This window comes from Janthinobacterium sp. GL_088, from assembly GCF_057837845.1.
This window is the reverse complement of sequence record NZ_CM174453.1, coordinates 5,423,665-5,478,195: the sequence shown is the minus strand read 5'-3', so window position 1 is coordinate 5,478,195 and position 54,531 is coordinate 5,423,665. Positions and strand designations below refer to the sequence as shown.

General features: G+C 62.1%; 55 protein-coding genes and 3 tRNA genes (2 of these 58 cut by a window edge). 30 read left to right on the top strand and 28 right to left on the bottom strand.

The window, feature by feature from the left end; all coding sequences use genetic code 11:
* The 5 genes from AC3IQ7_RS24480 to AC3IQ7_RS24460 all read right to left on the bottom strand — a co-directional run.
* Positions 1-383, bottom strand: partial view of a hypothetical protein gene (locus tag AC3IQ7_RS24480; RefSeq protein ID WP_158301193.1) — the 5' portion only. Its footprint begins 22 nt before the window's first position; only the first 383 of its 405 coding nucleotides appear in the window; it begins with the start codon at positions 381-383; the stop codon falls past the left edge of the window.
* 104 nt (positions 384-487) lie between these two features.
* Positions 488-563, bottom strand: a tRNA-Lys gene (locus AC3IQ7_RS24475).
* 67 nt (positions 564-630) lie between these two features.
* Positions 631-2,397 (bottom strand): GspE/PulE family protein, encoded by a 1,767-nt coding sequence (locus AC3IQ7_RS24470; RefSeq protein WP_489207530.1) that lies wholly within the window; start codon positions 2,395-2,397, stop codon positions 631-633.
* Positions 2,398-2,444: 47 nt separating this feature from the next.
* Positions 2,445-3,233 carry a class I SAM-dependent methyltransferase gene (locus tag AC3IQ7_RS24465; RefSeq protein ID WP_034747444.1) on the bottom strand — a complete coding sequence of 263 codons (789 nt, stop codon included), beginning with the start codon at positions 3,231-3,233 and terminating at the stop codon, positions 2,445-2,447.
* A gap of 97 nt (positions 3,234-3,330) precedes the next feature.
* Positions 3,331-3,843, bottom strand: a complete 513-nt coding sequence (locus AC3IQ7_RS24460) for a glycine zipper 2TM domain-containing protein (RefSeq protein ID WP_034785134.1) — start codon at positions 3,841-3,843, stop codon at positions 3,331-3,333.
* Positions 3,844-4,243: 400 nt separating this feature from the next.
* Between AC3IQ7_RS24460 and AC3IQ7_RS24455 the strand changes: the two genes are divergently transcribed.
* The 5 genes from AC3IQ7_RS24455 (at position 4,244) to AC3IQ7_RS24435 (ending at position 9,571) form a co-directional block, all read left to right on the top strand.
* The gene (locus tag AC3IQ7_RS24455; RefSeq protein ID WP_034747450.1) at positions 4,244-4,642 is read left to right on the top strand and encodes a barstar family protein; all 399 of its coding nucleotides are present in this window, start codon (positions 4,244-4,246) and stop codon (positions 4,640-4,642) included.
* 156 nt (positions 4,643-4,798) lie between these two features.
* Positions 4,799-5,407: a phosphoribosylglycinamide formyltransferase gene (purN, locus tag AC3IQ7_RS24450; protein ID WP_076568208.1), complete on the top strand. Its 609-nt coding sequence runs from the start codon at positions 4,799-4,801 to the stop codon at positions 5,405-5,407.
* A gap of 21 nt (positions 5,408-5,428) precedes the next feature.
* Positions 5,429-6,748, top strand: coding sequence for an RsmB/NOP family class I SAM-dependent RNA methyltransferase (locus AC3IQ7_RS24445; protein WP_489207529.1), 1,320 nt, complete (start codon positions 5,429-5,431; stop codon positions 6,746-6,748).
* Between the two features lie 122 nt (positions 6,749-6,870).
* A complete protein-coding gene (locus AC3IQ7_RS24440; protein WP_489207528.1) occupies positions 6,871-8,229 on the top strand; it encodes a mechanosensitive ion channel family protein in 1,359 nt (452 codons plus the stop codon).
* 172 nt (positions 8,230-8,401) lie between these two features.
* Complete coding sequence (locus tag AC3IQ7_RS24435; RefSeq protein ID WP_369811458.1) at positions 8,402-9,571, top strand: DesA family fatty acid desaturase; 1,170 nt, start codon at positions 8,402-8,404, stop codon at positions 9,569-9,571.
* A gap of 141 nt (positions 9,572-9,712) precedes the next feature.
* On the opposite strand, the gene rpmG is transcribed toward AC3IQ7_RS24435, so the two are convergent.
* From rpmG to radC, 3 genes are all read right to left on the bottom strand, one after another.
* Entirely contained in the window at positions 9,713-9,880 is a 168-nt protein-coding gene (rpmG, locus tag AC3IQ7_RS24430; RefSeq protein ID WP_010400929.1) for a 50S ribosomal protein L33, read from the bottom strand.
* Positions 9,881-9,902: 22 nt separating this feature from the next.
* Entirely contained in the window at positions 9,903-10,139 is a 237-nt protein-coding gene (gene rpmB / locus AC3IQ7_RS24425; RefSeq protein WP_010400928.1) for a 50S ribosomal protein L28, read from the bottom strand.
* Between the two features lie 247 nt (positions 10,140-10,386).
* On the bottom strand, positions 10,387-11,061 hold the full coding sequence (gene radC / locus AC3IQ7_RS24420; RefSeq protein WP_489207527.1) for a RadC family protein: 675 nt from the start codon (positions 11,059-11,061) through the stop codon (positions 10,387-10,389).
* A gap of 239 nt (positions 11,062-11,300) precedes the next feature.
* Here radC and AC3IQ7_RS24415 point away from each other — a divergent pair, with 239 nt between their 5' ends.
* The 7 genes from AC3IQ7_RS24415 to AC3IQ7_RS24385 all read left to right on the top strand — a co-directional run bounded on the left by AC3IQ7_RS24415 (position 11,301) and on the right by AC3IQ7_RS24385 (position 18,652).
* Positions 11,301-13,151, top strand: coding sequence for a LamG-like jellyroll fold domain-containing protein (locus AC3IQ7_RS24415; RefSeq protein WP_489207526.1), 1,851 nt, complete (start codon positions 11,301-11,303; stop codon positions 13,149-13,151).
* Between the two features lie 118 nt (positions 13,152-13,269).
* Positions 13,270-13,725: an FKBP-type peptidyl-prolyl cis-trans isomerase gene (locus tag AC3IQ7_RS24410; protein WP_070224501.1), complete on the top strand. Its 456-nt coding sequence runs from the start codon at positions 13,270-13,272 to the stop codon at positions 13,723-13,725.
* A 12-nt stretch (positions 13,726-13,737) separates the two neighbouring features.
* Positions 13,738-14,685, top strand: coding sequence for a 4-hydroxy-3-methylbut-2-enyl diphosphate reductase (ispH, locus tag AC3IQ7_RS24405; protein ID WP_035821545.1), 948 nt, complete (start codon positions 13,738-13,740; stop codon positions 14,683-14,685).
* Between the two features lie 295 nt (positions 14,686-14,980).
* Positions 14,981-15,910 (top strand): branched-chain amino acid ABC transporter permease, encoded by a 930-nt coding sequence (locus AC3IQ7_RS24400; protein WP_034747477.1) that lies wholly within the window; start codon positions 14,981-14,983, stop codon positions 15,908-15,910.
* A 22-nt stretch (positions 15,911-15,932) separates the two neighbouring features.
* Entirely contained in the window at positions 15,933-17,150 is a 1,218-nt protein-coding gene (locus tag AC3IQ7_RS24395) for an ABC transporter permease subunit (RefSeq protein ID WP_099378016.1), read from the top strand.
* Positions 17,151-17,162: 12 nt separating this feature from the next.
* Positions 17,163-17,936, top strand: coding sequence for an ABC transporter ATP-binding protein (locus AC3IQ7_RS24390; RefSeq protein WP_099378015.1), 774 nt, complete (start codon positions 17,163-17,165; stop codon positions 17,934-17,936).
* Positions 17,933-18,652: an ABC transporter ATP-binding protein gene (locus AC3IQ7_RS24385; RefSeq protein WP_099378014.1), complete on the top strand. Its 720-nt coding sequence runs from the start codon at positions 17,933-17,935 to the stop codon at positions 18,650-18,652. The genes AC3IQ7_RS24390 and AC3IQ7_RS24385 overlap by 4 nt, the downstream gene beginning before the upstream one ends.
* A 132-nt stretch (positions 18,653-18,784) precedes the next feature.
* Here the strand turns inward: AC3IQ7_RS24385 and AC3IQ7_RS24380 are convergent, their stop codons facing one another.
* Positions 18,785-19,351: a phasin family protein gene (locus AC3IQ7_RS24380; RefSeq protein ID WP_099378013.1), complete on the bottom strand. Its 567-nt coding sequence runs from the start codon at positions 19,349-19,351 to the stop codon at positions 18,785-18,787.
* A 349-nt stretch (positions 19,352-19,700) separates the two neighbouring features.
* On the opposite strand from AC3IQ7_RS24380, the gene AC3IQ7_RS24375 reads away from it, so the two are divergent.
* The 3 genes from AC3IQ7_RS24375 (at position 19,701) to AC3IQ7_RS24365 (ending at position 22,617) form a co-directional block, all read left to right on the top strand.
* Positions 19,701-20,627: a DMT family transporter gene (locus tag AC3IQ7_RS24375; RefSeq protein ID WP_099378012.1), complete on the top strand. Its 927-nt coding sequence runs from the start codon at positions 19,701-19,703 to the stop codon at positions 20,625-20,627.
* A gap of 19 nt (positions 20,628-20,646) precedes the next feature.
* Positions 20,647-21,366 carry a nitroreductase gene (locus AC3IQ7_RS24370; RefSeq protein ID WP_099378011.1) on the top strand — a complete coding sequence of 240 codons (720 nt, stop codon included), beginning with the start codon at positions 20,647-20,649 and terminating at the stop codon, positions 21,364-21,366.
* A gap of 177 nt (positions 21,367-21,543) precedes the next feature.
* Positions 21,544-22,617 (top strand): serine hydrolase, encoded by a 1,074-nt coding sequence (locus tag AC3IQ7_RS24365; RefSeq protein ID WP_099378010.1) that lies wholly within the window; start codon positions 21,544-21,546, stop codon positions 22,615-22,617.
* 41 nt (positions 22,618-22,658) lie between these two features.
* On the opposite strand, the gene AC3IQ7_RS24360 is transcribed toward AC3IQ7_RS24365, so the two are convergent.
* Positions 22,659-23,432 carry an IclR family transcriptional regulator gene (locus AC3IQ7_RS24360; protein ID WP_489207525.1) on the bottom strand — a complete coding sequence of 258 codons (774 nt, stop codon included), beginning with the start codon at positions 23,430-23,432 and terminating at the stop codon, positions 22,659-22,661.
* A 151-nt stretch (positions 23,433-23,583) separates the two neighbouring features.
* On the opposite strand from AC3IQ7_RS24360, the gene AC3IQ7_RS24355 reads away from it, so the two are divergent.
* From AC3IQ7_RS24355 to AC3IQ7_RS24320, 8 genes are all read left to right on the top strand, one after another.
* On the top strand, positions 23,584-23,967 hold the full coding sequence (locus tag AC3IQ7_RS24355) for a diacylglycerol kinase (RefSeq protein ID WP_489207524.1): 384 nt from the start codon (positions 23,584-23,586) through the stop codon (positions 23,965-23,967).
* Positions 23,968-24,097: 130 nt separating this feature from the next.
* Positions 24,098-25,102 carry a sulfate ABC transporter substrate-binding protein gene (locus AC3IQ7_RS24350; RefSeq protein WP_322426345.1) on the top strand — a complete coding sequence of 335 codons (1,005 nt, stop codon included), beginning with the start codon at positions 24,098-24,100 and terminating at the stop codon, positions 25,100-25,102.
* A gap of 44 nt (positions 25,103-25,146) precedes the next feature.
* Positions 25,147-25,713 carry an RBBP9/YdeN family alpha/beta hydrolase gene (locus tag AC3IQ7_RS24345; RefSeq protein WP_489207523.1) on the top strand — a complete coding sequence of 189 codons (567 nt, stop codon included), beginning with the start codon at positions 25,147-25,149 and terminating at the stop codon, positions 25,711-25,713.
* Between the two features lie 42 nt (positions 25,714-25,755).
* Entirely contained in the window at positions 25,756-26,394 is a 639-nt protein-coding gene (locus tag AC3IQ7_RS24340) for a peroxiredoxin (protein WP_034785187.1), read from the top strand.
* A 230-nt stretch (positions 26,395-26,624) separates the two neighbouring features.
* Complete coding sequence (gene cysT / locus AC3IQ7_RS24335) at positions 26,625-27,434, top strand: sulfate ABC transporter permease subunit CysT (RefSeq protein ID WP_099408869.1); 810 nt, start codon at positions 26,625-26,627, stop codon at positions 27,432-27,434.
* Positions 27,431-28,357, top strand: a complete 927-nt coding sequence (gene cysW, locus AC3IQ7_RS24330) for a sulfate ABC transporter permease subunit CysW (protein ID WP_099378184.1) — start codon at positions 27,431-27,433, stop codon at positions 28,355-28,357. The genes cysT and cysW overlap by 4 nt, the downstream gene beginning before the upstream one ends.
* A 1-nt stretch (position 28,358) precedes the next feature.
* Positions 28,359-29,429 (top strand): sulfate/molybdate ABC transporter ATP-binding protein, encoded by a 1,071-nt coding sequence (locus AC3IQ7_RS24325; protein WP_035821525.1) that lies wholly within the window; start codon positions 28,359-28,361, stop codon positions 29,427-29,429.
* 14 nt (positions 29,430-29,443) lie between these two features.
* Entirely contained in the window at positions 29,444-30,376 is a 933-nt protein-coding gene (locus tag AC3IQ7_RS24320; RefSeq protein ID WP_099378005.1) for a CysB family HTH-type transcriptional regulator, read from the top strand.
* On the opposite strand, the gene AC3IQ7_RS24315 is transcribed toward AC3IQ7_RS24320, so the two are convergent.
* The 5 genes from AC3IQ7_RS24315 to AC3IQ7_RS24295 all read right to left on the bottom strand — a co-directional run bounded on the left by AC3IQ7_RS24315 (position 30,373) and on the right by AC3IQ7_RS24295 (position 36,286).
* On the bottom strand, positions 30,373-30,726 hold the full coding sequence (locus tag AC3IQ7_RS24315; protein ID WP_489207522.1) for an MmcQ/YjbR family DNA-binding protein: 354 nt from the start codon (positions 30,724-30,726) through the stop codon (positions 30,373-30,375). The genes AC3IQ7_RS24320 and AC3IQ7_RS24315 overlap by 4 nt on opposite strands.
* Positions 30,723-31,334, bottom strand: a complete 612-nt coding sequence (locus AC3IQ7_RS24310; protein WP_489207521.1) for an immunity protein Imm33 domain-containing protein — start codon at positions 31,332-31,334, stop codon at positions 30,723-30,725. The genes AC3IQ7_RS24315 and AC3IQ7_RS24310 overlap by 4 nt, the downstream gene beginning before the upstream one ends.
* 143 nt (positions 31,335-31,477) lie before the next feature.
* A complete protein-coding gene (locus AC3IQ7_RS24305) occupies positions 31,478-33,895 on the bottom strand; it encodes a TonB-dependent receptor plug domain-containing protein (protein WP_489207520.1) in 2,418 nt (805 codons plus the stop codon).
* Between the two features lie 295 nt (positions 33,896-34,190).
* The gene (locus AC3IQ7_RS24300) at positions 34,191-35,237 is read right to left on the bottom strand and encodes an aldo/keto reductase (RefSeq protein WP_489210515.1); all 1,047 of its coding nucleotides are present in this window, start codon (positions 35,235-35,237) and stop codon (positions 34,191-34,193) included.
* Positions 35,237-36,286: a quinone-dependent dihydroorotate dehydrogenase gene (locus AC3IQ7_RS24295; protein WP_489207519.1), complete on the bottom strand. Its 1,050-nt coding sequence runs from the start codon at positions 36,284-36,286 to the stop codon at positions 35,237-35,239. The genes AC3IQ7_RS24300 and AC3IQ7_RS24295 overlap by 1 nt, the downstream gene beginning before the upstream one ends.
* A gap of 203 nt (positions 36,287-36,489) precedes the next feature.
* Between AC3IQ7_RS24295 and AC3IQ7_RS24290 the strand changes: the two genes are divergently transcribed.
* A complete protein-coding gene (locus AC3IQ7_RS24290) occupies positions 36,490-39,801 on the top strand; it encodes a S41 family peptidase (protein WP_489207518.1) in 3,312 nt (1,103 codons plus the stop codon).
* A 30-nt stretch (positions 39,802-39,831) separates the two neighbouring features.
* Here AC3IQ7_RS24290 and AC3IQ7_RS24285 read toward each other — a convergent pair whose 3' ends face one another.
* From AC3IQ7_RS24285 to AC3IQ7_RS24275, 3 genes are read right to left on the bottom strand one after another with little or no spacing between them, the layout of a single operon-like run.
* Positions 39,832-40,554, bottom strand: a complete 723-nt coding sequence (locus AC3IQ7_RS24285) for an arginyltransferase (RefSeq protein ID WP_099378000.1) — start codon at positions 40,552-40,554, stop codon at positions 39,832-39,834.
* A 60-nt stretch (positions 40,555-40,614) separates the two neighbouring features.
* Positions 40,615-41,331: a leucyl/phenylalanyl-tRNA--protein transferase gene (aat, locus tag AC3IQ7_RS24280; protein WP_099377999.1), complete on the bottom strand. Its 717-nt coding sequence runs from the start codon at positions 41,329-41,331 to the stop codon at positions 40,615-40,617.
* Positions 41,332-41,360: 29 nt separating this feature from the next.
* On the bottom strand, positions 41,361-41,951 hold the full coding sequence (locus AC3IQ7_RS24275) for an NUDIX hydrolase (RefSeq protein WP_099377998.1): 591 nt from the start codon (positions 41,949-41,951) through the stop codon (positions 41,361-41,363).
* A 186-nt stretch (positions 41,952-42,137) separates the two neighbouring features.
* Here AC3IQ7_RS24275 and AC3IQ7_RS24270 point away from each other — a divergent pair.
* Positions 42,138-42,214 (top strand) — tRNA-Met (locus tag AC3IQ7_RS24270).
* A 142-nt stretch (positions 42,215-42,356) separates the two neighbouring features.
* Positions 42,357-42,433 (top strand) — tRNA-Met (locus AC3IQ7_RS24265).
* 62 nt (positions 42,434-42,495) lie between these two features.
* Here the strand turns inward: AC3IQ7_RS24265 and AC3IQ7_RS24260 are convergent.
* Positions 42,496-43,281, bottom strand: coding sequence for a helix-turn-helix transcriptional regulator (locus AC3IQ7_RS24260; RefSeq protein ID WP_322426356.1), 786 nt, complete (start codon positions 43,279-43,281; stop codon positions 42,496-42,498).
* Between the two features lie 110 nt (positions 43,282-43,391).
* Between AC3IQ7_RS24260 and AC3IQ7_RS24255 the strand changes: the two genes are divergently transcribed.
* Positions 43,392-44,570, top strand: a complete 1,179-nt coding sequence (locus AC3IQ7_RS24255; RefSeq protein ID WP_489207517.1) for an MFS transporter — start codon at positions 43,392-43,394, stop codon at positions 44,568-44,570.
* On the opposite strand, the gene AC3IQ7_RS24250 is transcribed toward AC3IQ7_RS24255, so the two are convergent.
* Together AC3IQ7_RS24250 and AC3IQ7_RS24245 are read right to left on the bottom strand one after the other, a co-directional pair.
* Positions 44,567-46,873 (bottom strand): xanthine dehydrogenase family protein molybdopterin-binding subunit, encoded by a 2,307-nt coding sequence (locus AC3IQ7_RS24250; RefSeq protein ID WP_489207516.1) that lies wholly within the window; start codon positions 46,871-46,873, stop codon positions 44,567-44,569. The two genes, AC3IQ7_RS24255 and AC3IQ7_RS24250, sit on opposite strands and share 4 nt — an antisense overlap.
* Positions 46,870-47,346 (bottom strand): (2Fe-2S)-binding protein, encoded by a 477-nt coding sequence (locus AC3IQ7_RS24245; protein ID WP_099377994.1) that lies wholly within the window; start codon positions 47,344-47,346, stop codon positions 46,870-46,872. Before AC3IQ7_RS24245 ends, AC3IQ7_RS24250 begins: the two co-directional genes overlap by 4 nt.
* A 152-nt stretch (positions 47,347-47,498) precedes the next feature.
* Between AC3IQ7_RS24245 and mug the strand changes: the two genes are divergently transcribed.
* Complete coding sequence (mug, locus tag AC3IQ7_RS24240) at positions 47,499-48,020, top strand: G/U mismatch-specific DNA glycosylase (protein ID WP_489207515.1); 522 nt, start codon at positions 47,499-47,501, stop codon at positions 48,018-48,020.
* Here mug and AC3IQ7_RS24235 read toward each other — a convergent pair.
* Positions 48,001-48,915: a LysR family transcriptional regulator gene (locus AC3IQ7_RS24235; RefSeq protein ID WP_489207514.1), complete on the bottom strand. Its 915-nt coding sequence runs from the start codon at positions 48,913-48,915 to the stop codon at positions 48,001-48,003. The two genes, mug and AC3IQ7_RS24235, sit on opposite strands and share 20 nt — an antisense overlap.
* 137 nt (positions 48,916-49,052) lie before the next feature.
* Between AC3IQ7_RS24235 and AC3IQ7_RS24230 the strand changes: the two genes are divergently transcribed.
* Positions 49,053-50,273, top strand: coding sequence for an MFS transporter (locus tag AC3IQ7_RS24230; RefSeq protein WP_489207513.1), 1,221 nt, complete (start codon positions 49,053-49,055; stop codon positions 50,271-50,273).
* On the opposite strand, the gene AC3IQ7_RS24225 is transcribed toward AC3IQ7_RS24230, so the two are convergent.
* The 5 genes from AC3IQ7_RS24225 to AC3IQ7_RS24205 all read right to left on the bottom strand — a co-directional run bounded on the left by AC3IQ7_RS24225 (position 50,270) and on the right by AC3IQ7_RS24205 (position 54,034).
* Entirely contained in the window at positions 50,270-51,070 is an 801-nt protein-coding gene (locus tag AC3IQ7_RS24225) for an anti-sigma factor family protein (RefSeq protein WP_489207512.1), read from the bottom strand. The genes AC3IQ7_RS24230 and AC3IQ7_RS24225 overlap by 4 nt on opposite strands.
* On the bottom strand, positions 51,067-51,588 hold the full coding sequence (locus AC3IQ7_RS24220) for an RNA polymerase sigma factor (RefSeq protein ID WP_099377990.1): 522 nt from the start codon (positions 51,586-51,588) through the stop codon (positions 51,067-51,069). The genes AC3IQ7_RS24225 and AC3IQ7_RS24220 overlap by 4 nt, the downstream gene beginning before the upstream one ends.
* A gap of 21 nt (positions 51,589-51,609) precedes the next feature.
* Positions 51,610-51,981, bottom strand: a complete 372-nt coding sequence (locus AC3IQ7_RS24215) for a COG4315 family predicted lipoprotein (protein WP_322426363.1) — start codon at positions 51,979-51,981, stop codon at positions 51,610-51,612.
* A gap of 57 nt (positions 51,982-52,038) precedes the next feature.
* A complete protein-coding gene (locus AC3IQ7_RS24210; protein WP_489207511.1) occupies positions 52,039-52,956 on the bottom strand; it encodes a DNA-3-methyladenine glycosylase family protein in 918 nt (305 codons plus the stop codon).
* 70 nt (positions 52,957-53,026) lie between these two features.
* Positions 53,027-54,034, bottom strand: coding sequence for an XdhC family protein (locus AC3IQ7_RS24205; protein ID WP_489207510.1), 1,008 nt, complete (start codon positions 54,032-54,034; stop codon positions 53,027-53,029).
* Positions 54,035-54,132: 98 nt separating this feature from the next.
* Here AC3IQ7_RS24205 and AC3IQ7_RS24200 point away from each other — a divergent pair, with 98 nt between their 5' ends.
* On the top strand, positions 54,133-54,273 hold the full coding sequence (locus tag AC3IQ7_RS24200; RefSeq protein ID WP_162995759.1) for a hypothetical protein: 141 nt from the start codon (positions 54,133-54,135) through the stop codon (positions 54,271-54,273).
* Positions 54,274-54,287: 14 nt separating this feature from the next.
* Here the strand turns inward: AC3IQ7_RS24200 and AC3IQ7_RS24195 are convergent, their stop codons facing one another.
* A protein-coding gene (locus tag AC3IQ7_RS24195; RefSeq protein WP_099377986.1) for a M48 family metallopeptidase crosses the window boundary here: on the bottom strand, positions 54,288-54,531 show its end. It continues 860 nt past the right edge of the window; the window shows 244 of its 1,104 coding nt (coding positions 861-1,104); its start codon lies beyond the right edge, outside the window; its stop codon occupies positions 54,288-54,290.

Sequence of the window (54,531 nt, the reverse complement as noted above, 5' to 3'; positions counted from 1 at the left end):
GGTTGCGCCACTTTCACCACCGATTGCAAACGCGCCATGTCGTTGCCGTCGCCTTGCTCGACATACGGTTGATACGTGTCAATGACGATGCGCGCGCGGGCTTGCCAGCCGCAATTGTCGGCCTGGCGCGCGGGCACGCGCAGCAGCCGGCGCGCCTCGCCATCGTTGGAAAAACAGAACCACGCATCGTGCGTGGCGGCAGGGCGGGGCAGGCGGCCCCACTGCGCCTTGTCGGGCGCGAAGCAGGCGCGGTTGCCGATGATCTGCAGGCTCATCTCGTCCGTGCGCGCGCTGTACTGGCCGTCGAGCACGATAGGTGTTTGCATTTGCGCGTGGGCGGACAGGCAGGCGGTGGCCAAGAGGAGGGGGGCGGCAAGTTTCATGCGTTTCTTTCAGGGCTGGCAAGACGATGAGCCAGTATAACCGCGAGGGCCGGAAACGAAAAAAGCCCATCCGTGAGGATGGGCTTTTTAGTACTGCGCATTCGTGGTAGGCCGTGCGGGATTCGAACCTGCGACCAACGGATTAAAAGTCCGCTGCTCTACCAGCTGAGCTAACGACCCGAAAGAGGCCGCATTATATATCAGTTGAAAAAGAATGCAAAGCATTCCTGCGAGAAAGTGCTGAAGCTCACGGCAGGGCTGCCGTGAGCTTCAGCACTTCGTCGATACTGCTCGTGCCATCGATGATCTTGTGCGCGCCAGCGATGCGCAGCGGTGTCATGCCGTCTAGCAGGCTCTGGCGGCGCAGGGCATGCAGGTCGGCGCCCGCCTTGACCAGTTGGCCGAACGCTTCCGTCACGCCCAGCAGTTCATAAATGCCCGCGCGCCCCAGGTAGCCGCTGTGCCGGCACAGGGCGCAGCCGACGGGGCGGTACGCGGCGGCCGGCCGTGCCAGCTGGCCGCCCGTCAGGCGCTGCCAGGCGTCGGCGCCGGGGGCGTCGTCCAGCTGTTTGCAGGCCGCGCACAGGCAGCGCAGCAAGCGCTGGGCCAGCACGCCGATCAGGCACGCTTCCAGCAGATAGGCGGGCACACCCAGTTCCAGCAGGCGCGTGACGGCCGAGGGCGCGTCGTTGGTGTGCAGGGTCGACAGCACCAAATGGCCCGTCAGCGCCGCCTGGATGGCCATCTCTGCCGTGGCCAGGTCGCGGATCTCGCCCACCATGATGATGTCGGGATCTTGCCGCATCAGCGCCCGCACGCCATCGGCAAACGACAGTTCGATCCCGGCCTGGGTTTGCACCTGCATCTGGTTGAAGGCCGGTTCGACCATTTCGATGGGGTCTTCCACCGTGCACACATTGACTTCGCTGCTGGCCAGCGCCTTCAGGGTGCTGTACAGGGTGCTGGTCTTGCCCGAGCCGGTGGGGCCCGTCACCAGCACGATGCCGTGCGTGCGCGCCGTCAGCTGGCGCCAGCGTTCGGCGTCTGCGGGCGGAAAGCCCAGGTCAAACAGGCTCTTGACGGCCACTTCCGGGTCGAAGATGCGCATGACGAGTTTTTCGCCGAAGGCCGTGGGCAAAGTCGACAGGCGCAGCTCGATTTCCTGGCCCTGCGCATTGCGCGTCTTGATGCGGCCATCCTGGGGACGGCGTTTTTCCACCACGTCCATGCGCCCGAGCAACTTGATGCGCGCCGTCATGGCCAGCAGCACCACGGGCGGCAGCTGGTAGGCCTGGTGCAGGCGGCCGTCGATGCGCAGGCGCACGAGGCCCGCGTCGCGCTTCGGTTCCAGATGGATGTCGGAGGCGCGCTGGGCAAACGCGTATTGCCACAGCCAGTCGACGATGCGCACGACGTGCTGGTCGTTGGCGTCCAGGCTGGTCTTGTTGCGTCCCAGTTCCACCAGTTGTTCGACATTCTGGCGCAGCGCCAGGTCTTGCGTGGAGGCTTGCCGGGCCACCTTGACGGAACTGGCCAGGCTGAAAAATTGCGCGATGGCGTCGGCGATGTGCAGCGGGTTGGCGATGACCAGGCTCAGCTTGCGTGGCGCCAGGTTTCCCAGCTGTGCCAGCCAAGCGAGCGCATATGGCTGGGCCGTGGCGATGACGATGCGATCAAGCGTGCTTTCCACGGGCAGGATGTTGAAGCGGGCCGCATAGCCGGCCGTCATGACGTCGGCCACCTGGCTGAAATCGATGTGCAGGGGATCGATGCGCACATATGGCAGGCTGGAACGTTGCGCCAGCCAGGCGCACAGGGTGTCGAGCGTCAGCGCGCCGTGGGCGATGCTGCACAGCGGATGCAAGGCAGGCGCCGGCAGCAGGGCGGCCTGGGCGTCGATGGCGGCCGCTTGCGCCGCATCGAGCAAGCCGTCTTCCTGCAGCCAGGCCAGCAGTTGCGGCAGTTGCAGCGGCGTGTCGGGAGCGGTGAGAGAGGGAGGAGGGGATGCGGGCATGGCCGGCGCCTTTTTGGGCTGCCGGCCTTGCCTGGATAGACCGGCGGTTACAGGGTGCTGACGATGCCCTTGACCCAGGACTTGGCGGGTAGCTTGGTTTCGGCGACGATCTGCTTGGCGCGCTCGAGCAAGGCAGCTTGCGCCTCGGCATCGAGTGCCACTTTCGTCTTGAAAGCGATCGCCACCACGTTCCCATCATGCACTTCCGGCAGGCAGATCACCTGTTCAAACGCAAACTTCATCGCCTTGATGTTCTTTGCGTAGCTCGGGTGGTCGCCAAACAGGTTGACCGTCATGATGCCGTGCGGCGCCAGGCAGGCGCAGCAGGCGGTATAGAAATCGGCGCTGTCGAGCACGGGACCGCGCGCCGTGGCGTCATACAGGTCCACCTGCAGGGCGTCCAGGGTGCCATGGTTGGCGTCGTCGTTGACGTAGTCGAGCGCATCCATCTCGCGCACGTGCAGGCGCTCGTCGTTGGGCGGCAGCTTGAACATCGATTCGCAGATGGTGATGACGGACGGGTTCAGTTCGATGGCCTCGACCTGCGCCTGCGGAAACTGGCGGTAGCAGAACTTGGTCAGCGCGGCCGTGCCCAGGCCCAGCTGGGCGATACGCTGCGGTTGCTCGATCCACAGCATCCACGCCATCATCTGCTGCGCGTATTCGAGCTCCGGCCAGTCCGGCTTGCGGATGCGCATGGCGCCCTGCACCCATTCCGTGCCGAAATGCAGATAGCGCACGCCATCCATTTCCGACAGGGTGACAGGGGCGTAGCGGGGCTTGCGCGCAGGGCGCGAGGATTCGACTTGTTCGATGGATTTTCGTTTGATAAGCATAAGGCGGCCTGAAAGTGTGCCGCATTATAGCCCGTGCCGGGGCGCCATAAAAAATGCCAGCCACTGGGGCTGGCATGGTACGGGGCGGTTGCTGCGCTTATTGCTGAGCGGGTTCAATAGAGACGCGCAAGCGGATGCGTTCGCCCGGATCATAGGACATGATGCTTGTGTAGTTGCGGCCGCGGTAGTCGTACGTGACCTGGTAGCCATTGTTGCGCGATTCCCAGTGGTCGACCTGGCGGCATTGCTTGACGGCTTGTTCCTGCATGCCGCCCTGGTAATTGTTCTGGTTGTCGACACGGTCGCCGACGACAGCGCCGGCAATCGCGCCAGCGGCGGCGGCGGCCGTGCGGCCATTGCCGCCACCGACCTGGCTGCCGAGCAGGGCGCCGGCGATACCGCCGACGATGGAGCCGCCAGCGCTGCGCTGTTGCGGCGGTGCCTGGACTTGCACGTATTCCGTGCGGCATTCCTGACGTGGACGATTGATCTGTTCCACTTGCGGCACGACGCGCACGACCTTGCCGAAATCTTCAAAGTCGGCGGCCTGGGCGAGTGGCAATGCACCGATACAAAGGGCTGACATCATCAATTTGGCTTGCAAGTTCATTTGTAACCTCGTTATCTAGAGAATCTTTCAGGGTATTTTTTACAACTTGGGACTATAGTAATCCCGCCAGGCCAAGGCAAGTGTTTCGCATGGCAACAAAATGTAACAGCCCAAGCCCCTTGCCCCACAGTCTGTAACATGCACTTTCAATCGATACAAGATGTTGAAGTGACTTGAAACCAGCGGTTTGTAACAAATCTTGCGTTTGACATCATATTCGGGTTGATTCATGCAGGACAACACGTTACCCTAATACGCGTATGGCTTATATAAAATCGCACTGAATCGCATAAAAGTTGATACAGATCGAATCACCGCGTGCGCATTGACCCGCGTGCGGGGATGCAATAAGAAGAGCAGCTAGAACAATCCATACATAACAGGTCGATTTGAGGGAAAAATGAGTTTGTTACTAACCGTGCCGCCCAACCTTGTCCAGTCCATCCGTGCCTTTCGCGTGACCGAATTACAAGACGAGGCGATTCGTCTCGGGCAGCACTTTTTATATGCGCATTGCAACGCTGGGCAGACCAAACAACAAGTCATCGGCATTATTGCAGAAGCATTCCTGTTTCCGAAAAACCTGGCGAAGAATTTCGATGCCTTGCGCCTGTGCCTGACGGACACCATGTTCAAGGCCGGCACGCAGACGGGTTTCCTGGTGGTGCTTGAGCAATTGCCAAATACGCAAAAATTCGACAAGGAAGCGCGCGAGATCCTGCTCGACGTGTTCCGCGACGCGGCCGACTATTGGGCCGAGAAGAAAGTCCCGTTCCGCGTCTTCTATTCGTTCGAGTAAATACTTACTCTTGCCGTGGCGCCGTCAAACCGGCCTCCGGCGCAGGTGAAAATCAGCATCACCGGGCGGCTGCGGCGCGCCGGTGCTCATGTTGCGCCGCAACAATAATACCGGCCTTTCTAGATTCGCATCGCCATAGCGGGTACAATGCGCGCTATGAAAAATATCGTTATCCTCATTTCCGGACGCGGCAGCAACATGGAAGCGGTTGTACGCGCGGCGCAAGCCGAGCAATGGCCAGCCCGTATTGCCGCCGTCATCAGTAACCGGGCCGATGCCCAGGGATTGGTTTTTGCCGCGGAACATGGGATAGCGACGGCAGTCGTTGCCAACAAGGATTATGCCAGCCGCGAACAGTTTGATGCGGCGCTGCAAGCCGTAATCGACGGCTTTGCCCCCGACCTGGTCGTGCTGGCCGGTTTCATGCGCATCCTGACGCCGCCCTTCGTCGAGCATTACGCGGGGCGCATGCTCAATATCCACCCGTCGCTGCTGCCGCTGTTCCCGGGCATGGCGACGCACCGCCAGGCGCTCGAGGCGGGCGTAACGGAACACGGCGCGACCGTGCATTTCGTGACTGCCGAGCTTGACCATGGTCCGGCCGTGGCGAGCGCGACAGTCCCCGTCTTGCCAGGTGATACAGAAGACAGCTTATCGGCGCGCGTGCTGGTACAGGAACATCTGCTTTACCCGCGCGCCATCCGCCTGTTCATTGACGATAAACTGTCAGTCGAGCATGGCCAGGTCCGCGTGGACCCTCAATAAAATATTACAGGAAGAATAACAATGAGATTGCCACCAGCGATACTTGCCAATGCTGAAGAAGTATTGCGCGAAATTTTACGATTCACGGCCCCGGCCGACACCACCCTGTCGCGCTATTTCCGCGACCATCCGCGCCTCGGTTCGCGCGAACGCGGCGCCATCGCCGAAGGCATTTATGCCGTGCTGCGCAACAAATCGTTCTTCACGGACTTTGCCGAAGCGGGCAGTGGCCCGACCATGCGCCGCCTGACCATCCTCGGCCTGGCCGAAGCCGTCGGCGCCGATTCGCTGGGCGGCCTGACGGAAGAAGAAGTGGAATGGCTGGAACGCATCACGCAGATCGACCGCAGCCTGATGCCGTCGAACATGCGCGCCAACATGCCGACCTGGCTGTTCGACAAGCTGATCGCCCAGTTCGGCGAAGCGGAAACCATGAAACTGGCCGATGCGCTGAATGCGCCGGCGCCGCTGGACTTGCGCGTGAACTCGCTCAAGGCCACGCGTGAAGATGTGATGCTGGCCCTGGCCGAAGCGCCGATCCTCAGCACGCCGACGCCCTATGCGCCGTTGGGTTTGCGCGTGATCAAGAAGCCTTCGCTGCAAAACATGCCTTTGTTCCAGAGCGGCGCCATCGAAGTGCAAGATGAAGGCAGCCAGATCCTGTCGCAGATCGTCGGCGCCAAGCGCGGCGAAATGGTCGTCGATTTCTGTGCCGGCGCGGGCGGCAAGACGCTCGCCTTGGGCGCGCTGATGCGCAACACGGGCCGTCTGTACGCATTCGACGTGTCGGAAAAACGTTTGGCCAAGCTGAAGCCGCGCATGGCCCGCAGCGGCCTGTCGAACGTGCATCCGGTGCAGATCGCGCATGAGCGCGATGCCAAGATCAAGCGCCTGGCCGGCAAGATCGACCGCGTGCTGGTCGATGCGCCATGTAGCGGCCTGGGCACCCTGCGCCGCAATCCGGACGTGAAATGGCGCCAGCAGCCGAATTCCATCGTGGAACTGCAAGCCAAGCAGGCAGCCATCCTGGCCGGCGCTGCGCGCCTGGTCAAGGGCGGCGGCCGCCTGGTGTACGCCACCTGCAGCTTCCTGAACGAAGAAAACGATTTTATCGCCGAGCAATTCCTGGCCGCCCATCCGGACTTCACTCTGGTGCCGATGATCAAGGTGCTGGCCGAACAGAAGATCGAGCTGGAAATGGGCGACTACCTGAAATTGTTGCCGCATCTGCACCAGACCGACGGTTTCTTCGCCGCCGTGTTCGAGCGCAAGGTCATGCCGAAAAAAGTCTACGCCGATGAAAAACCGGCCGACGACGCTGACGCTGAACCAGCCGAGTAAGCCTGCCAAGGGCCGCCGCTGCACCCTGCAGTGGCGGCTTTCAATGCCGCCAGCCCGTCTGGCGGCATGGGCTAGATGCCCATCCGTACCACTTCCGTCCCACCTTCCGGACCTCCTGCGCCATGAATGAAACCCCGCTGCTCAACCTGATCACTGATTTTGTCAACGATTTCCGCCAACCGGCCATCCTGTGGCAGGCGCTGGTCATCGTCGGCTGCCTGGCGCTGAGCTGGCTGCTGGTGCGGCAGTTGCGCGTGTTCCTGCACCAGCGGGCGGAAGCGGCCACCGTGCCCGCCACGCCGGAAACCTTGCAGCGCACCGATAGTTTCATCCGCATCCTGACGCCCGTGCTGGCGGCCATGCTGCTGGGCATTGCGCAGCATTTCCTGGTCAAGTTCCAGTCGGTCAATCTGCTGAGCATCGCCATTCCCCTGTGCACGTCGATGGCGCTGGTGCGCTTCGGCTTTTATGTGTTGCGCCGCATTTTTGCCCGCCATGGCGACATCAGCCCGACCATGTTGTTGCTGGAAAAGATCTTCACGGTGGTGGTGTGGGCCGGCATGGCCCTGTACATCACGGGCCTGTGGCCGGAATTGCATACCTTCCTGGAAAGCATCGTCGTCCCGCTGGGACGCAACAAGATCTCCGTGGCTGCCATCTTGCAAGCCGCTATTTCGGTGGCCGTGCTGCTGGTGCTGGCCATGTGGGCAGGTACCTCGCTCGACGAGCGCCTGATGAAAATGCAGGGCTTGCACACTTCCTTGCGCGTGGTGATGTCGCGCATGGGCCGCGCCGTGCTGATCCTTGTTTCCGTGCTGGTCAGCCTGTCGCTGGTGGGCATCGACCTGACGGTGCTGTCCGTGTTTGGCGGCGCCTTCGGCGTGGCGCTCGGCTTTGGCTTGCAAAAGATCGCCGCGAACTTCGTCTCCGGCTTCATCATCCTGCTTGACCGCAGCCTCACCATCGGCGACATGATTACGGTGGGTCAATTTACGGGCAAGGTCACGCAAATCAATACGCGCTATACTGTGTTATTAGGTGGCGATGGCGTTGAATCCATCGTGCCGAATGAAATGCTGATTTCCGGCGGCGTGCAGAACATGTCGCTGAGCAACCGCATGGTCTGGCTGTCGACGGCCGTGTCGGTGGGTTATGAAACGGATCTCGATGTCATCTTCCCCTTGCTGGAAGCGGCGACGGCCAAGGTGCCGCGTGTGTCGCAAAGCAATCCGCCATCGGCCACCCTCGTGCGTTTCGGCGCCGACGGCCTTGATGTGCAGATCGGCTTCTGGATCGCGGACCCGGAAAACGGCACCGGCGGTGTGAAGTCGAATGTGAACCGCGCCATCTGGCGCACCTTGCAGGAACATAAGGTCACTGTACCGTTTCCGCAACGCGAATTGCGTATTGTTGGTACGCCTCCTGCCCCGCTCGCGGGCGCGGCAGAGGGTGAGTCCACGCCATCCGGCACCCAGCCTTAACCTCGCTGCCTGCCTTCGATTTTGCCTGATCGCACCCATTAGGGCGTACAATCACGCCTAAAATTAACTCTGCCGGACCTCCAGAGTCACTGGAGCGACCGTGCGCACGCCCTGTCCACTTGGAGTAGCAGTAATGACATTGAGTTCCGTTTTACACGACGTTTTGCAGTTCATGGCAACTGGCATTACCGATCTGTCCGCATGGCAAGTTTTCCTGTACACCATGGTGGTCACCCACATCACGATCGCCAGCGTCACGATTTACCTGCACCGCCACCAGGCCCATCGGGCGCTGGAATTGCACGCCATCCCTAGTCATTTCTTCCGTTTCTGGCTGTGGCTGACGACGGGCCAGGTCACCAAGGAATGGGCGGCCATTCACCGCAAGCACCACGCCAAGTGCGATACGGAAGAAGATCCGCACAGCCCCGTGACGCGTGGCATCAAGAAAGTGTTCTGGGAAGGCGCCGAGCTGTACCGCGCTGAGTCGAAGAACATGGAAACCATGGCCAAGTACGGTCATGGCACGCCGACGGACTGGATCGAGCGCAACCTGTACACGAAGTACAGCTGGCTGGGCGTGGTATCGCTGTTCGTCATCAATTTCATCCTGTTCGGCGTGATCGGCATTTCCGTGTGGGCCGTGCAAATGATGTGGATCCCCATCACGGCGGCCGGCATCATCAACGGTATCGGCCACTACTGGGGCTACCGTAACTACGACTGCGCCGACGCGGCCACCAACATCATTCCCTTCGGCATCTTGATTGGCGGCGAAGAGTTGCACAACAACCACCATACGTATGCGACGTCGGCCAAGCTGTCGTCGAAATGGTATGAAATCGATATCGGCTGGGCGTATATCCGCGCGCTGGAAATGCTGGGCCTGGCCAAGGTGAAAAAGCTGGCGCCGGAACCGAAGTTCTCGCACGGCAAGCTGGAAGCGGACTTCGAGACTTTGCAGTCCGTCATCGCCAACCGCTACGACGTGATGGCCAAGTATGCAAAATCGATCAAGCATGCCTGGAAGGAAGAGCTGGAACACCTGAAGCACAAGGCTGAGCTGGAAAAGCGCTTCCTGAAATCGTCGCGCAAGCTGATGCAGCGCGAGCCGGGCAAACTGGCCGATGCGCATCACGAACAGCTGTCGGAATTGTTCCAGCACAGCAAGGCGCTGGAAACCATGCACCACATGCGCGTGGAGCTGGGCGCCATCTGGGAACGTTCGCACTTTACGCGTGAACAGTTGCTGCAAAAGCTGCAAGACTGGTGCACGCGCGCCGAAGCGTCGGGCATCAAGTCGCTGCAGGACTTCTCATTGCGCCTGCGCAGCTACGCATAATTGAGCTGTTGTGTCATATCAAGGCCCTGGATTCCAGGGCCTTTTTTTTCGTCCCGGTAAAAGGGGGAGGGTACTGACTGAAAATCAGGGCGAAAAAAAACCGCTCATCGGAGCGGCTCTTTTTGCAGAACACAATATCAATTACTTGATTTTGGTTTCTTTGTACGTTACGTGCTTGCGTGCTTTAGGATCAAATTTCATGATCTCCATTTTCGCAGGCGTCGTACGCTTGTTTTTGGTAGTCGTGTAGAAGTGACCCGTACCGGCGGTCGATTCTAACTTGATTTTGTCGCGGCCTGATTTTGCCATGATAGCTCCCTTATTCTGCTAATTAGACTTTTTCGCCACGAGCGCGCATATCGACCAATACGGCGTCGATGCCGACTTTATCGATGACGCGCAGACCGGCGTTGGACAAACGCAGGGAGACCCAGCGGTTTTCAGATTCAACAAAAATACGACGATTCTGCAAGTTAGGCAAAAAACGACGTTTGGTTTTGTTGTTTGCATGGGAAACATTGTTGCCGACCATCGGCTTCTTCCCAGTGACTTGGCAAACACGTGCCATGGCGCACTCCTTAAAGATATTCCAAATTGGAAAAACGAGAGTATATCCAAAATAAGCCGATTTATCAATGACTTGCGAAAAACAATTGTGTCGTGTTGTATTGAAATAATTTAACAATTTGACTTTTACCCTTCTTCCCAGGGGAAAGCACTGGTAAACAACGCTGTTTACTGTTAGATAAGCGTGTCGCTGCTGTCACGTATGTCCTTGTTTACACATGGTTAACTGCTGCCTGGCCAGTCCTGGCCTAGATCTGGCCATGTTCTGCGAACGAATGCACATGTCGCCCGGCCACGACGAAATGGTCGAGGATGCGCACGTCCACCAGCGACAACGCTTGCACCAGCGCCCGCGTCAGCAATAAGTCCGATTCGCTCGGTTCCGGCGTGCCGGACGGGTGGTTGTGCGCCAGCATGACGCTGGCCGCGTTATGCAGCAGCGCTTGTTTCACTACTTCCCGCGGATATACGCTGGTGTGAGTGAGCGTGCCACGAAACATTTCCTGGGTCGTGATCAGGCGGTTCTTGACGTCCAAAAACAACACGTGGAATGCTTCATGCGCCAGGTGGCCCAGGGTCAGGCGCAAATAATCTTTCACGGCGTGCGGCGAATTGAGGGCTTGCCCCGCCTGCAAGTCTTCGATGATGGCGCGCCGCGCCAGTTCCAGCACCGCTTGCAACTGGGCAAACTTGGCGCTGCCCATGCCGTGCACGGCGGAAAAACTCAAGAGGCTGGCGCCAAACAGGCCGCGCAGCGAACCGAAGTGCTCGACCGTGTCGCGCGCCAGTTCCACGGCGCTCTTGCCGCGCACGCCCGTGCGCAGGAAGACGGCCAGCAATTCCGCGTCTGACAGCGACTGCGCGCCATCCTCGATCAGGCGTTCGCGCGGCCGTTCGCCGGCCGGCCAATCCTTGATGCCCATGCTGCCTCCCCGTCGCGCCCGGCTGGTCGTGGCGCCTGTCAACGATTGTCGCGCCTTCCCCAGGCGGCCATGCTGCGCTAGCTCGTCTTCCTGTCAGATCATGGTAAAAAAACCAAGATGCCCGGCCCGGCCATTTTCAGGCGCTATCATTTGCCTGTCGTTGCATTCCATGCAAGTTGCAGCGATGGGGAGTCAGGGCCCTGAACTCAATGTCTTCCACTTGTTTTACAGGAGTCGTCATGCCGTACATCAAAGTTATCAACGGAGTCATGCAAGAGTTCAACGCCGCCGGCGTCAACACGGGCAAGGTCAGCGGCATCGGCCTCAATGCGCATGCATATCTGGAACACCGTCAATGGAGCGTTAACGCACCGCTCGCTCCGGACCCGAAGACTCCCGATTACAGCACCGATTTGCCGTATCTTGCCGCCAACGGCTTCAAGTACCTCCAGGTGATGCTGGCGCCTTTCAAGGGCAAGGATGGCTATTGGAACTGGGGCGAAGTTGTTGGCGAGCCAAAGTTCGCAACCGACAACACGCTAACCGATGTGAATATCAAAGATTCGTACTGGCTTGCCATAACGGCGCTGCTCGATTGCGCGCTGGCCAATGGCATCGGCATCATCGCCTGCCCATTCTGGAATCCCTACGCCGTGCCGCAATTGGTGGGGGAAGCGGGCGCTGTGGGCGCTACAAAAGACGAGCAGGCCGCCATCGCGCGGGTCGCACTGGTCAATCCACAGTCGAAAACACGCCGCTATATGCGTGCCTTTGCGCAGGCTTTTGCGCAGCACTACAGCAACCACGCGGGCATCGCCGCCTGGATGGCTGCGCAGGAACTGATGGGCGTGACCGGGATCAGCTTGACCGCTACCCGGGAAATCATCCAGGAGACTGCGCAATTGATGCGTGACAACGATGGTCTGGCGCGCATGATTTCTTCCGGTAATGCCGGCATCGCTCATACATCGCCCCGTCAAGGATCCTTGCAGCAATACGTTACGGAAACCTTGCCATTCGTGAATCCGGATCCGGTCGACTGTCTGTGTGAAAACCTGTTCCCGGGTAATGAATATGTGAGCAGCGCCCTGGGCAGCAGCGCGGATTTGCCGGCCGACTTCGTCTCGTCTTCGCTCGCTTACCTGCAAGTGATGCAGCGAGCCGCACATGCCTTGGGCAAGCCGTATTACCTTGGCAGCTTTTGCCTGTCGCAAAAGCAGGAGCTGGCGTTGCAAGATACCGAACGGCAAGACAACCTGCATGCCTTGCTGAGCGCCATACGCCGTACGGGCGTGCAACTGGCGTGCTATTGGGACTGGAATGGGGGAAAACCCATGGAAGACGACGGTCTGAACCTGGTGGAGACGCCGGCCTACAGCAACAAACGCAAGGCTGTCTGGGACGCCTTGCGCGGCGAAGATGCCATGCGTCCGGCGCCGCCCACGCCTTGTTTCGGCGTGACGAAGACCTTGCAATTCCAGCCTGGCCTGATGCTCACCGTGCCGTCGTCCGTGCGCTATGAGAGTGCGGATTTTTCGTTGTCGTATTGCGTCCGGCAACAGGCTTTCTCTTCGACTGTTGGGCAGGCGCAGGCTTTTGTAGCGCATCAGGCGGACAAGAAAGGATGGGCGCTGTTCAAGCAGGATAGCAAGACGTTCCTGTCCATGTGGAACAGTGTTGCTCAGGGCGTCAATAGCCATGGCCACGGCCTGCAGGTGGATATTGCCAACCGCTGGTTTCGCTGCACCTACACCGTCAAGCATGACGGGAGCATCAGCCTGTACGTTGATGATTTCCTGATGTACCAGAGCAACAAGATGACAAATCCATTCGTGCAGGCCGCCGGCACCCCCCTTGTGATCGGCCACCCCGTGCATGCGCTGGAGCAGGGCACGCCCACCTGGCAGTTGTCGGACGTCATCCTGTACGATCGCGTGCTGACGCCGAAGGAAGTGTATGACTATGGCCAGTATGGCATCGTGCACCGGCCCGTGGGACGCTGGAAGCTGGACGGCAACTTGGAAGACAGCTCGGGCTTCGGCAATCACGCCAGCACGCCTGGCGGGTTGACGTACGTCAACGTCGGATAAGTGACAGGGCGCGCGGCCATGTTTTTTGACAAAAGCACGGCCGCGCCGAGATGGCATGGGGCGCGCTGGCTCAGGGTGGCTTACAATATCGTTTTGCACCAGTTACTTGAAAACTACTATGTCCAACGAGCAACCAGCAGTCGTCACCGAAGCGGCTTACCTCACCCTGCATTATCGTCTTGCTACTGTTGACGGTACTGATATTGTCACTACCTTCAGCGGAAATCCTGCTACCTTGATGCTGGGACAGGGCCAGCTGGCGCCATTCCTCGAGCAGCGTCTGCTGGGCTTGCCTGAAGGCACGCACCAGACCTTCGAGCTGGCGGCCGGCGAAGGCTTTGGCGAGCGCAATCCCGAGCTGGTGCAGTCTGTTTCGCGCGCAACGCTGGACGAAAACTCCGTGCCCGGCGCCGACTACAAGATCGGCGACCTGGTCGACTTCGCCGCGCCGGGCGGCGGCCGCTTTGCCGGCGTGCTGCGCGAAATGCGCGAGGACTCGGCCCTGTTCGACTTCAACCATCCGCTGGCTGGCCAGCCGCTGCGTTTTGAAGTCAAGCTCATTTCGGTGCTGTAAAAAGGAATAGCGATGGATAAAGAACTGTTACTGGCCCAGCCCCGCGGTTTCTGCGCTGGCGTCGACCGGGCGATCGAAATCGTCGAGCGCGCCTTGCAGCAATTTGGTGCACCGATCTATGTGCGCCATGAAATCGTCCACAACGCCTATGTGGTGGCCGACTTGCGCAACAAGGGCGCCATCTTCATCGATGACCTCGATGACGTGCCTGCTGGCAATACGCTCGTGTTTTCCGCGCATGGCGTATCGAAAGCCGTGCGCGCCGAGGCGGAATCGCGCGGCCTGAGCATTTTTGACGCGACTTGCCCCCTGGTCACCAAGGTACACATGGAAGTGGGCAAGATGCGCCGCGAAGGCCGCGAGATCATCATGATCGGCCACGACGGCCATCCCGAGGTGGAAGGCACGATGGGCCAGGCCGATATGGGCATGCATTTGGTGGAAACGCTCGACGATGTGGCGAAATTGCAGGTTGCCAATCCGGAAAGCCTGGCCTATGTTTCGCAAACAACGTTGTCAGTTGACGACACTAGCGACATTATTGCGGCCCTGAAAGCGAAATATCCGAATATCGCCGAGCCGAAAAAAGGCGACATTTGCTACGCCACCACGAACCGCCAGGAAGCCGTGAAATTCATGGCCCCGCAAGTGGAAGTGGTGATCGTCGTGGGCAGCCCGAACAGCTCGAATTCGAACCGCTTGCGCGAAGTGGCCGAGAAGATGGGCACGCCCGCCTACATGGTCGACAATGCCTCGCAGATCGATCCCGCCTGGCTGGAAGGCAAGCTGCGCGTGGGTGTGACGGCTGGCGCCTCGGCGCCCGAGGTGTTGGTGCAAGCCGTTATCGACCGTTTGAAAGAGTGCGGCGTGAAGAGCGTGCGCCCGCTCGACGGCGTGCAGGAAGCCGTCACGTTCCCGATGCCGAAAGGCCTCGACGGCATCAAGCGCGACGTCGCCTGAGTCTGTATAGCGATTGAGTATCGATGAAATAGTTACCTCAAAACCGAATTTAATTCGGAAATGATCGATTTATTCCAAGCTTAGTTTTTGCAAAAGATCGTTATGATTGCCTCAAGCTTGAATATGTTGTCGTTATGACTAAGCAAGGTCACGCCCGTTTTGAGTGCGTGCACCATGCTGGTGAGAACGGTCCAGGGATGGCACTGCAGGAATTCTTCCTCCGGTGCCGTTTTTGTATCAGCGACATGTTCTGGCGGAAGTTGTTCCCGAAAAATGCATATTTGATAGGGCAATCATGGATACATTCATCCAGCAGATCATTAACGGCTTGGTGTTGGGCAGCATGTATGCCTTAGTCGCCCTCGGTTACACAATGGTGTATGGCGTTTTGAACCTGATCAACTTCGCCCACGGCGACGTGCTCATGATCGGCGCCATGGTGGGCTTGACCATTCTCAAGTTGCTGGGCATTTATGTGCCGGACTGGCCCGGCTATTTGAAACTGGCCACGGCCATCCTCGGCGCCATTCCCATCTGTATTCTGGTCAACATCATCATCGAGCGGGTCGCCTACCGCCGCCTGCGCAACGCCCCCCGCCTCGCTCCCCTGATTACCGCCATCGGCGTCTCCATCCTGCTGCAAACCTTCGCCATGATGATCTGGACGCGCAATCCCTTGCCCTTCCCGCAATTGCTGTCGACCGATCCCATCAACATAGGCGGCGCCGTGATTTCGCAAACGCAAGTGCTGCTGCTGGCCCTGGCCGCGCTGTCGATGGGGGGATTGGTGTTGCTGGTGGAAAAAACACGGATGGGCCGCGCCATGCGGGCCACGGCGGAAAACCCCCGCGTAGCAGGACTCATGGGCGTCGATTCCGACAAGGTCATCGTGGCCACCTTCGCCATCGGCGCCGCGCTGGCGGCCGTGGCCGGTGTGATGTGGGGCGCCAACTATGCCTCCATTCAATTTTCCATGGGCGCCATCCCCGGCTTGAAGGCCTTCTGTGCGGCCGTGCTGGGCGGCATCGGCAATATCTATGGCGCCATGCTGGGCGGTATCTTGCTGGGCATTATCGAGAGCCTGGGCGCCGGCTATATCGGCGACATCACGGGCGGCTTCCTGGGCAGCCACTACCAGGATATCTTTGCCTTCGTCGTACTGATCATCGTGCTGACCCTGCGCCCGTCCGGCATCATGGGCGAACGCGTGGCCGACCGTGCCTGATGTGAAACTGGGAGATTAAATCATGGCACTACTCGATTTTGACGCTAAGAAAAATCCGACCAAAGCCTACGCCGGCATGCTGGGCCTGGCCGCGCTGCTGATGGTGTTCCCGTTTTTTGCCGCCCAGTTCGGCAACTCGTGGGTGCGCATCATCGACATGGCCTTGCTGTACATCATGCTGGCCCTGGGCTTGAACATCGTCGTCGGCTTTGCAGGCCTGCTCGACCTCGGCTACATCGCCTTCTACGCCGTGGGCGCCTACCTGACGGCCTTGCTGGCGTCGCCCCAGTTCGCCATCCTGCTCGAATCGGTGGTGAATCAATATCCGGTGCTGGGCGAGACCCTGGTGCAGCTGATGGGGCCGGAAATCCGCGAAAACGGCATCCATTTGTCGATCTGGATCATCGTGCCTCTGGCCGCTGCCGTGGCCGGCCTGTTCGGCGCCTTGCTCGGCGCGCCCACCTTGAAGCTGCGCGGCGACTACCTGGCCATCGTGACCCTGGGCTTTGGCGAGATCATCCGCATCTTCATGAATAATTTGAACGACCCGATCAATTTCACGAATGGGCCGCAAGGCATCAATCTGATCGACCCGATCCGCATCTTCGGCGTCAACCTGGCGGGCGAGGCGGGCACCAACAGCACCGTCACGGTGGCCGGTTTTTCCATGCCGTCCGTGAACGCCTATTACTTTTTGTTCCTGTTCCTGTGCATCGCCGTTGTGTTCGTCACCAAGCGCCTGCAGCATTCGCGCCTGGGCCGCGCCTGGGTGGCCATCCGCGAAGACGAGATTGCCGCCAAGGCCATGGGCATCAATACGCGCAACGTGAAATTGCTGGCCTTTTCCATGGGCGCCTCGTTCGGCGGCGTGGCTGGCGCCATGTTTGCCTCGTTCCAGGGCTTTGTCTCGCCGGAATCGTTCTCGTTGACGGAATCGATCGCCGTGCTGGCCATGGTGGTGCTGGGCGGCATCGGCCATATCCCCGGCGTGATCCTTGGCGGCGTGATCCTCGCTTCGATCCCGGAAGTGCTGCGCCACGTGGTGGAGCCGGCCCAGCAGGCGCTGTTCGGCCACGTGGTGATCGAGGCGGAAGTGCTGCGCCAGTTGCTGTACGGACTGGCCATGGTGTTGATCATGCTCAACCGTCCCGCCGGCCTGTGGCCATCGCCGAAGCACGAAGACCGGCCCGACCACGATGTGGACCAGCCGAACAAATCCACCGGCGTCGTGTCCGCTTAAGGGAGGAATAGCATGAGCGAACAGATCATTCTCAATATTGCCGGCGTAAATAAGCGTTTTGGCGGCTTGCAGGCGCTCACCGACGTGGGCATTACCATCCGACAAGGGCAAATCTATGGCTTGATCGGCCCGAACGGCGCCGGCAAGACGACGTTTTTCAATGTCATCACCGGCCTGTACCAGCCCGACACGGGCACCTTCGAGCTGGCTGGCAAGCCGTATTCGCCGTCCGCGCCGCACAAGGTGGCGAAGGCGGGCATCGCGCGCACCTTCCAGAATATCCGTTTGTTTGGCGACATGACGGCGCTGGAAAACGTCATGGTGGGGCGCCATGTGCGCTCGCACCAGGGCGTGTTCGGCGCCATCTTCCGCCACAAGGCGGCGCGCGAGGAAGAGGCGTCGATCCGCAAGCGGGCCATGGAATTGCTCGATTTCGTCGGCATCGCCCAGTTCGCCAGCCGCACGGCGCGCTTCCTGTCGTATGGCGACCAGCGGCGCCTGGAAATCGCCCGCGCGCTGGCCACCGATCCGACCTTGCTGGCGCTCGATGAGCCGGCGGCCGGCATGAATGCGACGGAAAAGCTGGCCTTGCGTGAGTTGCTGGTAAAAATCAAGGCGGAAGGCAAGACCGTGCTGTTGATCGAGCACGACGTGAAACTGATGATGGGACTGTGCGACCGCATCACGGTACTCGAATATGGCAAGCGCATCGCGGAAGGCTTGCCGGCCGAAATACAAAAAAATCCGGCCGTCATCGAGGCTTATCTGGGGGGATCGCACGCATGAGCAATATATTGAAGGTGGCGGGCTTGCACGTGGCCTATGGCGGCATCAAGGCGGTGAAAGGCATCGACCTGGAAGTCAACCAAGGCGAGCTGATCGCCCTGATCGGCGCGAATGGCGCCGGCAAGACGACGACCTTGAAAGCCATCACGGGGACTTTGCCTGAATGCAAGATCGAGGGCACGATCAGCTACCTGGGCGAATCGCTCAAGGGCACGAAATCATTTCACCTGGTGGAAAGAAAGCTGGCCATGGTGCCGGAAGGGCGGGGCGTGTTTACCCGCATGTCGATCCGCGAAAACCTCATGATGGGCGCCTACACGCGCACGGACAAGGTCGGCGTCGAAGACGATATCGCCCGCTGGTTCGACGTGTTTCCCCGCCTCAAGGAGCGGGCGGCGCAGATGGCCGGCACCCTGTCCGGCGGCGAACAGCAGATGCTGGCCATGGCGCGCGCGCTGATGAGCCATCCGAAGCTGCTGCTGCTCGACGAGCCGTCGATGGGCCTGTCGCCCATCATGGTCGAGAAAATCTTCGAGGTGATCCGCAAGGTGTCGTCCGAAGGCATCACGATTCTGCTGGTCGAACAGAACGCCCGTTTGGCCCTGCAGGCGGCGCACCGTGGCTATGTGATGGATTCCGGCCTGGTCACCATGGGCGGCAACGCGGCCGCCATGCTCGACGACCCGCGCGTGAAGGCGGCGTATCTGGGGGAGTAATCACGTTCAGGAAGTGTTCAGGCATAAAAAATGCCCCAGCCAGGCTGGGGCATAATGGCATCCGTCGGGGAAATGCGGGATGGATGCCTGGAGGAGCTGGTACAGCGGACCGCCTTGGCGGTCGCTTAATAATTACTTGGCGGCAGCGCGTGGCACGACTTTTTCAGCCGCTTGCGTGAACTGGTTCACGGCCGATGCCAGGTTGGCTTCGATGGCTTCGACGGCTTGCTTGCTGGTTTTCGAGAATTGCTCGTAGCCTGCATTGGCGTTGCCGATGGCGCTTTTCAGGATGGCGACGGCGTTTTCCGAACCGGCTGGCGCGTTCTTGGTGACTTCTTCCACCAGGGACAGGACTTTACGGTTGGTTTCAGCGATTTGCGATTCAGCAGCTTTGCTGAATTCGGCTTGCGTGCCCGACGTGATGGCAGCCAGGTGACGACCGTAAGCGATGGCTTTTTCGGCGCCAGGCTGGGCTTGGGCAGCGGTCAGCGAAAAGAATTCTTGTGGATCTTTTGCCGACAGCAATTGCTTGGCGGCGGCGGTCGATTCTTCCAGCGTTGCCTTGGCAGCGGTCAGATTCAGTTCGACGATCTTTTCGATGCCTTCGAAGGCCTTGCCCGTCAGCGACGAGAACAGGGCGAATTGGGCTTCCAGGTTGGCTTTGGTAGCGGACGAAAATTGCTCAGGAATTGAAAACATATAAATCTCCAAAAAATCGAAATCTGGTTAATTTGATGCTGCGTGTACCGTTTGGGAAAGCAGGTGAATCTAAATTTTTCAAGCTGAACAAGAATTGTGCAACGCAACAAACCCTATTCTACGGCGAAAAAAACGTAAGTCAAGCGATTCTTGTGCGATGCAACAATTGAATAGATTTGCGTCAAAAACCATTGTTTCTAAAGAGAAATATTTGATTTCTGTGTGCTAATGGTTTAACCCTAAACTGTTATTTCCCCGCCTTTCAGGACGGGTGCGGCGCAGCATGCTAGACTTTGCCTCCCGCACTGGCGCAGGCCCCGGTGCCGATCCCGTTTCCCGAGTTGATACCATGTCCAATCTTCCCGCCGCGGCTGGCGCCAGCGGCAAAGCCCCCAAAACCCCTTTCCTGACGACCCTGGCGCCGATGGCCTTGCCCGGCTTCTTTGTGTTGTTATGGAGCACAGGTTTTATCGTGGCCAAGTTCGGCTTGCCCTACGCGCCGCCGCTGACCTTTCTGCTGTTGCGCTTCCTGGGCGTGCTGGTGATCCTGCTGCCGCTGGTGCTGCTGTTGCGCGCGCCTTGGCCGGTAGGACAGTTTCGCCAGATCGCCGTGGCCGGCATTTTGATGCAGGCCGGCTACCTGGCCGGCGTCTGGTGCGCCATCAAGCTGGGCATGCCGGCCGGCCTGTCTGCGTTAATTGTCGGCATGCAGCCCGTGCTGACGGCCTGCGCCGCACCGCTGATCGGCGAATCCGTGCGCCCGCGCCAGTGGCTGGGCCTGTTCTTTGGCTTGCTGGGCGTGGCTCTCGTCGTGTACGCGAAGATCAACCTCGTGGGTTTGACGGTAGAAAGTGTGCTGCTGTGCGTGTTCGCGCTGCTGTCGATGACGGCCGGCACCATGTACCAAAAACGCCACTGTCCGCAATTCGACTTGCGCACCGGCACGGTGGTGCAGTTTGCCGCCTCCATCGTGGTGGTCTTGCCATTCGCCCTGTATTACGAAGGGCTGGACCTGCATTTCAGCAATGTGCAATGGACGGCGAATTTTATTGGCGCGTTGCTGTGGTCGGTACTCGTGCTGTCCATCGGCGCCATCTTCCTGCTGTTCGCCCTGATCCGCCGCAGCGATGCGACGAAAGTGACGGGCTTGCTCTACCTGACGCCGCCCACGACGGCCGTGATGGCCTGGCTGATGTTTGGCGAAGCCTTTAATATGCTGGGCATCGCCGGCATGCTGGTGGCCGTGGTCGGTGTGGTATTTGTGGTCAAGAAGTAGAGAGCGGGAGAGCAGGGCAGTGAACAAGCAAGCATCTGAAACACAGTCGGCGCAGCAAGCCGTGGACGCCGTGATTCTGTCGCGCCGTTCGATCCGCGCCTTTTTGCCCACGCCGGTGGCGCAGGACGACATCGCGCGCATCCTGGAAGTGGCGGCGCGCGCGCCGTCGGGTGCCAACATGCAGCCGTGGAAAGTGTATGTGCTGTCGGGCGAGGCGCGCCTGCGCCTGTCGCGCCGCATCCTCGCCGCCTACGACGCGCCGAAGGCGCCCGATGCGCCCGCGCGCACGGCGTCGTATACCTATTACCCGCGCCAGTGGACGGCGCCTTTCATCGAGCGCCGCCGCAAGATCGGCCTGGACCTGTACCAGCTGCTGGGCCTGGAGCGGGGCGACACGGCCGGCATGGCTGCCCAGCACGGGCGCAATTTCCAGTTTTTCGATGCGCCCGTGGGCCTGATCTTTACCATCGAGCGGGTGCTGGAACAGGGTTCCTGGCTCGACTACGGCATGTTCTTGCAAAACATCATGCTGGCGGCGCGCGCGCGCGGGCTCGACACCTGTCCGCAGGCGGCTTTCATTCATTACCATGACATCATCCGCGACGAGCTGGGCGTGCCGGCCAGCGAAATGGTGGTGTGCGGCATGGCCCTCGGTTATGCCGACCCGGACAAGGTCGAGAACCGCCTGAACACGGAACGCGAGCCGCTGGCCGGCTTTGTTAAATTCATGGACAAATAGACATTGCCAGTGATAGGCGCCGGTAAACCGCCCGTCAAGGATGGGCTTGTTTGCGGATCGCTAACGTTTTGTATTTCATTACTGCAATAAATACTGTCCTAACTGTTAAATAGACTTGCGATTACTCTGCATTTCGCTACACTGCAATAAGGCAACAGCTTCACGGGGAATTATCGAATGGCTAAGTTTAAACTGGCGCTGGGTATCCTGGCTTCCCTGCTGTTTGCACTGGCGCCGGCTGCGGCCGTGCACGCCAAGGAAGCGAACGGCAAATCCTCAGCCGCGAAGAAACACAACACCAAGAAAGTCAAAGTCGTGCTGCGCAAGGGCGCGACGGCCGCGCCGCGCGAAAAGACCGTGCGCCGGGTCGTCATGGTGCGCGGCAAACGCAAGGTCATCTATCAAAAAATCAGCAGCGTGGCTGTGCCCATGGCCGCACCGATGCCGACCATGGGCGACTTGGCCGGCCTGAACCTCACACGTGATCCGCTCGACCTCAAGTCCAGCGTGGCGCTGGTGCTGGACCAGGCCAATGCGGAAGTGCTGTTTGAAAAGAATTCGAATGTCGCCCTGCCCATCGCCTCCATCACCAAGATGATGACGGGCCTGGTGGTGGTCGAAGCGCGCCAGGACATGGATGAAGTGCTGACGATCACGGACGAGGACGTTGACCGCGCCAAGTTCAGCAGCTCGCGCCTGAAGGTGGGTTCGCAATTGACGCGTGCGAATATGCTGCACATCGCCCTGATGAGCTCGGAAAACCGCGCCGCCTCGGCGCTGGGCCGCAATTATCCGGGCGGCTTGCCTTCGTTTGTCGACGCCATGAACAGCAAGGCGCGCCAGCTGGGCATGATGGATACGCATTACGTCGATTCCAGCGGCTTGTCGAAAATGAACGTGGCCAGTGCGCGCGACCTGGGCAAGCTGGCCATGGCCGCCTTCCGCCATCCGCTGCTGCGCGAGTACTCGACGGACCCGAAAGCCATCGTCGAAGCGAGCGGCCAGCCCATGCAGTTTGGCAATACGAATCACCTGGTGGCCAATCCGGGCTGGGAGATCGGCCTGCAAAAGACGGGTTTCATCAATGAAGCGGGACGTTGCTTGATGATGCAGGCTGTCATCGAAGGACGCGCCGTGATCATGGTTTTCCTCGATTCCAAGGGAAAACAGTCGCGTACGGCCGATGCGGGACGCATGCGCAAGTGGCTCGAGGCACTGAAACCAGCCAATATGAGCTTGCCAGGAGGGTAAGGTGTCCAGGGCGGCATGGCCGCCCTGCATTCTTATTACTCTTAAGGAATGAATCCCAAGGTCACGGAAATCTGGTTCGCCGTTTCCACCAGGTCCACCAGCCACTCATCCTGCAAGCGGTCGGCTGGCGCCGAGATCGACAGTCCCGCGATCAGCTTGCCTGTATCGTCGCGGATGCCGGCGGCCATGCAGCGCACGCCCAGTTCCAGCTCTTCATTGTCGCGCGCATAGCCGCGCTCGCGCACCAGGCTCAGCTCGCGCTCGAGCTTTTGCAGATCCGTGATGGAATTCTTGTTGTGTCCGGCCAAGCCCGTGCGCGTGGCGTAGGCGCGGATGGCTTTCGGCTCGTCGACGGAGAGGAACAGCTTGCCCGTCGAGGTCAGATGCAGCGGACCGCGCCCGCCGATGGCGCGCACCACCTGCATGCCCGAGCGCTCGGAAAAGGCGCGGTCGATGTAGACGATCTCGTCGCCCTGGCGCACGGACAGGTTGATCGTTTGCTGGGTTTTCTTGTGCAGCTGGCGCATGAAGTCCAGCGCCGCTTCGCGCACGCTGAGGCGGCTTTTCACCACATTGCCCAGTTCCAGCAGGCGCATGCCCAGCCGGTAGGTGCCCGGTTCGATGCGGTCGACAAAGCGCGTCAGCACCATGTCGTTGAGAATGCGGTGCGCCGTCGAGGGGTGTAGGCCGGAAACTTTCGACAATTCCTTCAGGCTGACCGGGTCGGAATATTTGGCCAGGGCATCGAGCAGGGCGACCATGCGTTCGATCACCTGGATCGTTGTCTTCGGGGCAGCGACCGGTTCAATTTTCATGATGGATTTGGTGCAATGCAGTATTCATGCTTCTTTATACCATGATGTGAAAAAATAGTGAAATGTTCCGAGATATTCAGCGAATAAATGGTCACAGTGCTATGTCACCCCCATAATGTGCCCACTGCACCTGCTTTACATATGGAAAACCATGCAACCTGTAAATGAATTCAAAAGTAAAAGTGGCTTGAAGCGGATCTTTTCCGCCTTTTTCTACTCGCTCGATGGCTTGAAAGCAGCTTGGCGCCACGAACACGCGTTCCGCCAGGAACTGGGCCTGTTCGTTGTCGGCACGGTGATTGCCTTGCTGCTGCGCATCTCCGCGTTTGAAAAACTGGTGCTGATCGGCGTGCTGCTGCTGGTCTTGATCGTGGAACTGATCAATTCGGCAATCGAAGCCGTGGTCGACCGCATCTCGCTGGAACGCCATCCACTGTCGAAAAACGCCAAGGATTTTGGCAGCGCCGCCGTGCTGCTCACGTGCATCCTCGCTTTCTCCACGTGGGCCGTCGTCCTGTTCAACCGCTTTTATTAACTGCTAAATCCCCGTTGCGCGTCGCCCATATGCGGAAATCGCATATCAAACGGCGAAACGCTTCGTTCTCTTTGCGGCCATGGCGCCGTAATCTGGTGGCTCTGAAAGTTCAACCACTCGGGGATCTTAGATGCTGTCGAAAAAAATCATCATTGCCGCCGCCATCAGCGCGTTTGCCCTTCTGCAAACGGCGCAGGCTGCCGATATCACCCTGCTCAACGTGTCATACGACCCGACGCGCGAGCTGTACCAGGATGTGAACACGGCATTTGCCAAGGAGTGGAAAGGCAAGACGGGCGACAACGTCAAGATCAAGCAATCGCACGGCGGTTCCGGCAAGCAGGCGCGTGCCGTCATCGATGGCCTGGAAGCGGACGTGGTCACGTTGGCCCTGGCCTATGACATCGACGCGCTGGCCGAGCACAAGCTGCTGGCCGCCGACTGGCAAAAGCGTTTGACGCACAACAGCTCGCCTTACACCTCGACCATCGTGTTCCTGGTGCGCAAGGGCAACCCGAAAGGCATCAAGGACTGGAATGACCTGATCAAGCCGGGCGTGTCCGTCATCACGCCGAACCCGAAAACCTCGGGCGGTGCCCGCTGGAACCATCTGGCCGCGTGGGGTTATGCGCTGCGCCAGCCGGGCGGCAACGAAGCCAAGGCCAAGGATTTCCTCGGCAAGCTGTATAAAAACGTGCCCGTGCTCGATTCCGGCGCACGCGGCGCCACCACCACCTTTGTTGAACGCGGTATCGGCGACGTGCTGATCGCTTGGGAAAACGAGGCGTATCTCGCCGTCAAGGAACTGGGCCCGACCAAGTTCGACATCATCACGCCTTCCGTCAGCATCCTGGCAGAGCCGCCTGTCGCTGTTGTCGACAAGTTTGCCGACAAGCATGGCACACGCAAGGTGGCCGAGGCTTACCTGAACTACCTGTACACGGACGAAGCGCAAGACATCATCGCCAAGAATTACTACCGTCCGGCAACGGACAAGGCGGCGAAGAAATACGCATCGCAGTTCGCCAAGGTCAACCTGTTCACCATCGAGCAGGTGGCCGGTGGCTGGACGACCGCGCAAAAGGCGCACTTTGCCGACGGCGGCATCTTCGACCAGATCTACCAGCCTAAGTAATACCGGATGGCACGATTGCCAGACCGTTACTAAAAGGACACATCATGGCGCTGCGCAGCTTTTCCGATTACCGGGTACTGATCGTGCCGGGCTTGTATAACAGCGGTCCCGAGCATTGGCAGAGCCGCTGGCAGCGCCTGTATCCGCAATTCGAGCGGGTCGAGCAGGATGACTGGAACGCACCCGAGTTGGCCACCTGGTCGGCGCGCCTGGACCAGGTACGGCGGCAAGATGCACGCCCCACCCTGATCGTCGCCCACAGCTTCGGCTGCCTGACGACGGCGCATAGCCTGGCCCGCGACCCGCAGGGCGTGGCTGGCGTGCTGCTGGTGGGGCCGGCCGATCCCGACAAGTTTGGCGTGGCGAAGGCCTTGCCGCAAAAGCGGCTGCCTTGCCCCGGCATCCTGATCGCCAGCCAGACGGATCCGTGGATGACGGCCGAACACGCAGCGCAGTGGGCACGGCGCTGGAATTGCAAGTATATTGATGGCGGTGCGTTGGGCCATATCAACGCCGAGTCGCGCCTTGGTGACTGGGTCTACGGCCAGGCGCAGCTGCAAACACTGTTTGATCTGGCGCAAAGCGACAAGCGCCACCGTCAGGCAGCCTGATTCGACGAATTCGATTGCCACACAACCTCACAGGAGATCATGATGACTTTACGCCTGGGCGATGTCGCCCCTGATTTTGAACAAGACAGCTCGATCGGCCCGCTCAAGTTCCACGAGTGGGCTGGCAATTCCTGGGTGGTGCTGTTTTCCCACCCGGCCGACTTTACCCCCGTGTGCACGACGGAACTGGGCCTGACAGCCAAACTCAAGCCGGAATTCGACAAACGCAACGTGAAAGCGATCGCCCTGTCCGTGGACGCGGCCGAGTCGCACAAGAGCTGGATCAAGGATATCGAAGAGACGCAAAACACGGTGGTGGGCTTCCCCATCATCGCCGACGTCGACAAGAAAGTGTCGGTGCTGTACGACATGATCCACCCGGAACAGTCCGTCACGGCCACCGTGCGCTCCGTCTTCATCGTCGACCCGAACAAGAAGGTACGGCTGATCCTCACGTATCCGCTGAGCACGGGCCGCAACTTCAATGAAATCCTGCGCGTCATCGACGCTTTGCAACTGACGGATGGCTACACGGTGGCCACGCCCGGCAACTGGAAAGATGGCGACGACGTCATCATTCCATTGACCGTGCAAGATCCGGACGTGATCAAGCAGAAATATCCGAAGGGCTTTACAGCTGCCAAGCCGTACTTGCGCCTCACGCCGCAGCCAAATAAATAAAAGTTTCTACTTTTACAAAAAACGCACCTCGCCGGTGCGTTTTTTTTCGTCCAACGCTTTGACAGGGAAGTATGCAAAATCCATCTAAGCAAATGAGAAATGGTTAGTTCTTTTTATAACGATTGCATGTGATTATTGCGCCCTATAACTCAAAAATGTAATAAGAAGGAGTTTCTATGTCTGCAGTATCAGCAGCACCGCTCAAGGCGCGCGGAGCGCCGTTTCGGGTCATGCCGGGGTTTAAGCTGTCACTGGGCTTTACGCTCTTTTACCTGGCCCTGATCGTTCTCATTCCGCTGTCGTCGGTGTTCCTGAAAACGTTCACCATGACATGGGACGCCTTCTTCAGCGCCGTCACGTCCGACCGCGTGATGGCGTCGTACCGGCTGACGTTTGGCGCCTCGCTGATCGCCGCCCTGTTGAACGTGGTGTTTGGCGGCATCCTGGCCTGGGTGCTGGTGCGCTATAAATTCCCCGGCAAGCGCATCATCGATGCGCTCGTCGACTTGCCGTTCGCCTTGCCGACGGCCGTGGCCGGCATCACCCTGACGGCTTTGTATTCGTCGAACGGCTGGTTCGGCCAGTTCATCGAAGGCGTGCTGGGCATCAAGGTGGCGTTCACGCCGCTGGGCGTGGTGGTGGCGCTGACCTTCATCGGCTTGCCGTTTGTCGTGCGCACAGTGCAACCGGTGCTGGAAGACGCGGAAAAGGAACTGGAAGAAGCGGCCGCCAGCCTGGGCGCCAACTCCCTGCAAACGTTTATCCGCGTCATCTTCCCCACGATTTTGCCATCCTTGCTGACAGGCTTTGCGCTGGCCTTTGCCCGCGCCACGGGCGAGTACGGTTCCGTGATCTTTATCGCCGGCAATATGCCGATGGTGTCGGAAATCACGCCACTGTTCATTATTACCAAGCTGGAGCAATACGATTACGCGGGCGCCACGGCCATCGCCGTGGTGATGCTGGTGGTCTCCTTTTTGCTGTTGTTGACGATTAACCTGCTGCAAGCATGGACGCGCGGAAAGGCGAAGAAATCATGAGTACGAATACGACTGCCGTCGCTGGCGTGGACAATGCGCGCCCGACGGCGCGCCGCTTCGAGCCGAATGTCGGCCCCGTCGTGCTGGAACCCTTGTGGGTACGCACGGTATTGATCACCATCGCCTTGCTGTTCCTGACGACCTTTTTGATCGTGCCCCTGGTGGCCGTGTTTGCGGAAGCGTTCAAGAAGGGTTGGGAAGCGTATATCGCCGCCATCATCGATCCGGACGCGATTTCCGCCATTAAATTGACCCTGATCACGGCCGCCATCGCCGTGCCGCTGAACCTGGTGTTCGGTGTGGCCGCTTCCTGGTGCATCGCCAAGTTCGAATTTCGCGGCAAGAGCATTTTATTGACCCTGATCGATTTGCCGTTTTCCGTTTCGCCCGTGATTTCCGGCCTGATCTATGTGCTGATGTTTGGCGCCCAGGGCTGGTTCGGCCCATGGCTGCAGGCGCACGACATCAAGATTTTGTTTGCCGTGCCCGGCATCGTGCTGGCCACGATCTTTATCACCTTCCCGTTCGTCGCGCGCGAACTGATCCCGCTGATGCAGTCGCAGGGCAGCGAAGAGGAAGAAGCCGCCATCGTGCTGGGCGCCTCGGGCTGGAATACTTTCCGCAGGGTCACTTTGCCGAACATCAAGTGGGGTCTGCTGTATGGCGTGATCCTGTGTAACGCCCGCGCCATGGGCGAGTTCGGCGCCGTGTCCGTCGTGTCCGGCCATATCCGCGGCGAAACCAACACCATGCCGCTGCAGGTGGAGATTCTGTACAACGAGTACAACTTCGCCGCCGCGTTTGCCGTCGCCTCCCTGCTGGCCTTGCTGGCCCTGGTGACCCTGGCCCTGAAAGCTTTCATTGAGTGGCGTTTGAACGAGAGCGACGCCGACGATTCCGCCTTACGTTCTACGGAGCACTGATATGACCATCGCAGTTAAAAACATCAATAAACGTTTCGGTGATTTCGTCGCCCTCGACAATATCTCGCTGGACTTTCCCGCCGGTGAATTGACGGCCCTGCTGGGCCCGTCCGGTTGCGGCAAGACCACCTTGCTGCGCATTATTGCGGGCCTCGAACATCCGGACAGCGGCCAGGTGCTGCTCGATGCGGAAGACGCGTCGAACCGCCACGTGCGCGAGCGGCAAGTCGGTTTCGTCTTCCAGCACTATGCACTGTTCAAGCACATGACCGTGTTTGAAAACGTGGCCTTTGGTTTACGCGTGAAGTCGCGCAGCGAGCGCCCATCGGAAGACCAGATCCGCCGCAAGGTGAAAGATTTGCTGGAACTGGTGCAGCTGGACTGGCTGGCCGACCGCTATCCGCCGCAACTGTCGGGCGGGCAACGCCAGCGTATCGCCCTGGCCCGCGCGCTGGCTGTCGAACCGCGCGTGCTGCTGCTTGACGAGCCGTTCGGCGCTTTGGATGCCAAGGTGCGCAAGGAATTGCGCCGCTGGCTGCGCCGTCTGCATGACGACTTGCACGTCACCAGTATTTTCGTCACGCATGACCAGGAAGAAGCGCTGGAAGTGGCGGACCAGGTCGTGCTGATGAACAAGGGTACCGTCGAGCAACTCGGTTCCCCAGAGCAAGTCTACAACCATCCGGCTTCGCCCTTCGTGTATGGCTTCCTGGGCAACGTCAACCTGTTCCACGGCCGCGTGCATGACGGCGTGATGGCGACGGGCGACGCCAGCTTCGAAGTGCCCGATTACGCAGGCGTGAGCGACAGCAAGGGCACGGCCTACGTGCGTCCGCATGACCTGGAAATCGACCGCTACACGCAGGGTGCGGAAGGCATCGTCGTGAAACTGAGCCGCGCGCATGCGATCGGTCCGCTGGCCCAGCTGGACTTGCAGCGCGTCGATAACAGCGAGCTGATCGAAGCGGTGATGTCGAATGAGCGTTTTACCCATCTGCAGCTGAAGGAGGGCGAGACGTTAGTTGTTCGCCCGAAACGGTTACACGTGTTCGTTGAACCTACAAGAACCTGAGAGGCTGGAACACCATGAATTTTCAACAACTGCGATCGATCCGCGAAGCGGCCCGCCGCGGCTATAACCTGACGGAAGTGGCGAACGCCCTGTTCACGTCGCAGCCGGGCGTGAGCCGGCAAATCCGCGAACTCGAGGACGAGCTGGGCGTGGTGATTTTCGAGCGCAACGGCAAGCGTTTGACGGGCTTGACGGAGCCGGGCAAGGGTATTTTGAAGATCGTCGACCGCCTGCTGATCGAGGCGGAAAACCTGCAGCAGGCCAGCCTCGAATACAGCGGTCAGACCAGCGGCACCTTGTCCGTGGCGGCCACGCACACGCAGGCGCGCTATGCGCTGCCGAAAGTGGTGCAAAGTTTCCGCGCCGCTTACCCCGACGTGCGTATTGCGCTACAACAAAGCGCACCCGAGCACATCGCGGAATGGGTGCTGTCCGGCAAGACCGACATCGGCATCGCCACGGAAGGCTTGAGCCAGTTCCCTGACCTCGTGTCGTTCCCGTGCTACCGCTGGAGCCATTTGATCGTCGTGCCGGACGGCCATCCGCTGCTCGAACACTCGCCCATCCGCCTGGAAGACCTGGCGAAATATCCGCTGATTACCTACGACAAGGGTTTCACGGGGCGCGGCCATATCGACGACGCGTTCGCCAAGGCGGGCGTGGCGACCGACATCATCCTCACGGCCATGGATTCCGACGTCATCAAGCAATACGTGGCGCTGGGCCTGGGCGTGGGTATTGTTGCTTCGATGGCCTTCGACCATGGCCGCGACAAGGGCCTGCGGGCCGTGGAAGCATCGCACCTGTTCGCCACCAACACGACGCGCCTGGCCGTGCGTCGCGGTGCCTACCTGCGTGCCTATGCCTACGAGTTCATCCTGCAGCTGGCGCCTGACCTGACGCGCGAAGACATCGACCGCGCCATGGCGGGAGAGGAAGCGCTCTAGGCGATGGCTGTCTGTTGCGCGCGCGTCAGGCTGGCCACGGCGCGCGCGTAGCTGTCCTGTACCAGTTCGGCCAGGTAATCGGCCGGGAAGCGCGCAACATCGACGATCGTCACCCAGTGAAAGCGACCCATGTAGCGGGCCGGTTTCACGCCCGGCATGTCCGTCAGTTCGACAAAGCGCCCGGCGCTGACCCGCAGGCTGAAGCGCCACTGTTCCGGTGCGCTGGTCTTGAAATACGCAAATTTTTTCCCCGCCACTGCATACACGAGGATGTTCGACGGCGCACCGTACAGCACGGCTTGCGCGCCGGGCTGCGACGCACAAAAATCTTTCAGTTCATCGCTTGTCATTCCTCAACCGCCACGAATTGTTGCGTGTTATGGTCGAAGGCATAGGCTGACCCGGCCGGAGAGTCCAGCAGCGCAATAAAACGATCGTCCACGCTGAGCACGGCGCCCAGCGAGACGAGGGCCACGTTGGCGCTGTCGTTGATGTAGTCGTCGCTCTCGTCGTTGGCCGTGAAGCGCCAGCCGCTGTCGTCGCCGTTATCCGGTTCCTCTCGGTACAGATAACCGACGGGCGCGCCGTCTTCCAGCACGCGTTTTGTGACGAAGCACAGGCCCGCGTAGCGGTTGACGAGGTTATCGTCATCGTCGTGCTGCGTATTGATGATGTGGCGGGCCTCGAAGGCGATGGGGTCTTTGGCCTGCAAATCGGCGATGTAGCCGGGCATGTTGTCGAGCTTGCCGGTGAAGCGGCCATGCGGTTCGACCGTATCCACCAGCACCCACATGCGCTCGGCGCCCGGTGCCTGCGGATCGTCGCTGTGGAAGGCGAAGATCAGCTTGACCACGTCGCCGGGGCGCACCTGGGCGATGGCCTCGGGCGGCGATTTATAAAAGGTGTAAGGGTGGCGCGCCGCCAGTTCGGCGGCGTCGGCCAGGTGCCAGCTGGGCATGGTGGTCCGTCATCAAGAAGAGTAAAACCCATGGTAGCCGATTGCAGGCTTGAAAGCACGCCGCGCGCCATCCTTGATCAATGATGAGCGGCAAATAAGAAAGGGAGGCGCGAGGCCTCCCTTTTCATATGCTGCCGTTGCGCTTACCAGCTATAGCCAGCCTTGGCGTAGTAGTAGCGGCCGTTGAAGCCGTTCGGCGCGAAGCCGCTGTACGGCTGGGTGCCGCCATTGTTGAGGTTACCTACGCTGGTGATCTGGTCAGGATAGCGGTTGGTGACGTTGTCGATACCGGCCACCAGGCGCCAGTTCTTGCCCAGTTTTACGGAACCGGACACGTCCAGCACCCATTGCGGATCGTAGTGCTGGTCTTGCAGGGCATTGTTTTGCGGCACGATGAAGCTGCCGTAGCGCGTTACGACGCCGTGCGCATTCCAGATGCCGAAGCTGTAGTCGGCAGCCAGGCTGAACTTGTCTTTCGGCGAACCGACGGTGGCGCGCTGGATGGTCTGGCGGTCGATCAGTTTCAGGTTGTTGGCCGTCAGGATGGCCGGATTGTCCGCCACTTTCTGCACCGAGGTCTTGTTGTGGTTGTAGGCCACGGTGAGGTCCAGGCGATCCTTGTCCTGCAAGTCGATGCGGTAGGTGCTGACGATGTCGACGCCTTCCGTGCGCGTATCGACGGCGTTGGTGAAATAGCGTCCCGCGCCCACTGGCGTGCCCTGCGCGGCCAGGATGTTTTTCAAAGTAGTGCTGAGTATCAGATTGGAGGAAAACAGGATGCGGTCATCGATGTCGATGCGGTAGGCGTCGATCGTCGTCGTGAAGTTGCGGGTGGGCTGGAACTGCAGGCCCAGGCTGTAGTTGCGCGCTTTCTCCGCCTTCAGGTCTTGTGCGCCCAGGGCGCGTGCCTGTGGCGTGTTGACGGCAAAGGTACCCGTTTCGATGGCCGTATTCGTGCCATTGATGACCTGGAAGTTGGTGGTGGTGATGGTGTAGTACTGCTGCGCTAGCGATGGCGCGCGGAAGCCGCTCGACACGGTGCCGCGCAGGGACAGGGCGTCCGTGAAGGCATAGCGGGCCGAACCCTTGGCCGAGGTGGTGCTGCCGAAATCGCTGTAGCGCTCATGGCGCAGGGCCACGCCACCGGACAGTTTTTTCGTCGCTTCCGCTTCCAGGTTGACGTAGATCGATTCATTGTGGCGGCTGTGGCTACCCGCGTTTTCGGGACGGAAGCCGGCAAAGCCCTGCGAACCGGTGCCGGTATACGATGCTTTCTCGCCAGCGCCGATCGTGTATTTTTCATGGCGCGCTTCGGCGCCCACGGCCACCGTCAGCGGCCCCGTAAAGTAAGCGACGGGGAATTCGCGCGCCGCGTCGAGATTCAGGACGGTCTGTTCATTTTTCAGGGAGCCCACATAGAAGTGCGTGGGGCTGGCGGCGGCCAGGTCGAAATTGACGGTATTGTCGAGATCCAGCTTGAACTTGTTGCTGCCGTAATTCAGGCTGGCATCCCAGCGCCAGCCGGCCGCTTCGCCGCGCAAGCCGGTCACCAGCGACTGGTCGGTCAGGGTGCTGTTCTGGATTGGCAAGAAGCCTTGGGGAAAGATCGACGAGCGCGTGATGTAGTCCCCTTTTTCATTCTTCACCAGGCCTGCGCGCCAGGTGGCGCCGGCCGAGGTGTCGCGCTGGCCGTAGCCGCCGAAGGCATACCAGTCCAGGTTGTCGCCGAGATGGTATTCGCTGTTGATGAAGACGGTGGCCGGCTTGCTCTCGGCATCGCCGTAGCGCAGGTTGACCTGGCCATAGCGCGGTTCCAGCGGGTTGCTGAAATCGCGGCCGGCACGGTTGGTCGGACCGCGATCGGCCACTTCTGCCGAGACGCGCACCCAGCCATCGTCGCCCAGGGCGAAGCCGGCCGAACCCTTGATGGATTTTTGCTTGCCGTCGCGTTCCTGCGTCTGGCCATAGCCCACTTCGATGTCGCCACCGGCCGCACCTTTTTTCAGGATGATGTTGATTACGCCGGCAATCGCATCGGAGCCATACTGGGCCGCCGCGCCATCGCGCAGCACTTCCACATGGTCGATGGCGGCCAGGGGAATGGCGTTCAGGTCGACCGGCGCCGAGCCGCGGCCCAGGGTACCGTTGACGTTGACGACGGCCGAGGTGTAGCGGCGCTTGCCGTTCACCAGTACCAGCGTCTGGTCGGGCGACAGGCCGCGCAGCTGGGCAGGGCGCACGGCATCGCTGCCATCGGCACCCGTCGGACGGGGGAAGTTCATCGATGGCAGCAGGCGCGCCAGCACGGTGGCCAGTTCGGCCGAACCCGTGCTTTGCAGGTCGCGCGAGGTGAGGATGTCGATCGGCGACTCGGAATCGATGGTGCGGCGGTTCTTGGCGAAGGTGCCGGTGACCACCACCGATTGCAATTCGCCTTCGGCCGGCAGCTCTTGCTGCGCTTGCGCTTGCATGGGCAGGCTGAAGCAGGCGATCAGGCTGGCTGCAATAACGGTTTTCACGGGCAGGGCGGGAATCTGGGAGCGGGCGGTGCTTGAACTCATCGACAATATCTCTTCGGTTAGTGAATGCGCGAACCAGGGCGGTCCGGTGATGACATCAGAGTAACAGTGGGCCTGTGGCATGCTTACGAATCGTTCTGTCTATCGATATGCAATAAATGTCTGATACGCGTCCGAATGGCGCGGGTAGCGCATATGGCCTCGTTTCCAGCATACGACCGGGCATGGCAAGGCCGCAATGCTGCACAGCAGTAAATTGCCAGCTGTTGCATAAATACGACTATCTGGATGAGAGTGGGGAGTCTGGCGGCGACATGCACCGCCAGACGGAGGGCGTTTACTGTCCCGGATTGGGAGCGCTGGCGTGGATGGCGTCGACGGCCGCCACCAGTTCCGGCGACAGCGTGACTTGATGCGCGTCGATATTTTGCTGCAGCTGCGCCACGCTGGTGGCGCCGATGATGGTCGAGGCCACGAACCAGCGCGAGTAGCACCAGGCCAGCGCCAGTTGCGCCGGCGTCAAGCCGTGCGCGCGGGCCAGCGCCGCATACTGGCCGGCGGCCGCGATGGTAGCGGGGCGCACGTAGCGGGGACTCCAGCCGGCCGGGAAGCGCGTCAGGCGGCCCTTGGCCTGCGGATCGTCGAGGTACTTCGCCGTCAGCTGGCCGAACGCCAGCGGGCTGTAGGCGAGCAAGCTGACGTTTTCCCGGTGGCAGGTTTCGTCGAGCAGGCTCGTCTCGAAATGGCGCGCCGTCAGGTTGTACAGGTTCTGGATGGATACGATGCGCGGCAAGCCTTTCAGCTGCGCCTGCTTGATGTATTCGCATACGCCCCACGACGATTCGTTCGACACGCCGATGTGGCCGATCTTGCCTTCGTCGACCAGCTTGCCCAGCACGGCCAAGGTGTCTTCGATGGCGACCGACGCGTGCTCCTTGCGCGGGTTGTACACGCTGGCGCCGAAGATGGGCAGGTTGCGGCTGGGCCAGTGCAATTGATACAGGTCAATGTGCTCCGTCTGCAGCCGGCGCAAACTGTCTTCGACGGCGGCGCGGATGTTGGCCGCGTCGTGATCCGTCTTGCCCTTGCGTATCCAGTGCATGCGCGAATTCGGCCCCGCCACCTTGCTGGCCAGCACGATCTGGCTGCGCTTGCCGCTTTTCCTGAGCCAGCTGCCGATGTAGCGCTCCGTGCTGCCCTGCGTCTGCGCGCTGGCCATCACCGGATACATCTCGGCCGTGTCGATGAAGTTGATGCCCCGCTCCAGCGCGTAATCGAGCTGGCTGTGCGCTTCGGCTTCGCTATTCTGTTCGCCGAAGGTCATCGTGCCCAGGCAGATCCGGCTCACTTCCAGATTGCTGGAACCCAGTTTGATCTTGTTGATCATTTGGCCTGTTTGCCGCGCAGCGCGCGCGCGCAATCCTTGATCAGCGCGGGACCGGCGTAAATCAGGCCGCTGTACAACTGCACCAGTTGCGCGCCCGCCTCGATCTTGGCCACGGCGTCGCTGCCCTGCATGATGCCGCCCACGCCGATGATGGGCAGTGCGTCGCCCAGTTCCGCCTTCAGCAGACGGATGACATTGTTCGACAGTTCGAACACGGGCGCACCCGACAGGCCGCCCGCTTCGGCGCCGTGCGGCATGCCTTCCACGGCGCTGCGCGACAGGGTCGTGTTGGTAGCGATGACGCCATCAATCTTGTGGCGCGTGAGCGACTCGGCGATGCTTTTCACCTGTTCGCCATCCATGTCCGGGGCGATTTTCAGGGCCAGTGGCACGTAGCGCTTGTGCTTGTCGGCCAGGCGTGCCTGGGCTTCCTTGAGCTGCGACAGCAGGGCGTCGAGTTCCGACGCGCCCTGCAGCTGGCGCAGATTCTTGGTGTTCGGCGACGAGATGTTCACTGTCACATAGCTGGCGTAGGGGTAGACTTTCTCCAGGCACAGCAGGTAGTCGTCGGCCGCCCGTTCGATCGGCGTGTCGGCGTTCTTGCCGATGTTCAGGCCCAGCACGCCGGCGCGGTTCTGGTAAAACTTCGATGCCTGCACGTTGGCGACAAAGGCGTCGACGCCGCCATTATTGAAACCCATGCGGTTGATGATGCCCTGCGCTTGCGGCAGGCGGAACATGCGCGGTTTCGGATTGCCCGCCTGCGCGCGCGGCGTGACGGTACCCACTTCGATGGAACCAAAGCCCAGGTCGGCCAGCGCGTCGATGTAGGCGCCATCCTTGTCCAGGCCGGCGGCCAGGCCGACAGGGTTCGGGAAGGTGATGCCCATCACCGTGCGTGGGTCCGCCGCCGGTTTGCCGGCCAGCTTCGTCAGGCCCAGCGCGCTGGCGCGTTTCAGGGCGGGCAGGGTGAGATGGTGGGCCGCTTCGGCATCCATCGAAAACAGCAAGGGGCGGGCGAGGGAGTACAGGAATTTTTCAGACATGGGGCGCTTTGAGTAGGTGTGCGGGCCGCCGGGAAGGGCTGGCGGCGCGCGAAATAAGTGCCGTATTTTACCGTGTTCCACGCGGCTGCCGGGTGTATAGTTCTTGTTGGCCAAATGCAATATTGATCCATTGATAATCCGCATCCGGCCTTGGACTTTCCTGTTTCTTCTCTGTTCTGTTGACTTCATAAGCGAGACATCGATTGAAAAAGACACGCATCCTGACCGCCATCGCGGCCGCCAGCGCACTGTTGCTGAGCCACCCGGCCCTGGCACTGCCGAATACGCAAGATACCCGCATGCTGAGCGAACCGGCCGTCTCCAGCCGTCACATCGCCTTCATCTATGCGGGCGATTTGTGGCTGTCCAACCTCGATGGCGGCGGCGCGCGGCGCCTGACGTCCGACCTGGGCGACAAGTCCAACCCGGTGTTCTCGCCCGACGGCAGCCAGATCGCGTATAGCGCCAACATCGACGGCAATGTCGACGTGTATGTGATCGCGGCCGCCGGCGGCGTGCCGCGTCGCCTGACTTTCCACCCAGGTGTTGATCTGGCGCAATCGTTCACGCCAGACGGTCAGGCCGTGATGTTCACCTCACCGCGTGCCGCCTTCAACAACCGCTTCCAGAAGCTGTTTACGGTGCCGGTGGCGGGCGGCGTGGAAACGCAGTTGGAAATCCCGAACGCCTCGCGCGCCACGTATTCGCCCGATGGCAAGCACATTGCATACAACCCGCTGGCGCCTGCCTTCAAGCAGTGGAAGCGCTACCGTGGAGGCACCAATTCCTGGCTCTGGCTATTTTCGTCCAGCGACAAGTCGATCGAAAAAATCCCCCAGCCGACGACGCGCTCGAACGACGTCGACCCCATGTGGCTGGGCGACACCGTCTACTTCCGCTCCGACCGCAATGGCGAATTCAACCTGTTTGCGTATGACGTGAAGACGAAAGCCGTGCGCCAGCTGACGCAGCATGCGGATTTCCCCGTGCTGAACGCGTCGGCCGCGAACGGCACCATCGTCTACGAGCAGGCGGGCTACCTGCACGCGTTTGACATCGCCAGCGGCCAGGCGCACAAGCTGGCCATCGGCGTGGCCAGCGACCTGGGGCAAACGCGGCCCCGCTGGGTCAAGAACGCGAAATACATCCGCGACGCGTCGATTTCGCCCTCGGGCGCGCGCATCGCCTTCGAGTACCGGGGCGAGATCGTCACCATCCCCGCCGACAAGGGTGACGTGCGCAACCTGACGCAGACGGCCGGCGCCCACGAGCGCACGCCCATCTGGTCGCCAGATGGCCGCTCGGTCGCGTATTTCTCGGACGAGTCGGGAGAATATGAACTGCATGTGCGGGCGCAGGATGGCAAGGGTGCCGTAAAAAAGCTCAAGCTCAATGGCAGCGGCTTCTATGACAACGCCGTCTGGTCGCCCGACAGCAGGAAGATCGCGTTTGCCGACAATGGCTGGAGCATGTACATGATCGACGTCGGCACGGGCAAGGTGCAGAAAGTGGCCACGGAGCCGATGTATGGCGTCGACAAGAGCATGCGCGCCTCGTGGGCGCCCGATTCGCGCTGGCTGGCCTACACGCTCAATTCGCCCACCTACACGCGCAGCGCCTATATCTATTCCGTCGAGCAGAACAAGTCGATGCCCGTGACCGATGGTCTGTCCGACGTGGCCCAGCCCGTGTTCGACAAGAGCGGCAAATACCTGTACTTCTTTGCGTCCACCAATGCTGGCCCCAGCAACAACTGGTTCTCGCAGCAGAATGAAGACAACCTGGTGACGCGCACCGTGTGGATGGCCGTGCTGCGGCGCGACCTGCCGTCGCCGCTGATCAAGGAAAGCGACGAGGAAAAGGCCGCCAGCGCGGAGAGCAAGAAGGACACGGCGAAGGCGGAGGCGGAGCCGAAGAGCGAAGCGAAGATCGATCCGAAGACGGGCCGCGACGACCCGAAAGTAGTCGTGGCGCCCGTGGCGCCGATCCACATCGATTTCGATGGCATCGCCACGCGCATCGTCGACCTGCCGCTGCCGGCCGCGCAGTTCTCCAATCTGACTGCTGGCGCTGCGGGGCAGATCTTTTTGCTGCGCGAAAGCGATGGCAAGAAGGCCGTGCAGCGCTTCGATCTGAAGGAGCGCAAGGCGGAAACCGTGGTGGCCGAAGCGGACGACTTCGAAGTGTCGGCCGATGGCAAGAAGCTGCTGTACCGCCAGAAGGATAACTGGGCCATGGGCTCTGCCACGGGCAAGCTGCTGGCGCCGGGCGAAGGCAAGATCAAGGTCGACGCCATTGAAGTAAAAGCCGATCCGCGCGCCGAGTGGACGCAGATTTTCAACGAGGTGTGGCGCATCAACCGCGATTACTTCTATGATCCGGGCATGCATGGCGTGGACTGGAAGGCCATGCGCGACAAGTACGCCGTGTTCCTGCCCGAGCTGTCGAGCCGCGCGGACCTGAATCGCCTGATCCAGTGGATGTGCAGCGAACTGGCCGTGGGCCACCATCGCGGCGGCGGCGGCGACGATTTTATCGAGGCGAAGAAAGTGCCGGGTGGACTCTTGGGCGCCGACTATGACGTGAGCGACGGTCATTATCGCTTCAAGAAAGTGTATGGCGGCTTGAACTGGAATCCGGCCCTGCGCGCGCCGCTGACGGAGCCTGGCCTGAACGTCAAGGCGGGCGAATACCTGCTGGCCGTCGACAGCCGCCCGGTGGCGCCACCCACCAACTTGTACAGCGCCTTTGAAAACACGGCGGGCAAGGCCATCGATCTGACAGTCGGTCCCTCGGCCGACGGCAAGGGCGCGCGCACGATCACCGTCGTGCCCGTCCCGACCGAGGATGCCTTGCGCAACCGCGACTGGATCGAAGGCAATATGCGCAAGGTCAACGTGGCGACCGGCGGCAAGGTGGCGTACGTGTACGTGCCGAATACGGCGGGCCTGGGCCACACTTACTTCAAGCGCTACTTCTTCCCGCAGGCGGACAAGCAGGCCATCATCGTCGACGAGCGTTTCAATGGCGGCGGCAGCGTGGCCGATTACTACATCGAGATCCTGCAGAAGAAGGAAATCGCCTGGTGGACCATGCGCTATGGCGCTGACATGAAGACGCCGTCCGCGTCGATCCAGGGCCCGCGCGCCATGCTGATCGACGAGACGGCCGGTTCGGGCGGCGACCTGCTGCCGTGGATGTTCCGCAAAAATAACATGGGCCCGCTGATCGGCAAGGCCACCTGGGGCGGCCTGGTGGGCGTCCTCGGTTTCCCCGTGCTGATGGATGGCGGCTTCATCACGGCGCCCAACCTGGCGTTCTGGACGCGCGAAAACGGCTGGGGCGTGGAAAACGAAGGCGTGCCGCCCGATATCGAAGTCGAGCAAACGCCGGCCGACGTCATCGCCGGCCGCGATCCGCAGCTGGAAAAGGCGATCGAGGTGATCCAGGCCGAACTGGCGAAGAACCCTCCCGCGCGACCCAAGCGTCCGGCGTTTCCGGACAAGAGCAAGTAGGCAATGAAAAAGGGGCGCAAGCCCCTTTTTTTACATCACGACCCACTGCCCCTTGATGCGCGCTTCCAGCGGCTTGAAGTTGATTTTATACGCCATCTTCGGGCTTTGCTCGATCCAGTAACCGAGGTAGATGTAGGGCAGGCCCAGTTCGCGCGCCTGGGCGATTTGCCACAGCACGTTGTAGGTGCCGTACGAGGCGCCCGGCACGTCGGGGTCAAAAAAAGTGTAGACGGATGACAGGCCATCGGCCAGCACGTCGATGATGCTGACCATGCGCAGGATGCCTTCGGCATCGCGGAACTCCACCAGGCGCGTGTTGACCCGGCTTTGCAGCAGGAACTGCGCATACTGGTCGCGGCTGTCCTGGTCCATGCCGCCGCCCGCATGGCGCGTGCTCTGGTAGCGCAGGTACAGTTCGTAGTGCTCGTCGAGGAAGGACAGGGTGGCCACGCCCGCCTGCAGGTCGGCATGCCGGCTCCAGGCGCGGCGCTGGTTGCGGTTGGGCGTGAACTCGCCCGTCACGACGCGCACGGGAATGCAGGCCTGGCAGCCGTCGCAATACGGGCGGTAGGTAAAAATGCCGCTGCGGCGAAAGCCGTTGCGCACCAGTTCCGAATACACGTCGCTGTTGATCAGGTGCGAAGGCGTGGCCACCTGCGAGCGGGCCTGGCGGTCGTCCAGGTAGCTGCACGGGTAGGGCGCCGTCGTGTAGAACTGCAGGGTGGCAAACGGTAGTTCGTTCAGGTGCGTCATGCTGATCCTGTCTGGTCTGTCCGCGGCAATGGAAGTCTGCGTAGAGATATCATAGCTTTTTTATGCCGGTGGCGCAGCCTGCCAATCCGTGATTTGCGCTGCTTCAATGGCGATCCTCACATGGGCGAGGAAGCGCGCGCGCGAAATGGGCGCTGCGCCCAGCGAGGCCAGGTGCCTTGTTTCTTGCTGACAGTCAATCATGGTCACGCCGCGCGCCTTCAAAAAGCGCACCAGCTGCGCCAGCGCGATCTTCGAGCCATCCGTCACGCGCGCGAACATCGATTCGCCATAGAACATGCGCCCGATCGACACGCCATACGCGCCGCCGACCAGTTCTCCATCGAGCCACAGTTCCGACGAGTGTGCGTAGCCCAGCTTGTGCAAGCCCGTGTAGCCGGCGATGATTTCGTCGGAAATCCAGGTGCCCGGGCCATCCTTGCGCGGCGCTGCGCAGGCGCGCATGACGGCGTCGAAATCGCCGTCGAAGCGCAGCTGCCAGCGTCCGTCCGTGGCGGCGCTGCGCTCGACCTTGCGGATCGCCTTGGCCAAGCTGTCGGACACTTTGAAATGCTCCGTCATCAGCACCATGCGCGGGTCGGTGCTCCACCACAAAATAGGCTGGCCTTCGGAAAACCAGGGGAAGATGCCGCGCCGGTAGGCGTCAAGCAGGCGCGCGGGCGACAGGTCGGCGCCGGCCGCCAGCAGGCCGGGCGCCTCGTCGGTCAGGGCGCGCGAGACGTCGGGGAACGGGGTATGGGTGTCGAGCCAGGGAATCATGCGGCGTCAAAGGTGGCAGGTGAGGGGACTTATTCGGGGGCTTGCTCGGCATCCGTGCGCGCCATCGGACGCGTGATGTCGCCCGTATGCACGCCGTAGCTGCCGCCTTCGCGGATTTTCACGCGGTCGGCAAAGAACAGTTCCAGGGTGGCGCGGATGGTGGGGAAGGCCAGGTCCTCCCAGGGAATCTGTGCTTCCGTAAACAGCTGCACGTCCAGGCTTTCGATGCCGGGCGCGAAATCGAGGTCGCGCAAACGCGCCAGGTAGAACAGGTGCACCTGGTGCACGCGCTGCACGTTGAGCAGTGAAAACAGGGGTCCCAGTTCGATATTCGCGCCCGCTTCCTCTACCGTTTCGCGCTCGGCCGCGTCCGACGTCGTTTCATCGTTTTCCATGAAACCGGCCGGCAGGGTCCAGTAACCGAGGCGCGGCTCGATGGCGCGCTTGCACAGCAAGACCTGCAGCTGGCCATCTTCTTCCCACACGGGGATGGAGCCGACCACCATTTTCGGGTTCTGGTAATGGATGGCGTCGCAGTTGGCGCAGACATAGCGCGGACGGTTGTCGCCTTCCGGAATGGACAGGCTGACAGGATGGGCGCATTCGGAGCAGAATTTCATGGGCAGGCTTCGGAAAATGGGTGTCTGGTGTAACGCTTACTGTACACCGATTGCGCACCCCGTGGCGAGCTGCGCAGGCACGCTGGGCCGGCGATCCTCTCGCCCGCGCATTCATTAGATTGGTCTATTACGGTTGAATTTGAGATAGCTATTGCCTAAGCCACCCGTTTGCCCTTATAATTCTTGTGCGGGGTGGAGCAGTCTGGCAGCTCGTCGGGCTCATAACCCGAAGGTCACAGGTTCAAATCCTGTCCCCGCAACCAATACCGGAAAGCCGCTGATTCTTGCAAAAGATCAGCGGCTTTTTCCATTGCTGGCCAGCGGAAAACTCCGGCAGACGGGGCACACGTGCAATTGTCAAATCATGCCCTTTACGCCGCGCAACAATCTGGTATATAATTCGAGTGCGGGGTGGAGCAGTCTGGCAGCTCGTCGGGCTCATAACCCGAAGGTCACAGGTTCAAATCCTGTCCCCGCAACCATTTCGAAGCCGCTGGTTCCTCGCAAGAGGGCCAGCGGTTTTTTCGTTGTGCGGGGAGATTTCCTATTCCAACTGGCGCGCATACACGACCAGCCGCAAATGGCGGTCCGCATCGATGGTCAGCGAGGTGTGCTCGTACGCGACTTGCTCGCCGTCGATGCTCAGGCGACGCACGCCGGCGCATGGCGCATGCACGTCGTGGCGGCGCCACCACAGCTTGAATTCGGGCGAGACTTTTTCCAGTTCCTGCACCAGCGCGTGGATGTCCGCTTCCTGCGTGGCGCGCGCGTAGTCGCGGCGAAAGCTCGACAGCATCAGCGGCGCCTGCTCTTCCCAGGCCGTGAAGCGTGATCGCAGCAGCGGATCGGTAAACAAGAGCCACAGCAGATTGCGCCGCGATGGCACATGCGCGCCGAAGCCAAACAGCGTGTCCGCGCCCGCATTGAAAGCCAGCACGTCCCAGCGCAGATTGAGCACATAGGCCGGATGCGCCAGCTCGTGCATCAGGCGGCGCACCGGCGGGGGCACCACGCAAAACGTCTTGCCTTCTTCGGCTGGCGGACGCGCATGTGCGAGCAGGAACAGGTGGCGGCGTTCGCCCCCGTCCAGTTTCAGCACTTCGGCCAGCTTGTCGAGAAAGGCGCTCGAGACGCCGATGTCGCGCCCCTGCTCCAGCCAGGTGTACCAGGTCAGCCCCACGCCAGCCAGCGCCGCCACTTCTTCGCGGCGCAAGCCGGGCGTCCTGCGTCGCCCGCCGCCGGGCAAGCCCACGTCCTCAGGCGACAGGCGTGCGCGGCGCGCCTGCAGGTAGGCGGCCAGTTCGTGGCGGGTGCGGGCCAAAGTGCGCATGGTGTTGTCTTTCCGGTGAGTCTGTTGCTATCAGTAATAGCATAAACAGTTAAATTGTAATTGTTTATATTGTATTCCAGAATGCCTGCTTTCTTTCTGAAAGCTGGCCCATGTCTGACTATTCTTCCTCCCGTACCGGTCTTCCCGCCACCGTCTACCTGATCGCCATTGGCGCGTTCGCGCTGGGCATGGCGTCGTATGTGACGGCGGGCCTGATGCCGATGATCGCCGGCGCGTTTTCCATCTCCCTGGCGATGGCCGCGCAACTGGTGACGGCGTTTACCCTGGCCTATGGCCTCGGCTCGCCGCTTGCCGTGGCCTTGCTGCCGGCGCGCGCGCAGCGCTCCGGCCTCTTGCTCGCCCTGGGCGTGTTCGTGCTGGCGAATGCAGCCAGCGCGCTGGCGCCCGGTTTCAGCAGTCTGCTGACGTGGCGGGGCATCGCCGGCATCGGTGCTGGCGTGTATCTGGCGCTGGGCATCGCGGCGGCGGCGGGCGTGTCGGCGCCGCAGCAGCGGGGCAAGGCCATCGGCGTGATCATGGGCGGCATGGCGGGCGGCACGGTGCTGGGTGTGCCATTGAGTTTGCTGCTGGCGCAGCAGCTGGGCTGGACGGCGGCCCTGTGGCTGGTGACTCTTCTGGGTGGGCTGGCGCTGGCGGGCTTGCTGTGGAAACTGCCCGCGCTGCCGGCGGCGCCGGCCACGTCGCTGCGCCGCAAGCTGGCCTTGCTGGCCGATGGGCAGGTGCTGTCCATCTTGCTCGTGTCGCTGCTGGCGGCCATCGCCAGCCTGGGCATGTACACGTTTATCGCGCCGCTGCTGGCGTGGTCGGCGCACGGCGCGGCGATGTCCGTCACACCTTTCCTGTGGGCGTGGGGCGTGGGGGGAATCGCTGGCAGCGTGCTGGTCGGGCCTTGGGCGGACAAGGTGGCGGCGCCGAAACTGACCTGCTGCATCTTGCTGCTGCTGGCGCTGGCCTTGTGCGCGCTGCCGCTGGCGGCCGGCTGGTCGGCCTGGCTCATGCTGGCGCCGATCGTGCTGTGGGGCGCGGCTGGCTGGGCCCTGCAAGTGCCGCAAAACCAGCGGTTGCTGGCCGTGCGCGCGCGGCAGGGCGACGGCAACCTGGCCATCGCCCTCAACGAATCGGCGCTCTACCTGGGCAGCGCCATCGGCGCCGCCATGGGTGGCTTGCTGCTCCTGCTGGACTGGTCCATGTGGCTGCTGGCGGCCGGCGCCGCAGCCGTGGCAGCCGCGGCGTTGCTGCTGCAGTTCTTCGTTGCGCGGCGCTCCTAGCCTTTCTTCGCCAGCTGCATGCCCACGGGCAGGGCGCGGATGCGCTTGCCCGTGGCGGCGAAGATGGCGTTGCACAGGGCGGGCGCGATGGGTGGCGTGGCCGGCTCGCCCACGCCGCCCAGTTCCATGTTCAGGGTGCCCGGCACCAGGTGCGTGTGGATCACGCGCGGCGCGTCGGCGGCGCGCAGCACGGCGTAGTCGTGGAAATTGCTTTGCTCGACCCGGCCATTCTTGAAACTGATCTCGCCGCTCATGGCCAGCGACAGGCCCATGATGCAGGCGCCCTCGATCTGCGAGCGCACGCGGTCCGGGTTGATCTGCGGTCCGCAATCCATGGCGATATCGACCCTCGGCACGATGACTTCGCCGGCCGCATTGATTTCCACCTCGATCACGGCCGCCACATAGGTGACGAAACTGTAGGACACGGCCAGGCCCAGTCCCCGTCCCTTGGGCAGTTTGCGGCCCCAGCCCGCCTTGGCTGTCGCCAGCTCGATCACGTGGCGCATGCGGCCGATGTCGACTGGATACTTTGCCGGGTCTTCGCCATAGTTCCAGCCGTCGGACAGGTCGGCCGGATTGATCTTGCGCGCGGGGCCCAAGAGCGCCAGCAGGTAGTCGCGGTGGTCTTTCTTTGCCGCATGGGCCAGTTCGGCCGTGAACGACTGGATGGCAAACGCGTGCGGGATGTTCGACACGGAACGGAACCAGCCGATGCGCGTGTGGGCCGGCACTTCGGGCACCTCGACGCGGATGTTCGCGATGGCGAACGGCACGTTGATGGCCGACATGCCCAGCTCGAACGGCGCCTGCTTGTTCGCGCCGGCGGCAAAGGTCGAGGTGATGGTGGGCGCGGCCGTGCGGTGCAGCCAGGCCGTCGGCATGCCTTTCGCGTCCAGCGACGCTTCCAGCCGTTCGACGGAGACCGTGTGCAGGTAGTCGTGCTGCAGGTCGTCGTCGCGCGTCCACGTCAGCTTGACGGGCGCGCCATCCATGGCTTTCGACAGTAGCGCCGCCTCGACGGCGAAATCGGGTTTCGATTTGCGTCCGAAGCCGCCACCGAGCAGGGTCACGTGCACGGTCACGTCGTCATACGCCAGGCCCAGGGCCTTGGCCACGTTGCTGCGCGTCGCCTGCGGCGCCTGTACGCAGGCCCACACTTCGGCCTTGCCGTTGGCGATGCGTACGGTGGCGGCGGGCGGCTCCATGGTGGCGTGGGCCAGGTGGGGCAGATAGTATTCGGCACTGAGCTTGCGCGCGGCGGGAGCGGCGGCCAGCGTCGCCACCGTCTTGCCCTGGTCGCGCGCCGGGTTGGCGGGCTGGCGCACGGCAGCTTCCAGCGTCTTGCGGAATGCCTTCGAGTCGTAATCGCCGTTCGGGCCGTCGTCCCATTCCAGTACCAGCGCTTCGCGGCCCTTGATGGCGGCCCAGGTGTTTGTCGCGATGACGGCCACGCCGCCCAGCGGATTGAACATGGCCGGCGGCGGGCTGCCCGCCAGTTCGACGATGCGCAGCACGCCCGGCACCTTCAGGGCCGCGGTCTTGTCCACGCTTTTCAGCTTGCCGCCAAAGACGGGCGGACGGGCGATGACGGCATACGTCATGCCATCGAGGCGCGTGTCGATGCCGAAGTGGGTATTGCCGGTGACGATGTCGTGCAAGTCGATGCCGCGCGTGCTCGTTTGTCCGATGTAGCGCAGCTCGTCCGCCGTTTTCAGGCTGATGCGCGCGCGCGGCGGCACCGGCAATTTGGCCGCTTCCTCGGCCAGCGCGCCGAACGACAGCGAGCGTCCGCTGGCCGCATGCACAACAGCGTGGTTGACGGCTCTGACTTCCGTCACGGGCACGTCCCAGCGCACGGCGGCCGCCGTTTCCAGCATCAGGCGCGCCGTGGCGCCCACGTGGCGCATGGCGCGGAACGAGTGGCGCATGCTGCGCGAGCCGTCCGTATCCTGGCTGCCGTAGCGCGCTTCATCGGCGGGCGCCTGCTGCACGCGCACCTGCGCCCAGTCGGCGCCCAGTTCGTCGGCTGCCACCATGGGCAGGCTGGTGCGGATACCCTGGCCCATTTCGGAGCGGTGCGCCACGATGGTGACGATGCCGTCGGCGCCGATCGACAGGAAGACCAGGGTGTCGTCGACCACGCCGCCAGCCATGCTGTCGCCGCCGTATTTGACGGCGTCGGCCGCCATCACGAGGCCCGAAGGGCCGGCCACCAGGGTCAAACCGGCCAGCGCGCCGGCGGCCTTGAGCCAGTTGCGCCGCGCGGGCGAATGTGCGGCGGCAGTGTCATGGATGCTCATTTGGCCGCCCCTTTTGCGTTGATGCTGGCCGAGGCCTGCTTGATGGCCGCATGGATGCGCGTGTAGGTGCCGCAGCGGCAGATATTGCCGCTCATCGCTTCGCGGATCTGCTGGTCGTTCGGTTTTGGCGTCTTGTGCAGCAGGGCCGTGGCCGACATGATTTGCCCGGCCTGACAGTAGCCGCATTGTGGCACGCCGTGTTCCTGCCACGCTTGCTGCAGCGCAAAGCCAACCTTGTCTTCGCCCACCGCTTCGATGGTGGTGATCTTCTTGCCGGCGGCGGCCGAGACCGGCGTTACGCAGGAGCGGATGGCTTCGCCATCGAGGTGCACGGTGCAGGCACCGCACAGGGCCATGCCGCAGCCGAATTTGGTGCCGGTCATGCCCAGTTCGTCGCGCAGGGCCCACAGCAGGGGCGTGTCTTCAGGCAGTGCAAGGTCGTGCTGCTTGCCATTGATGGTCAGGGTCGTCATGTGTATTCCTCGGAATGGGGATGGTGCGGGACAGCGCGACGGCCATCCGCCAAACGGATTAGCTCATCAGTATGGGATGGTAGCACCAGCCGCCCTGCGCTGCAGGAGATATGGCCGGTGGCATACTGCGGCTTCTGATATCGGAGTTTTCCATGACATACATCACAACGGCGCCGGGTTTGCCCGACATCCTCGCTCCCGGCTTGCAGGTGGTATTTTGCGGCCTCAATCCCGGCGTGGACGCGGCGGCCGCCGGCCACCATTTTCTCGGTCGCGGCAACCGCTTCTGGCCAGTGCTGCACCTGGCCGGCTTCACGCCGCATCTGGTGGCACCGCAGGACGATGCCAGCGTGCTCGGTTTCGGGCTCGGTTTGACGGCGGCCGTCGGGCGCCCGACCAGCCGCGCGGACCAGGTGGGAACGGATGAATTCGCGCAAGCGGCGGCGAGCCTGCAGCACAAACTGGCATTGGCGCAGCCGCAGTGGATTGCCTTCCTGGGCAAGGCCGCCTACGCGGCGATGACGGGAAAACGCCAGCTGGAGTGGGGCGAGCAGTCGGAGCGCTTCGGCGGTGCGCGCGTGTGGATACTGCCCAATCCGAGTGGTCTCAATCGCGGCTATTCGAAGGAGCGGCTGGTCGAGGCCTATGCGGAACTCAGGCGCGCGCTGGGCTGACGTCCAGTGCCACGGCGCGCAACAGCGGCGTGACGAAATCGAGGAAGGCGCGCAATTTCAACGGCAGCGGCGCTTGTCCCTTGTGCAGCAGGCTGACGGGCAAGGGCGCCGCTTCGAACGGTGCGAGCACGATGCGCAGCCTGTCGTCGCGCAGGGCGTCCATGACCTGGTACGACAGTACGCGGATCACGCCCGCGCCCAGGGTGGCGGCGGCGATTGCCGCGTCCACCGTATTGACGGCCAGGCGCGAATGCACGGACACGGACTGCGCAGCCTTGCCCGTGCCGAAGACCCAGGCGCGCCGCGATTCCAGCACCTCGAAGCTGATGCAGGCATGGGCTGCCAGGTCGCCCGGCGCAGCTGGCGTGCCATGCGCTGCCAGGTAGCCGGGACTGGCGCAGACGACCCGGCGCACGGTGCCGACCCGCGTCGCCATGAAGCTGCTGTTGGGCAGGTCGCCGATGCGCACGGCCACGTCGACCTGCTCGTCCATCAGGTGCAGGACGCGGTCCGTCAGTACCAGCTTGATCTCGATGTCCGGATAGCGGGCCAGGAACGCCGCCACCACGGGCACGATGTGCAGGCGTCCGAACATGACGGGCGCCGTGATCGTCAGCTCGCCTTTCGGCGCCGCATATTCGCCCGTCGCAATACGCTCCGCTTCGCCGATCTCTTCGAGGATGCGGCGGCAGGCGGTCACGTAGGATAGACCGGCCTCCGTCAGCGACAACTGGCGCGTCGTGCGGTGCAGCAGCCGCGTGTTGAGGTGCGCTTCCAGCGCCGCCACCTTGCGGCTGACGGTGGCCAGCGGCATGGAGAGATGGCGCGCGGCAGCCGACAGGCTGCCTGCGTCCACCACCGCCAGCAAGATGGTCATGGTTTCCAGCCTATCCATAGATCGTTCTCATGTGATACTTTCAATTTTTGGAAGAATGATTCTCAATCTTATGGGATTCTCTTTATCGGTGCAAGTAAGTAAGCTGGTCTCCTTCGCTGCGGCATGTTGCCGCGGCAACTTGAAAGGAGAGCGCCATGCGCCCCATGCCCATTCCCCCGCCCCATGCACACACCGTGGCGTCCGCGCCGCGCGGCAAGATACTCATGATGGCGGTGATCGCCGGTGCGGTGATCACCAACATCTATTGCACCCAGCCTATCCTGCCCCTGATCCAGTCCGGCCTGGGTGTCGACCTGGCGGCTGTCAACCTGGTCGCCGGCGCGGCGCTGCTGGGCTTTGCCACGGGGCTGGCACTGCTCCTGCCGCTGGGCGACCGCGTCGACCGGCGCACCCTGGTGCTGGGGCAGATCGCGCTGGCCTTCGTTTGCGCCCTGGCGGCGGCGATGGCGCCCGGCATCTGGCCGCTGATCGGGGCATCGTTTGGCCTGGGCATCGTCAGCTGCGTGCCGCAGCAACTGGTGCCGCTCGCCGCGAGCATGTCGCCGCCCGGTGAGCGCGGCCGTTCCGTCGGCACGGTGGTCAGCGGCATCATGGTGGGCATCCTGCTCGGGCGCACGGTGGCCGGCGTGGTGGGCGAGGCCTGGGGCTGGCGCGCCGTGTACGCGATGGAAGCGGCGTTCATGGTGCCCGTCTGGATCGCGGCGGCGGCCTTGTTGCCACGCGGGAGACCGGGCAGCCAGCTCTCCTACCTTGGGCTGCTGGCATCGCTGTGGCCACTGGCGCGCGACCATCGCCCGCTGCGCGAAGCTATGCTGATCCAGGCGCTGTTGTGGGCCTGCTTCAATGCGTTCTGGGTCAACCTGGCGTCGCTGCTGGCCAACGGTCCATGGCATTTGGGCAGCGCCTGGGCCGGCGCCTTCGGCATCATCGGCGCGGCCGGTGCGCTGGCCGCCACGCTGGGCGGCAGGGCCACCGACAGACTCGGTTCGCGCACGGTCATCGGCTTGAGCATCGCCATCGTGACCTTGTCCTACTTGCTGCTGGCGGGTGCCGCCTCGTCGCTGGTCTTGCTGGTGATCGGCGTCATCGTGCTCGATATCGGCGTGCAGGCTGCCCTGGTGGCCAACCAGACGCGCGCCTTTGCCGTCGATCCGGCCGCCCAGGGCCGCATCAACAGCCTGTACATGACGGCGACCTTCATCGGCGGCGCCGTCGGCGTGGCGGTCAGCGGCTGGCTGATGCAGCGTTTCGGCTGGACGGGCGTGGCGGTGTTTGGCGTCGTAGTGGGCTTGCTGGCTGGCGTCATCCACGTGGCCGGATCACGCGCACGGCAGCGGACTGCAAGCGCCACTTAACGCGGCTGCTCCAGCTGCGCGTACACGGCGTCGGCGATCTTGCCCAGTTCCTGCTTGGGCAGGCCCGCCGAGAGGGCATAACCGAGCTGGCCGTCGATCCAGTAAAACACGCTCAACTCCTTTTCCTGCGTATAGCGGAAGGCCGTTTCCTGCCGGCCCGCCCGCTCTTTCGCCACGTACAGGGTCAGGCGCTGGCCTTTGCCATCTTCATACATGAATTGCGCCACAGGGCCATCGCCATCGCCGGGCAGCAATCGCCCGCCGATCAAATGATAGCCGAGCGGCGACAGCGCGGGCGGCTGCAATTTTGTGCCCAGGCGTTTCGACAGCCATTGCACCAGGTGCGCTTCCTGTTCCGCGCCCACCTCGACGGGGTGGCGCACTTCGGGCGTGTAGACGGCATGGGCGATGGCGGCGCTGCGCGCCAGGGAGATCGGGCTGGCGCTGGCGGTCCGCAGGGCACCGGCATCGCCGCCATCGCCGCGCAGCAGCCAGCCCCCCGCGCCGCCGGCAATCACCAGCACGACGGCCGCTGCCGCCTGCATGGCGTGCCGCTGCCAGGCGCCGTTCGCGGCCGGTGGCGATGCCGCCTGCCGCAGCGTCGGCGGCACGGCCTCGTCCAGCACGGGGTCGAACAGGGCGCGCAGTTGCCGGTTCTGTTCGCGCCACGCATCCACCCTGGCGGCATCCTCGGGGTGCGCGCGCAGGTGGGTGTCGATGGCCGCGCGCTGCGCCTCGGGCAGGACGCCGTCGGCCAGGGCGTGCAATTGCGCTTCGCTGATGGCTTGCGTTGTCATTTCACGACTTTCAGGGTGGGGGCGCCATGGCTGCCGGCGGGGCGGCCATCGAGCAGTTCGCGCAGCCGCTCGCGCCCGCGCGACAGCCGCGACATGACGGTGCCGACCGGGATGCCCAGGGTGGACGCCACCTGCTCGTACGGCATCTGCTCGAGCGCGACAAGCAGGATGACTTCACGCTGCCCCAGCGGTAAACGGGCCAGCGCCGCATCCATTTCGCCGATGGCGATGGCCTGTCCCGGCGCGCGCTCCGGCGCGGGCAGGAGGGTGTCGTCGTCGAGCTCCTGCAGCGCCAGGCCGGGGCGGCGCAACTGGTCCACGTGCAGGTTATGCATGATGGAAAACAGCCAGGGCCGCATCTCGCCGCCCCGTTGCCACTGGTCGAATTTGCGCCAGGCCCGCTCCACGGTGTCCTGCACCAGGTCGTCCGCGTGCGCGGCGCCCGCCAGCGCGCGCGCATAGCGGCGCAGGCCGGGCAGGCACGCTTGCAGCTGGCGGCTGTCCTCTTGCGTGGTCATCGTGGCGGCGGGATAGTGAGCTTAAGGCTTGACGACGTGCCACACGTTCTTGAAATTGTCGCCAGCCACGTCGCCCGGTTTCTTGTCTTCCTTGTACAAATACAGGGGCTTGCCCTTGTAGGTCAGCTGCATGGCGCCGTTGTCGTCGCGCTTGATGCTGCCATACGGGGCGGCGGGAGCCGCTTCGGTGGCGATGACGGCGGGCCAGGCCACCAGGCAGCCGCCGCTGCAGGCGCTCTTGCCGCTGTCGGCGACATCCTTGTCGAACACGTACACAGTCATGCCGCTGGCGTTGACCAGCATGCCGTTGGCGGGCATGACGTCGGCGGCGAAAGCCAGCGGGGCGGACAAGGCGGTGAAAAGGGCGGTGGCGGCAAAAGTAGTAAAGCGCATGATGGTCTCCTTGAGGTTTTGAGGGCTTGCAAGGGATAGACGCCTGTCGCCTGCCGTTTATTCCCCGACAGGCAAAATATTTTTTTCCGGCGCGTGCAGGCTGGCCCACAGGTGGGCGGCCGCCATGGTGCGGTGCGGCGCGTACTGGCGCAGCCACTGTTCCGTGCGCGCCATGTCCGGTTTGACCTCTTCGCCGAGCAGTTTTTGCAGGGCGGCGCGGATGGCCACGTCGCCATGCAGCGAGCAGTCGGCATAGCCGTAGCCGCGCAGCAGCGCGTAGTTGACGGTCCACGGACCGATGCCCTTCACGGCCAGCAGCGCCTGCGACATCGCCGCCACGTCGCCGGAGGGGGGTAGCTCCAGCGACAGTTCCCCGTCATTGACGAGATGTGCCAGGCGCAGCACGGTTTCCGCCTTGGCGCGCGAGAATTTGCGGCTGGTCAAGTCCTCGACGGATAGCCGCGCCACGTCGCGCGCCTCCGGGTAGCACCACAAGCCGCTGCCATGCCGGCGCCCTGCCTGCAGAATAAAAGTACGGCGCAGGGCGATGGCGAACTGCAGGTTGATCTGCTGGCCGATGATGGCCCAGGTCAGTGCCTCGAAGGGGCTGGCCGATTGCACGATGCGCAAGCCCGGATTGACGCGGACCAAAGGCGCCAGCAGCGGGTCGCCGGCGGCCAGTTGCGCGAACGGCTGCGGATCGATGCGCAGGCCGAGGATATTGAGCAGGGCACTGTGCAGCGGTGTTTCAAGGTCGCCAACGCCATCGCCATCGATCTCGGCGCGGCAGATGGCGGCAGCGTCCGTGAAGGCCACATCCAGCACGACCGGCACGCCTTGCAGCAGGATGCCCTTGCGCAGGCCAGTCGGCGTGACTTGTTCGGCCACGGCTTCTCCGTCGCGGCTGTGGAAGGCGATGACGTCGTCGCGGCGGTAGCCGGCGGGCAGGGGGAGAGTCCAGTGCAGCAGGGTCATGGTGGGGGGCCAAAGTCAGGGACGGTATCAGGGAGGCGATGCGGGCGCACCGCGTTTCTTGCTTTGTGCCTTAGCGCGCGCAGATGTCGGTGCTGGGCGGGCTAAGGGCCGCCGCGTGCTGGATCTGCAGGGCGTCGGGCACACCATTTTTCACGGCCGTCAGTTCGGCCAGGATGGAAATGGCGATTTCGGCCGGCGTCTTGCTGCCGATGTAGAGGCCAATGGGGCCATGCAGGCGCGCCAGCTGTTCCGCGCTGACGTCGAACTGCAGCAGCCGTTCGCGGCGCTTGGCGTTGTTCGCGCGCGAGCCGATGGCGCCCACGTAAAACGCGGGCGATTTCAATGCTTCCATCAGGGCCAGGTCGTCGAGCTTGGGATCGTGCGTGAGGGCGACGACGGCGCTGCGGCTGTCGAGCTTTAATTCCAGCACGAGGTCGTCCGGCATGGCGTGCAGCAGGGGCACGCCCGGTACGTTCCAGCCGCCCCGGTATTCCTCGCGCGGGTCGCAGACGATGACGTGGTAATCCATGGCCGTGGCGATCTGCGCCACGAAGCGCGACAATTGGCTGGCGCCGATGATCAGCAAGCGCCAGCGCGGGCCATGTTGCGTGGTGAGTACGCCGTTTTCCAGGGCCAGCACGGCGCCCGGCGTGGCGCGCTGCAGGGTGACGGCGCCGCTGTGCATGTCGAGGCGGCGTTCGACCAGTTCATGCGCTTCCAGGCGCGCCAGCAGTTCGGCCACGCGGCTGTCAGCATGCAGCGGCTCGATGGCCAGCTCGATGGTGCCGCCGCAGGGCAGGCCGAAGCGGTGCGCCTCGTCGGCGCTGATGCCGTAGCTGACGATGTCGGGCTGTGTGCGCACGATGCCGTGCACGCGCACGGTGTCGATCAAATCATCTTCGATGCAGCCGCCGGAGACGGAACCGACTACCGTGCCATCGTCACAGATGGCCAGGGTGGCGCCCACGGGGCGGGGGCTGGAACCCCAGGTCTTGATGACGGTGACGAGTTCGCAGCGGTGGCCGGCGGCGAGCCAGGCGGCGCTGGTTTTCAGAACTTCAAGGTCGATGCTGTCCATGGGCCGCGAAAGGAAAGCCGCAGGTAGGCGGCAAAGTATGGAATATTCTTCAATATTGTGGCTATACTACGCTCTCCAACAGCCTGCGGAGAGTTTTCATGTCGAACGACCAAAAGACGCAAGACGACGGCATTCCCAAGTTTGGCAAACTGCTCATCGCCCTGTTCCTGGCAGTGGTATTTTGCGGCGCCCTCACATGGGTCATGGGCACCTACTTCCCGAACTTCCCCGGCGCCTGACCAAACCTGCTGCGTTAAGGCTTCAGCGGCTTTTTCGCTGCCTGCTTGGCGCGCACGTCGATGACGGCGCGGTTGACGGCGGCCATGCGTGAGTTGGTGCCAGGGTGCAGGGCCGTGTAGCCATTGGCGACCGTGGCCGGCACTTGCGCGGCCAGGCGTTGCCAGAAGCGGGCGGCGTTGTCGACGTTGTAGCCGGCGCGCGCCAGCAGGTAGATGGCCAGGGTGTCGGCTTGCACGTCGAGTTCCTGCGGCATGGCC

Coding starts and splice junctions, on each gene's coding strand:
- AC3IQ7_RS24310 (WP_489207521.1), bottom strand. CDS start 31,334: ATGCCCAGCTGGCACCTGGCCGACGCCGCCGAACTGGCGGCGCGCCAC.
- AC3IQ7_RS24415 (WP_489207526.1), top strand. CDS start 11,301: ATGCCGTACATCAAAGTTATCAACGGAGTCATGCAAGAGTTCAACGCC.
- AC3IQ7_RS24340 (WP_034785187.1), top strand. CDS start 25,756: ATGACTTTACGCCTGGGCGATGTCGCCCCTGATTTTGAACAAGACAGC.
- AC3IQ7_RS24325 (WP_035821525.1), top strand. CDS start 28,359: ATGACCATCGCAGTTAAAAACATCAATAAACGTTTCGGTGATTTCGTC.
- AC3IQ7_RS24410 (WP_070224501.1), top strand. CDS start 13,270: ATGTCCAACGAGCAACCAGCAGTCGTCACCGAAGCGGCTTACCTCACC.
- AC3IQ7_RS24360 (WP_489207525.1), bottom strand. CDS start 23,432: ATGAAAATTGAACCGGTCGCTGCCCCGAAGACAACGATCCAGGTGATC.
- AC3IQ7_RS24395 (WP_099378016.1), top strand. CDS start 15,933: ATGGCACTACTCGATTTTGACGCTAAGAAAAATCCGACCAAAGCCTAC.
- AC3IQ7_RS24275 (WP_099377998.1), bottom strand. CDS start 41,951: ATGAAATTCTGCTCCGAATGCGCCCATCCTGTCAGCCTGTCCATTCCG.
- mug (WP_489207515.1), top strand. CDS start 47,499: ATGACATACATCACAACGGCGCCGGGTTTGCCCGACATCCTCGCTCCC.
- AC3IQ7_RS24245 (WP_099377994.1), bottom strand. CDS start 47,346: ATGACGACCCTGACCATCAATGGCAAGCAGCACGACCTTGCACTGCCT.
- rpmB (WP_010400928.1), bottom strand. CDS start 10,139: ATGGCACGTGTTTGCCAAGTCACTGGGAAGAAGCCGATGGTCGGCAAC.
- AC3IQ7_RS24350 (WP_322426345.1), top strand. CDS start 24,098: ATGCTGTCGAAAAAAATCATCATTGCCGCCGCCATCAGCGCGTTTGCC.
- AC3IQ7_RS24400 (WP_034747477.1), top strand. CDS start 14,981: ATGGATACATTCATCCAGCAGATCATTAACGGCTTGGTGTTGGGCAGC.
- AC3IQ7_RS24445 (WP_489207529.1), top strand. CDS start 5,429: ATGAGATTGCCACCAGCGATACTTGCCAATGCTGAAGAAGTATTGCGC.
- AC3IQ7_RS24465 (WP_034747444.1), bottom strand. CDS start 3,233: ATGCTTATCAAACGAAAATCCATCGAACAAGTCGAATCCTCGCGCCCT.
- radC (WP_489207527.1), bottom strand. CDS start 11,061: ATGGGCATCAAGGATTGGCCGGCCGGCGAACGGCCGCGCGAACGCCTG.
- AC3IQ7_RS24320 (WP_099378005.1), top strand. CDS start 29,444: ATGAATTTTCAACAACTGCGATCGATCCGCGAAGCGGCCCGCCGCGGC.
- AC3IQ7_RS24470 (WP_489207530.1), bottom strand. CDS start 2,397: ATGCCCGCATCCCCTCCTCCCTCTCTCACCGCTCCCGACACGCCGCTG.
- cysW (WP_099378184.1), top strand. CDS start 27,431: ATGAGTACGAATACGACTGCCGTCGCTGGCGTGGACAATGCGCGCCCG.
- cysT (WP_099408869.1), top strand. CDS start 26,625: ATGCCGGGGTTTAAGCTGTCACTGGGCTTTACGCTCTTTTACCTGGCC.
- aat (WP_099377999.1), bottom strand. CDS start 41,331: ATGATTCCCTGGCTCGACACCCATACCCCGTTCCCCGACGTCTCGCGC.
- AC3IQ7_RS24205 (WP_489207510.1), bottom strand. CDS start 54,034: ATGGACAGCATCGACCTTGAAGTTCTGAAAACCAGCGCCGCCTGGCTC.
- AC3IQ7_RS24285 (WP_099378000.1), bottom strand. CDS start 40,554: ATGACGCACCTGAACGAACTACCGTTTGCCACCCTGCAGTTCTACACG.
- AC3IQ7_RS24215 (WP_322426363.1), bottom strand. CDS start 51,981: ATGCGCTTTACTACTTTTGCCGCCACCGCCCTTTTCACCGCCTTGTCC.
- purN (WP_076568208.1), top strand. CDS start 4,799: ATGAAAAATATCGTTATCCTCATTTCCGGACGCGGCAGCAACATGGAA.
- AC3IQ7_RS24250 (WP_489207516.1), bottom strand. CDS start 46,873: ATGAGCATCCATGACACTGCCGCCGCACATTCGCCCGCGCGGCGCAAC.
- AC3IQ7_RS24260 (WP_322426356.1), bottom strand. CDS start 43,281: ATGCGCACTTTGGCCCGCACCCGCCACGAACTGGCCGCCTACCTGCAG.
- AC3IQ7_RS24380 (WP_099378013.1), bottom strand. CDS start 19,351: ATGTTTTCAATTCCTGAGCAATTTTCGTCCGCTACCAAAGCCAACCTG.
- ispH (WP_035821545.1), top strand. CDS start 13,738: ATGGATAAAGAACTGTTACTGGCCCAGCCCCGCGGTTTCTGCGCTGGC.
- AC3IQ7_RS24440 (WP_489207528.1), top strand. CDS start 6,871: ATGAATGAAACCCCGCTGCTCAACCTGATCACTGATTTTGTCAACGAT.
- AC3IQ7_RS24220 (WP_099377990.1), bottom strand. CDS start 51,588: ATGACCACGCAAGAGGACAGCCGCCAGCTGCAAGCGTGCCTGCCCGGC.
- AC3IQ7_RS24200 (WP_162995759.1), top strand. CDS start 54,133: ATGTCGAACGACCAAAAGACGCAAGACGACGGCATTCCCAAGTTTGGC.
- AC3IQ7_RS24230 (WP_489207513.1), top strand. CDS start 49,053: ATGCGCCCCATGCCCATTCCCCCGCCCCATGCACACACCGTGGCGTCC.
- AC3IQ7_RS24305 (WP_489207520.1), bottom strand. CDS start 33,895: ATGAGTTCAAGCACCGCCCGCTCCCAGATTCCCGCCCTGCCCGTGAAA.
- AC3IQ7_RS24385 (WP_099378014.1), top strand. CDS start 17,933: ATGAGCAATATATTGAAGGTGGCGGGCTTGCACGTGGCCTATGGCGGC.
- AC3IQ7_RS24455 (WP_034747450.1), top strand. CDS start 4,244: ATGAGTTTGTTACTAACCGTGCCGCCCAACCTTGTCCAGTCCATCCGT.
- AC3IQ7_RS24315 (WP_489207522.1), bottom strand. CDS start 30,726: ATGACAAGCGATGAACTGAAAGATTTTTGTGCGTCGCAGCCCGGCGCG.
- AC3IQ7_RS24460 (WP_034785134.1), bottom strand. CDS start 3,843: ATGAACTTGCAAGCCAAATTGATGATGTCAGCCCTTTGTATCGGTGCA.
- AC3IQ7_RS24295 (WP_489207519.1), bottom strand. CDS start 36,286: ATGTCTGAAAAATTCCTGTACTCCCTCGCCCGCCCCTTGCTGTTTTCG.
- AC3IQ7_RS24390 (WP_099378015.1), top strand. CDS start 17,163: ATGAGCGAACAGATCATTCTCAATATTGCCGGCGTAAATAAGCGTTTT.
- AC3IQ7_RS24365 (WP_099378010.1), top strand. CDS start 21,544: ATGGCTAAGTTTAAACTGGCGCTGGGTATCCTGGCTTCCCTGCTGTTT.
- rpmG (WP_010400929.1), bottom strand. CDS start 9,880: ATGGCAAAATCAGGCCGCGACAAAATCAAGTTAGAATCGACCGCCGGT.
- AC3IQ7_RS24375 (WP_099378012.1), top strand. CDS start 19,701: ATGTCCAATCTTCCCGCCGCGGCTGGCGCCAGCGGCAAAGCCCCCAAA.
- AC3IQ7_RS24235 (WP_489207514.1), bottom strand. CDS start 48,915: ATGGATAGGCTGGAAACCATGACCATCTTGCTGGCGGTGGTGGACGCA.
- AC3IQ7_RS24225 (WP_489207512.1), bottom strand. CDS start 51,070: ATGACAACGCAAGCCATCAGCGAAGCGCAATTGCACGCCCTGGCCGAC.
- AC3IQ7_RS24210 (WP_489207511.1), bottom strand. CDS start 52,956: ATGACCCTGCTGCACTGGACTCTCCCCCTGCCCGCCGGCTACCGCCGC.
- AC3IQ7_RS24435 (WP_369811458.1), top strand. CDS start 8,402: ATGGCAACTGGCATTACCGATCTGTCCGCATGGCAAGTTTTCCTGTAC.
- AC3IQ7_RS24355 (WP_489207524.1), top strand. CDS start 23,584: ATGCAACCTGTAAATGAATTCAAAAGTAAAAGTGGCTTGAAGCGGATC.
- AC3IQ7_RS24255 (WP_489207517.1), top strand. CDS start 43,392: ATGTCTGACTATTCTTCCTCCCGTACCGGTCTTCCCGCCACCGTCTAC.
- AC3IQ7_RS24345 (WP_489207523.1), top strand. CDS start 25,147: ATGGCGCTGCGCAGCTTTTCCGATTACCGGGTACTGATCGTGCCGGGC.